Here is a 52,562-nt window from a genome sequence, read left to right on the forward strand (position 1 = left end):
AACTCCGTCACCTTCATCGACACCGCGACCAACGCGGTCAAGCACACCACCTACGTCGGCCGCTCGCCGCACGAGGCCTTCTACACCCCCGACGGCAAGGAGGTGTGGGTCACGGTGCGCGGTGAAAACTACGTGTCGGTGCTCGACGCGGCCACCTTCGAGGAGAAGACACGCATCACCACGCCCGGCGGCCCCGGCATGCAGATCTTTTCGCCCGACGGCAAGTACGGCTACGTGTGCTCGTCCTTCAACCCCGAGACGGTAGTGATCGACACCGCCACCAAGCAGACCGTGGGCCGCGTGAAGCAGGACAGCCCCTTCTGCCCCAACATCGCCGCCTCGCCCGACGGCAAGCAGGTGTGGATGACGCTCAAGGACGTGGGCCGCACGATGGTGTTCGACGCAAAGCCGCCGTTCGCGGTGATCAAGTCATTCGACACGGGCCCGATCACCAACCACGTCAATTTCGTCACCAACCGCAAGGGCAGCTTCGCCTACGTGACCGTCGGCGGCCTCAACGTGGTCAAGGTGTTCCGCACCGACGACTTCTCGCAGGTCGCGACCATTCCGGTGGGCAAGCTGCCGCACGGCATCTGGCCTTCGGGCGACGGCAAGCGCGTCTACGTGGGCCTGGAGAACGCCGACGCGCTCGCGGCCATCGACACCGACAGCAACACCGTGGTCGCGACCGTGCCCGTGGGCCAGGCGCCCCAGGCCATCGCCTATGTGCCCAACGCCGTGCCGGTGGAAGCAGGCGACGGCCTGCAGGGCTTGCAGGCCCCCGGCTTGTCGGGCCAGGTCGCGCACCTTGCGCTGGTGACACCCGAGGCACGGAAAGCCTCGTCCACCGGCAATCCGCCGACCAGCGTTGCGCTGTTCGACCAGGGCCTGCTGCAGGTGCTGCAGGCCTCCGCCACGGGCCTCGCGCCCAGGCAGCCTTACGTGCTCGCGCTGTCGGACCAGCCGGACGGCAGCGGCACGCTGCAGCCGCTGGCGAATTTCATGACCAACCCCGCGGGCGCCGCGATCGTGAACGCCATCGGCCCGATCCGCCAGCAGATCCAGGGCGCTGCTCCCACGGACAGCAAGCGCTACCTGGTGATCGCGCCACAATCGGACGGCAAGCCCGGAACCCCGGTCCAAGTGCAGAGCCTGTAAGGCGCGGCGCCGTTGCACGCTGCGATGTCCGGAACATGAACGACCTGCTCCTTCTCGTCGAGCCGATGATCCCCGCACTGCGGCGCTACGCGCGCGCCTTGCTGCGCGATCGCGAATCGGCGGACGAACTGGTGCAGGACTGCCTGGAGCGCGTCATCAGCCGCTGGGGCCAGCGGCGCGAGGCCGACGACACGCGCCAGTGGGTCTTTGCCATCCTGCACAACCTGGCGATGAACCGCCTGCGGCAGCAGTCGCGCCGCGGCCTGCACGTGGCCGTGGAAGACATCGACGAGGCCGAACTGAGCACCCCCGCGCAGCAGGAGCACCGCGTGACGCACCACGAGCTGATGCGCGCGCTCGACCTGCTGCACGAGGACCAGCGCGCGGTGCTGCTGCTCGTGGCGGTCGAAGACATGAGCTACGCGCAGGCCGCCGCGACGCTCGACATTCCCATCGGTACCGTCATGTCGCGGCTGGCGCGCGCACGCCAGCGCGTGCACCGCATGCTCGACGGCGTCGACCCGATGCCTTCGGCCGCGCCTTCCGACGCGCAAGTCCCGGCGCGCCCCAAACTGCGAGTACTCCAATGAACGGCGACCCCATGGACGCACGCCCCATCCTCGAAGAAGACCTGCACGCCTACGTCGATGACGCGCTCGATGCGCCGCGCCGCCGCGAGGTGCGCGAGTACCTGGCCCACCACCCCGAGGCGGCGCGCCAGGTCGAGGCCTACGCCGCGCACCGGCAGGACCTGCGGGCGGCCCTTGCACCCATCGCAGAGGAGCCGCTGCCGCCTTCGCTGAACCTGGCGCGGCTGGTGGAAACGCACGCGCAGCGCGAACGAGGCGACCGGCACGCGCCGCACCGTCGCTGGCCCTGGGGCATGGTCGCGGCCGTCGTGCTGGCACTCGGGCTGGGCACCGGCGCCGGATGGTCGTTGCGCGGCGGCGTGCCCACCGGCGGCGATGCCGGCATCGCCGCCCTGGCGCGCGAGGCCGCGCGCAGCTACGCCGTCTATGCGTCGGACACCGAGCGGCCCGTGGAGATGGGGCCGTCGCAGCGCACGGAACTGGTCGACTGGGTTTCCGCGCGGCTCGGGCGCAAGGTGGCGATTCCCGATCTGTCGGCCTCGGGCTACAACTTCATCGGCGGGCGCCTGGTCATGACGGCGCACGGCCCGGCCGGGCTCTTCATGTACGACGATGCCGGCGGCTCGCGGCTCGCGCTGACGGTCAGGCCGATGGAGGTCGACAAGGACACGCCGGTGATGCGGCCGATCGAAGGGCAAGGGCCGGTCGCCGGCTATGCCTGGGCCGACAAGGGGCTGGGCTACGGCGTGGTCGGCGCGCGCAAGGCCGAAGTGCTGCATCCGCTGGCGGACGAAATGCGCCGCCAGATCGGTGTGAGCCTCAGGAGCTAGCGAGGCACCGCAGCCGGTCGCCGGCAACCCCGACTTCACACTGCCGTCACACCGCCGCGAGCGGCATCGGCAGCCTCCGGTCGAGCAGCGCCTGCACGCCGCGCAGGGCGCTGTCCACGGCCGCCTCGCCCATCACCGTGTGCTGCAGCGCAAAGAAATGCAGGTCGCGGATGCCGATGGTCTTGAACACGGCCTCGAGGTACGGCGTCAGGAAGTCGGGTTGCCGCGCCCCTTCGCCCGTGTAGCCCCCGCCCGACGCCACGGCGATGTACACCGGCCGGTCCGCGAGCAGGCCCACCTTGCCTTCGGCCGAGAAGCCGAAGCTGCGGTGCGCGCGCAGCACATGGTCGATCCAGGCCTTCAGCACCGAGGGCACGGTGTAGTTGTGCATCGGCGTGCCGATGACGACCGCATCGGCCTCCTCGAGTTCGCGGATCAGCCGCTCGGACTGCGCCAGCGAGCCGGGCCGCTCGTACGCGTCGGGCCGCATCGGCCAGGAGCCCGCGAGCGTGTGGCCGTAGGTCTCGTCGATGTGCGCGAGACCGAGGGCGCCGAAGTCGCGCCGCACGACCACCGCGTCGGGCTCGCGCGCCAGCAGGCGCTCCACGATGCGCTGCGAGAAGTTGGCGCTGAACGACGCGTTGCCGCGCGGGCTGGCCGTGATGTGCAGGATGTTCTTCATTGCGCCGCACCTCCCAGCACCTTGCTGAAGCGCATCGCGCCGGTCAGCAGCCCATGGCGAAAGTAGAAGCGCTGCGCCAGCGAGTTCGCCAGGCCGGTGTCGAGCACCAGCTTCGCGCAGCCGGCTTCCTCGGCGATGCGCGTGGTCGCTTCGATCAGGCGCGCGCCCCATTGGCCGCCGCGTTCGCGTTCGAGCGTGACAAGGTCGTCGAGGTACAGGAAGCGCCCGTAGACCAGGTTCTCCTGCAGCCGGTAGCCCGCGAGCGCGATCGCTTCATCGCCGCGCCACACGGCCAGCAGGCGGTAGCCGTCTTCGCGCATGCGGTGCACGCGCTCGGCCAGGTCGCGCGCATCGCGCAGGTGCGGCCGCAGCGCGTGCATGGCAGGCCAGCAGGCCTGCAGCTCGGCCTCGCTGTCGGCGTGCCGGATGGCGAAGCCCGGGGGCATCGCGCGGGTCGGGTTCATTCCGTGTCCTTCATCAGAGTGGGGTGCATGAAGGAATTCTGCGGACCGCGGCGCGCACGCGGTAGACCCAAGAATTGCAACGCGCAGTGGACCATGCGCGCGTTTGCGCAGCACCAGGGCTGCGTCAGGCGTGCCGCTCGATCAGCCGCATCAGGCGTTCGCAGGTCGCGCGGGCGCGGTCCTCGTGCAGGTTGGTCACGCCCAGCAACAGGCCCGCGCGCTCGGGGCCGGGCACGGCGTACCACGGCGAGAGCGGCGTGGGCGACAGGTCGTGCGAGCGCGCCGCCTTCACCAGCGCCACGTCGTCGTGCAGCCCCGGCGGCAGCCGCAGCAGCACCGCGAGGCCCGCCCGGATGTAGGTGGCCGACATCGCGTCGAGCGCGGCGGTCAGCGCGTCGCGGCGCGACAGGTACAGGCGCTTCATGCGCCGCAGGTGCCGCAGGTAGTGGCCCTCGCGCATGAACTCGGCCAGCGCGCGTTGCGTGAGCGGTGAGGCCGCGGGCGACAGCACCGCGGCAGCGCGCGTGAAGCGCTGCACCTCGCCCGGCGGCACCACCAGGAAGCCGAGCCGCAGGGTCGGGCTGAGTGTCTTGCTGAACGAGCCGATGTGCAGCACGCGCGCGGCCGGGTCGCGTGCGCCCAGCGCGGGCACGGCGCGGCCCTGCAGCTGCAGCTCGCTGAGGTAGTCGTCCTCGACGATCCAGCCCTTCGAGCGCGCGGCCCAGCCGAGCAGCGCCAGGCGCCGCCGCGGCGACAGCGCCACGCCCAGCGGCGCCTGCTGTCCCGGCGTGACCAGCGCGAGCGCGGCCTGCGGCGCGCGGGCGATGCCGCAGGCCACGTCGAGCCCTTCGGTGTCGACCGGCACCGGCACCACCTCGATGCCCAGCAGGCCCAGCGCGCGGCGCGCCAGCGGGTAGCCCGGGTCTTCCACCCACGCCGCGCCGCCCGCCAGGCCGAGCGCGTGCACGGCCAGCGACAGCGCCCCGGCGTAGCCCGTGGTCACGAACACCTGCGACGGCTGGCACGCGAGGCCGCGTGCAATGGCCAGGTGCGCCGCGATCTCCGCGCGCAACGCGGGCAGCCCGCGCGGGTCGGGGTACACCTGCGGCGCGCCGGCCGCGGCGCGCACCGCGCGCGCCACCGTGCGCGACCACACCTGCGCGGGAAAGGCGTCGTGCGCGGGCACGCCCATCTGGAACACCGAGGCGGCCGAGGGGAAGGTCGCAAAGTCGTCTGCGATGGACCCTTCGCCCGGCGTGGACGGCACCTGCGCCGGCGGCGGCCGTTGCACGACGCGCGTGCCGGCCGCGCCCAGGGCGACGACCAGCCCTTCGTCGATCAGCCGTTCGTAGGCCAGGCGCACCGTGCCGCGTGCCACGCCGAGCTGCGCCGCGAAGTCGCGCCACGACGGCAGGCGCGCGCCCGGTGCCAGGCGCCCGTCGCGCATGGCGGCGCGCAGGCCCGTGCTGATCTGCACGGCGATAGGCTCGCGCGCGCCGCGCTGGATCGGGATTTGCAGGTCGGGCATGCGGGCGATGGTATCGGCGTGCGCCTCGGCGGCTGCGCGGGTCAGACCGGCTTCAGCGCCCGCCACGGTTCGCCCGGATGCTCCACCACGATGGCATCTCCCGCGGCGACGTGCCCACCATGCACCACCACGCCCATCACACCGGCCCGCACGCTCACGGACGCACCCGGGCGCCTGATGCGCATCTGCGCCAGCAGGCCGGCCTTGAACCGTTCGATGTAGACACAGGGGTTGCGCAGGCCGGTGAGCTCGACGACGGCCTCGTCGCCCAGCAGCAACCGGGTGCCTGTGGGCAGCACCGTCAGGTCGATGCCGCGCGTCGACACGTTCTCGCCCAGCTCGCCGGGGTGCACCCGGAAGCCTTCGGCTTCGAGCGCGTCGAGCAGCTCGGCCTGGATCAGGTGAACCTGGCGCAGGTTGGGGCTCGCGGGGCGGCGGCTCTTGTCGTAGCGGTGCTGCACGGTCGCACCGCAATGCGCGTCGCCTTCCACGCCCAGCCCCTGCAGCAGCCGGATGCCCAGTTGCGCGGGCTTGCTGAACTTGTGCACCGGGCTCAGGTGCACGCTGGTGACGACCGGAAGTGAATTCATTCGCCCGGATTCTGCACCGCCGTGCTCGCGGAATGGACTACAGCACACCGCGCCGCTCGCCGACCTCGCGGGCGTTGCAAGCGGCGAACCATGGTGCTCAAACAACCCGAACAAACAGACCGGACCTTCATCCATTTTTTGCAAGGAATCACCATGACCGAAATCAAGAACCAAGCCGACCGCGACGACCTTCACCTGGACCCGATCACCGGCGAGCCGGGCGCGCACCCGGTGGGCACCGGTGCGGGCGCCACGGGCGGTGCCGTGGCCGGCGCGGCGGTGGGCGCCATCGGCGGCCCGGCCGGTGCGGTGGCAGGCATGCTCGTGGGCGCCGTTGTCGGCGGCCTGGGCGGCAAGGCCGTGGCGGAGCGCATCAACCCCACCGCGGAACACAGCCATTGGGAGAGTTCGTTCACCCGCGAGCCTTACTACGAACCCGGCCTGAGCTACGAGCACTACGCGCCGGCCTATGAACTCGGCTGGAGCCGCCGCGCCACGGCGGACGACGAGTTCGCCGCCGTCGAGCCCTCGCTTGCCCGCGAGTGGGAGGCGCGCCGCGGTGCGTCGTCGCTCTCATGGGAGCAGGCCCGCCCGGCCTCGCACGCCGCCTGGGAGCGGGCCGACAGGCTCTACATGCGTGAAGAAGACATGTCCTTCCCCGAAGGCGATCCGCTCTCCAACGACGACGTGGTCGACGTGCTGAACGACGTGCTCGAGAACACGCGCGACGGCGAGGCCGGATTCCGCACCTGTGCCGAAGAAGTCGAATCGGCGCGGCTGAAGGAAGTCTTCGCGACGCGCGCCGAGCAGTGCCGTGAAGCGGCCGCGCAGCTCTCGCAGGTGATCGTCACTTACGGCGGCAAGCCCGCCGAGGGCGGCACGGCATCGGGTGCCCTGCACCGCGGCTGGGTGCATGTCAAGGGCGCCGTGGGCGCGAACAGCGAGCTGTCGATCCTGGAGGAATGCGAGCGCGGCGAAGACGCCGCCGTGGCACGCTACCGCAAGGCCCTGAAGGCACAGCTGCCGCAGGGCGTGCGGCAGATCGTGCAGGCGCAGGCACAGGCGGCACAGCGCAACCACGACCAGATTCGTGACCTGCGCAACGCGGCGAGGGCGGCCCGCGCCTAAGCTGGCAGCGCTACGCGGGTGGTGCCGGCGCGGACCTCGTCCACCGTGACGGTCATTTCACCCATTTCCAGCGGGCCGTAGTTGGAGAGAAAGGCCACGTCCGCTGCATCGCGGCCGTAGGCCACCACGATGCGGCCGCCGCGCGGCCGGTCTTGCGTGGCGTCGAAGGTGTACCAGCGCCCGCCCACGAAGGCCTCGAACCAGGCGTGCATGTCCATGGGGTCGAGCTGGTAGAGGTAACCCACCACCAGCCGCGCCGGAATGCGAAGCGCACGGCATAGCCCGATGGCGACGTGCGAGAAGTCACGGCACACGCCTGCGCCGTCGTTCAAGGTCTCCAGCGCATCGGTGGAGCCGTTGCTCACGCCGTACCTGTATTCGAGGTTGGCGTGGATCCAGCTTCGAATGGCCTCCACCTGCGCATAGCCCGGCGCCACGTTTCCGGCGATCTGCTGCGCGCGCTCACCCATCTTGTCGGACGGGCAGTAACGGCTCTGCAGCAGGTACTGCAGTGCGTCGAAGGGCAGGTCTTCCACCGGAACGGCCCCTGCGTCGGGCGCCACCGCGATGTCGGCTTCGGCCTCCATGATCATGTCGACCTCGATGCGCATCGTGCCCTGCGGGATCTTGAGGCGCTGGCACAGGTTGCCGTAGTTGTCGACGTACTCGGTGGTCGGCACCCAGGGGTGCAGCTCGTAGCGTTCGCTGACCATCCATTGCGCCTCGCCGCTTCGCGGACGAAGCATGGCGACCACGGGGCAGTCGGCGCTGGCGGTAACGGTCATCTTGCAGGTGGCGTGAAGCCTCATGGCGATTCCTCCGGGAGTGATTTGTCAGGCATGCTAGGGCCGCGCCACCCGCCTGCGAATGCGTGTGGTGGCAGCCTAGATGGGGGATCGGTGTCGTCCTACCCGCTGCGGATTCTGGCCTTCGTACATTGCATTCACCGGAGCCGCAAAGGGTGGCTCCACAGATCAATCAACTACTGAGGGACTTCCCATGAAAAAACATCTTCTCGTTCTGGCCATCGCTTCCAGCTGCTTCGCAATGTCGGCCGCCAACGCCATGACCAAGGACGAATACAACGTCGCCAAGGAAAAGATCTCGGCCGACTACAAGGTCGCCAAGGCCAAGTGCGACACGCTGAAGGACAACGCCAAGGACGTGTGCGAGAAGGAAGCCAAGGGCACCGAGAACGTTGCCAAGGCCCAGCTCGAACAAGACTACAAGCCCACCGCCGGCCACGCCAAGAAGGTCGCCGAAGAAACCGCCACCATGAACTACGAAGTGGCCAAGGAAAAGTGCGACGACCAGTCGGGCGACGCCAAGAGCGCTTGCGTGAACCAGGCCAAGGCCGACCACGACAAGGCCAAGGCCAGCATCAAGGCCATGAAGGGCTGAGTTGCATGAAAGGCTGAGTCACTTCAGCCTTTGAAGAGGGCGCCGCTGGCGCCCTTTTTTGCGCGCGTTATTTCCGTTTGCCTGCGTCCAGGCGATGCGCCAGGAAGAAGCGGAGCATCTCGCGGCTGGCATCGACGCCCTCAGGCTGTGTGTAGCTGCCCTGTGCGCTGCCGCCCGACCAGGCATGGCCCGCCGCGTGAAGGCGCCAGTGTTCCGCCTCGGCATGGCCCGCGTGCGGCGGGTAGTGCGTGCGCGTGAAGCGCCGGCCCGACGGTGAGCGGCCTTCGCCGACCTCGCCCGGCGTGGCACCGGCGACGATGGCCAGCCCGTTGCTCGCATGCACCGTCGTGTCCGCATCGCCGTGAAAAACGATGGTGGGCGGAGTGGTCGTGTCTGCGGCGGTGCGCACGGGCGGCGGGCCGCTTCGCATCGCATTCAGCGCCGACATCATGTCGTGCGCCGCGCCGTGCGGCAGCCCCGAATGCACGCCCACGGCCGCGTAGATGTCCGGATAGCAGTGGCCCAGTACATCCGCCATGGCGCCGCCTGCCGACAGGCCCGCTACATAGAGTCGCGAGCGGTCTGCCTGTTGTTGCTCTGCGATGTGCAGGGTAAGTGCGGCAAGCAATGCGGGCTCGCCCTTGCCGCGCTGCTGGTGCTGGGGCTTGAACCAGTTCCAGCATTTCTGGCCGTGCGCGCGCTGCGGCTGCTCGGGGTAGAGCACGATCGCGCCGCTGTCGCGCGCGTGTTCGTTCATGCGCGTGCCCGCCGCGAAGTCCGCGGCGTTCTGGGTGCAGCCGTGCAGCATCAGCACCAGCGGGCGCGGCGTTGCGGGTTGCCCTGGAGCGCTCGCAGGCACGAAGAGCATGTAGTCGACCGTGCGGCCCTGGTGCGCGAAGCTGCCGTGGGTCCACTGGTCGGCGTCTTGCGGCGTGAGCGGCGCAGCGCAGGAGGCCGCGGATGGAGGCGAGGGCGCGCCGCGTTCGCTTTCGATCACGCGCGCCTCGACGTCGATCACGTCGGCATCCGTGGCCGGTGCGCCGGGCGCCGCGGACTGCGCGTCGGCACCGCCGCCGCGCAACGCACGCTGGATCGCTTCGGTGGCTTCGGCCAGGCGGCCGTGGCGCGTGAGGTCGGCCGCCTCTTTCATCAGGCCCGAGAAAAGTGGATTCATTGAGTGGCCCAGGTGGTTGCCGGTTGACTAACGGATGCGTCCGGCCAGTGCGGCCTTGACGGCCGGTGACGCGTGAAGCGCCCCCAGCACGGTGAGCGACTCGATGGTCGCTTTCGCGAGCGCCGGGCTCACGTCGGGCGCGATGACTGCCAGGCCGAGCACGCGCACCTGCAGCGTCTCGCCCGCGGCGCGCACGGCCTCGAGGTCTGCAACGGAAAAGCTCTGCAGCCCCAGCACCAGCGTCTTGCGCGACACCGCCTGGCGCAGCACGTCGGCATGCGACGCCAGGTGGGTGCGAATGGCCGTGCGGATGAAGTCGGTGCGGTTCGAATAAAAGCCCTCGGCCACCATCAGGTCGATGTGGCCCAGGTCGACGAAGCCCATGTTGATGGTGATCTTCTCGGACTCGGGTGTCTTCAACGGCGCGGGTGCGGTCGGTGCAAGTGCGGCCGCGGCGGCTGGATGTTTATTGGCTCGCATGGGCCATCCTATCACCATCTGTATGGATGGTGATAGGATGGTTTTTGTAAAGACGGGTGCCTACCGGCTGGTGAATACCAGCACCGAGCGCCCGGTCGCGAGGTACTCCTCCTTCGTCGTGGCATCGTCCACACCGAGCGCCGGGTCGGCCGTGTCGATCTTCAGCGTCCACGCGCCCGCAGGCGGGGCGGGCAGCACGAAGGGCACGGCGTCCTGCCAGCCGTTGAACACCAGCAGCACGCTGGCGTCGTGCGCCTTGACCGGAATGGCCGAAGCGGGCGCGCGGCCGTCCAGCAGCAGCGCGAACGAGCGGGTCTGCGGGTCTTCCCAGTGGGGCGCCTGCATTTCCTCGCCCGCCGGCGTGAACCAGGTCGAGTCCTTCACGCCGATGTCCTCGAAGAAGGCGCCGGCCAGGAAGCGGTTGCGCCGCAGCACCGGCAACTCCTTGCGCAACGCGAGCAGCCGCGCCGAGAACTCGGCCAGCGCGCGCCCGGCTTCGCCCTCGGCCGTGGTCCAGTCGACCCACGAGATCTCGCTGTCCTGGCAGTAGGCGTTGTTGTTGCCCTGCTGCGTGCGGCCGAACTCGTCGCCCGCCAGCAGCATCGGCGTGCCCTGCGACAGCATCAGCGTGGCGAGCTGGTTGCGTTGCTGGCGCGCGCGCAGCGCGAGCACTTCCTCGTCGTCGGTCGGGCCTTCGACACCGCAGTTCCACGAGCGGTTGTCCGAATGGCCGTCGCGGTTGTCCTCGCCGTTGGCCTCGTTGTGCTTCTCGTTGTAGCTCACCGTGTCGGCCAGCGTGAAGCCGTCGTGCGCGCTGATGAAGTTGACGCTGGCCCAAGGGCGGCGTCCGCGCTGGTTGAAGCGCTCGCCGCTCGCGGTCAGGCATTGCGCCAGCTTGCCGGCCATGCCTTCGTCGCCCTTCCAGTAGGCGCGCACCGTGTCGCGGAACTGGTCGTTCCACTCGGCCCAGCCCGGCGGAAAGCCGCCCACCTGGTAGCCGCCGGGGCCGATGTCCCACGGCTCGGCGATCAGCTTCACGCTGGAAAGCACCGGGTCCTGCCGGCAGCTCTTGAGGAAGCCGCCGCCTTCGTCGAAACCGTGCGGCTCGCGCGCCAGTATGGTCGCCAGGTCGAAGCGGAAGCCGTCCACGCGCATCTCGGTCACCCAGTAGCGCAGGCTGTCCATCACCATCTGCAGCACGCGCGGATGGCTCAGGTTCACCGTGTTGCCGGTGCCCGTGTCGTTGATGTAGTAGCGCGGACCCGGCCCGTCGCCACCGGGCATCAGGCGGTAGTAGCTGGCGTTGTCGATGCCCTTGAAGGAGATCGTCGGGCCGAGTTCGTTGCCCTCGGGCGTGTGGTTGTAGACCACGTCCAGGATCACCTCGAGCCCGTGCGCATGGAAGCGGTCGACCATGTGCTTGAACTCGTCGATGTGCGGCCCGTCCATGTAGCGCGGGTCGAGCGCGAAGAAGCCGATGGTGTCGTAGCCCCAGAAGTTGGTGAGGCCCTGCTCCAGCAGCGACGACTGGTTGAGGAACATCTGCACCGGCAGCAACTCCACGCTGGTCACGCCCAGCGCACGGATGGGCGCCAGCACCTCGTCGCGCGCCATGCCGGCGAAGGTGCCGCGGAACTGCTCGGGCACCTTCGGGTGCTTCATGGTGAAGCCGCGCACGTGGGTTTCGTAGAACACGGTTTCCTTCCATGGCACGCGCAGCGCGTCGGTCTGCGTCCACTCGAAGCGCGAATCGACCACCACGCATTTGGGCACGAAGGGCGCGCTGTCGCGCTCGTCGAAGCTCAGGTCGCCGTCTTCGTGGCCCACGGTGTAGCCGAACACCTCGGGGCCCCACTTCAGCTCGCCCATGTGCGCCTTGGCGTAGGGGTCGAGCAGCAGCTTGTGGTGGTTGAAGCGGTGGCCCTTTTCGGGCTCGTAGGGGCCGTGCACGCGCAGGCCGTAGCGCGCACCGGGCTGCAGGCCGGGCACGAAGCCGTGCCATATCTCGTCGGTGTACTCGGGCAGCGTGACGCAGCCGATCTGCGTGGTGCCGGCCTCGTCGAAGATGCAGACCTGGACCCGCGTGGCATGCGCCGAGAACACGGCGAAATTGACGCCGTCGCCCGTGAAGGTCGATCCGAGCGGGTGGGAGGTGCCTTCCAGCACTGTCAGGGGCTGCGGAACGGAAGATGTGTCTGCCATGGGTGTGGGGAGGGCGTGGGTGGGTTGCGGAAAAGGGCCTGCAAAGTTTCCACGCCGGCGCGCCCGCGCGCGGTAGTAATTGGCGCGGCCGCGCGTAGGCGGCGCGCCCATTCCGTGCCCGTGTGCATGGCTCGAAACCGTTTTGAAAGCGCGCCCGGTTACCCTGTGAAAGCGCCGGCGCGATGCCGGCTTTCTTGGACCAGGGAGTACAGCTTGTTCACGACAGTGATCTTGTGGGTGATCGCCATCGGTTGGCTGGTGGCCAACGGCATGTGGGCCCAGAAGCCTTCGCGCGCGTACGCGCGGCGGCGTACGGTGTGGGCCTGGGCGTTCGCCGGCGCGTGTGCCGGCGCGTTGGCGGGGTGGGCGGTGGGCCGGCTTCCCTTCGCGGGCGCCGTCCTGGGTGGCGCGCTGGCGGGCCTGGTCGCCGGCCGGCTCACGAAAGGGCGCGCCGACGCGCCCTGAAACGCCTACTTGTCGTGGTGCAGGTAGCTTGCCTGCTTCGGCAGCAGCAGGCTCACCAGGAAGGCCACGGCCATCATGCCCGTCACGTACCAGTAGAAGTACGACTCGTGGCCGATCGACTTCAGCCCCAGCGCCACGTATTCCGCGCTGCCGCCGAAGATGGCGTTGCCCACCGCATACGACAGGCCCACGCCCAGTGCGCGCACTTCGGGCGGGAACATCTCGGCCTTCACGATGCCGCTGATCGACGTGTAGAAGCTCACCACCGCCAGCGCCACCGTGATCAGCAAGCTTGCCATCAGCGGGCTGCCGACGTTCTGCAGGTTGCTGAGCACCGGCACCGTCATCAGCGCGCCCAGGGCGCCGAACAGCAGCATGTTGGTGCGGCGTCCGATGCGGTCGGACAGCGCGCCGAACAGCGGCTGCATGCACATGTAGATGAACAGGCACGCGGTCATGACGTTGCTGGCCGTCTTGATCGACATGCCGGCCGAGTTCACCAGGTACTTCTGCATGTAGGTGGTGAAGGTGTAGAAGATCAGCGAGCCGCCGGCGGTGTAGCCCAGCACCACCAGGAAGGCGCGCTTGTGGTGTGTGAACAGTTCGCGCATGGTGCCTGCGCCCTTGGCGGCGCGGGTCTTGTTGCTGGCGGTCTCGGTGAGCGTGCGGCGCAGCATCAGCGCGACCACGGCCGCCAGGGCGCCCAGCACGAAGGGAATGCGCCAGCCCCAGCGCTTGAGCTCGGACTCGTCCAGCACCTGCTGCAGCACCACCACGACCACCACGGCCAGCAACTGGCCGCCGATGAGCGTGACGTACTGGAACGACGAGAAGAAGCCGCGCTGCCCGCGCATGGCGACCTCGCTCATGTAGGTGGCGGTGGTGCCGTACTCGCCGCCGACCGACAGGCCCTGCAGCAAGCGCGCGGCCAGCAGCAGCGCGGGCGCGGCGGCGCCGATCTGCGCGTAGGTGGGCAGGCAGGCAATGATCAGCGAGCCCACGCACATCATGGTGACCGAGACCACCATCGAGGTCTTGCGGCCCTTGCGGTCGGCCAGCCGGCCGAACAGCCAGCCGCCCACCGGGCGCATCAGGAAGCCGGCGGCGAACACGCCGGCCGTGTTCAGCAGCTGCACGGTCGGGTCGGACTTGGGGAAGAACGCCGGTGCGAAGTAGATGGCGCAGAAGGCGTACACGTAGAAGTCGAACCATTCGACCAGGTTGCCCGACGATGCGGCAAAGATGGCGAAGATGCGCTTGCGTTTTTCTTCGAAGGTATAGGGCGCGTTGGCGTCGGAAGTGTCCGCGCTGGCGCTGCCGTGGGTGGCGATGGTGGTCATGGGAGGAGTCCTTGTCGTCTCTGGCAGGGGTCTGCCACGGACCTTCCGGGGTCGCGTGGCGCCGTGCCGGGGAGTCTGTCGGGCAGAGGCCGCGCTGTCGTCCGTAGCTGGCCGCCGTGCGGCTACGTATCGGTACGCAAGGGTAAATACCTAGAAAGGCTTACCCGAGGTGCGCTTGGCGCAGGGCCGCGCTGCAATGAGAGGGCGGGGTGGCTCCGTGAGGGCACGAAAATTCAGCGGCTAAATTCCGGTGCGGCTCCGCAAGCTGCGGGCCCCTGTCTGAAACGGCAAGCATCTGCTTTGAGCCCAAGGGCCGCCATCACCTCACGCCAACCCCGCGCAACACCAGCATGCAAAACAAACTCAGCAAACTCGCGGCAGAGTCCGCCGACAAAGGCCGTTGGGCGCTGGCCGCCGCGGCCACACGCGCCTCGACCAGCGACACGGTCGATGACCATATCAACGTGTTCGGCGCAATGCACGAAGTCGGCCTGCTGAAGAACAGCCTCGCACCATTTGCCAAGATCTGGCGCGCCGACACAGCGGCATTTGCCGCCGCCTGCGTGGCGCGACTCGACAAGGGAGATGCGGACTACTGGGCACTTGCGGCACTGCTCGGCCTGAACGTTGCCGACGTCGCGCCGGTGTTGATCGGGGCCGGCTTCGAGCTGCTGGCCGTCACGCGTGTTCCGGCATTCAAGGACCCCGAGCTGCACGTCGCAACGCTCGCCCGCCGTCAGGCGGCCAGCCCCGAAGTGCTGACATCGCCGATCGACCTGGGCTGGAACGCCAAGACGGGTGAACTGCTGGACGTGAGCCGCTGGCGAGCCATCGTTCTGGAGGACTGCGCAGGCGTGGCGCCGCAACTGAGCGGCAGCGGCTTCGGCAGTTACTACATGCGGGCCAAGCTGCCGTTCGGTTGCTGGCGATTGCTTCACGACAAGTTCTCGCTCGACGCAGATGCGGCGGTGCCGCCCGATGCAACGCTCTGGAAGAACATGGAAGGCGGGCTGTAGCGTCGGCCACCAGCAGCCCCTCGTCCTTCACCAGGAAATCAGCGGCGACCGGCGCAGCCAGGCGTCGCCGTTCACCTGGTCCAGAACGAAGCTTGCCGCGTCCGCCCTCGCGATGGTCCCGCCGTGGAAGCCGGAGAGATCCGTGAGGGCGCGAACCGCGGGCCCCGAGGCCTTGTCGTTGAGCACCGAAGGCCGCACCAGCACCCAGTCGAGCCCGCTGTTCCTGACGAGTGCTTCCTGCCGGTCCTTGTCGGCGTAGACCTTGCGCAGGAGCGCGGGAAAAATCAGCCGGTCGAAAAAGAACCCGCCGTGCCCGGCGCTGTCGCCGGCCCCCATGCCGGTGATGCAAACCAGCCGCTGCACGCCTTGCGCCCGCATCGCACCGACGAGTGCACGCGTTGCAGTGGACAGCGCGGTCACCTCCCGCAAAGGGCTGGCCGGCGTGCCCAACGCGCTGATCACGGCGTCCATGCCCCCGAGGGCCTTGCGCAACGCACGTTCGTCACTGGCGTCGCCGACGGTGATCGTCGCACCCTCCAGGCCGCTCGCCTTTTCGGGCGAGCGCACCAGTGCGTGCACGTCGTGCCCGCGTGCAAGCGCCTGCTCGACGATGAGCCGTCCCGTGCCGCCGGTGGCGCCGAGAACCAGGACTTTCTTGCGGGTCGGCACGGTGAACGTGGCGGTGGGGTTTGAATTGATCATGAGGGGCTCCTTTTCGTTGACGTTGCCGGGACCGGCGCTCAGGCCGAGGCGCCAGCCTCGAATGCGAAGTCGCGGTACGAGCGCAGCGGGCGCCCCAGCAGCGCCGCCAGGCGCTGCACGTCGCCGGCCTCCGGGGTCATTCCGTCCGACAGGAAGCGTTCGCTCATGAGGCGCATGTCGTAGGCCATCCAGCCCGGCATGAAGTTCAGGAGGTTCTTCTCGAAGCCGGCGGTGTCGTCGCCGCCATAGGCAATCGGGCGACCCGCCACGGCCGACCAGATGCCGGCGACGTCGGCGCCCGTCAGCGTGTCGGGACCGACCAGGTTGATGCGCTTGAGCGGCAGCGTCTGCGATGCGTCGCGCGCCAGCAGTTCGATGGCGGCGATCTCCGCGAGGTCGCGCGTGTCGAGCATCGCGAGCCCCTTGGCGCCGATCGGCATCGGGTACACGCCATGGCCGAGCATCACATCCTTGATCGTGAGGTCGTTCTGCATGAAGTAGGCCGGCCGCAGGATGGTGGCGCCGAAGCCCATCTGCTCGAGCATGCGCTCCACCCCGAACTTGCCCGCGAAGTGGGGAACGTTCACATACCTGTCGCTGTGGATCACCGACAGGTAGACGACGCGCTCGACCCCTGCGTCGCGCGCCACGTTGAGCGTGACCAGGGCCTGCGTGAACTCGTCCGGCACGACGCCGTTGAGCAGGAACAGGGTGGAGACCCCGGCCATGGCGCGGCGCAACGCCGCCACGTCGAGCAGGTCGCCCTGCACGACCTCGACGCTTTCGGGGAAGGTGGCCTTGGACGGATCGCGCACCAGTGCGCGCACGGCGGCGCCGCGGTCGACGAGTTGCTGGACGACCTGGCGGCCGATGTTGCCGCTGGCGCCGGTGATGAGGATGGTCATGGAATTGCTCCTGTTCGTTGAAGGAGCCTTGATCTTCGAAGTTCCAGGCCCGGGCCGATAGACCCTATATTTGGACACCTCGTCTCACTGGTGGAACACATGGACTTCCTTGCCCTCACCGACTTCAACCTCGTGGCGCGTCACGGCGGCTTCGGGCGCGCTGCCCGGGAATCCGGGCGGCCAAAGGCGACGCTGTCGCGCCGGGTGGCCGACCTGGAACGCGGGCTCGACCTGCGCCTGTTCGAGCGGGGCGCGCGCACCCTGAAGCTCACCGAGGAGGGGCGCGCCCTCTACGAGCGGACCTCGGTGCTGCTGACCGAAATCGACGAGACCGCAGCGGCGATCGCGTCTGGCGGCGGTGCCCCGCGCGGCAGCCTGAGGGTGAGTGCGCCCCTGCTCTTCTCGCAAGCCGCGATGGGCAAGCTCGCCGCCCGATTCGCCCTGCAGTACGGCGACGTCCGGCTCGAGGTCACCACCGAGGACCGGCCGGTCGACATGGTGGAAGAGGGTTATGACGTGGTGATCCGCGTGAACCCCGACCCCGATGCGCGGCTGGTCGGGCGGATCTTCCTGAGGGACCGGCTCGTGGTGGTGGCGAGCCCCGGACTCGGGTGGCCGACGGGCACCGAGCCTGCCCCGGCCGTGGTGCGTGGCGGCAGCGGGGCGGGGGAACGGCGCTCGACATGGGAGATGACAGGTCCGTCCGGCACGAAGCGCATCGAGGTGGAACCCGTGCTGCGCCTGTCCTCGTTGTTCATGGTGCGCGACGCCGTCAGGGCAGGCGTCGGGGCGGCGCGACTGCCGTTGTCGCTGGTCACTCACGACCTGGCCGCAGGGCGTCTGGTGCACTGGGGCGATGTCGACGGACCTGAGATTGCGCTGTGGGCGCTGTATCCGTCCCGCAGGCTGCTGAGCACCCGCGTTTCAGTGTTCCTGGACTTCCTGAAAGAGGCTTTTCCCACCGGATCGCCCGACGAGCTGGCAGCGTTCGTCGATTGAAAACCATGCGGCGATGGCCCGCAGGGCCTGCCCCCGCCTACAGGCCGGCACACACATGGCTCACGACCGGAGATGCGCCGGCAGCGCCTGCTTGCGGCTCGGGTTGCAGGTCGACGCGGAAGATGCAGGAATACGGCGGCCACAGATTGGATCGTTGACTCGAGCACTGCAGCGCCGTGGCCCCGCCCGACGCGGCGCCTGGGGCGGGGCTGCAGGTGTAGCCCTGCGAAGCCAATGTCCGGGCCAGCTTGTCGGCCGGCTCTCCCTTCGCTGCCGCCAGGACGGCATCGAGCCTTTGACCCTCCCGCACCTCGACAGAGGCACATCCGCTGGTCATCGACAGCATTGCGAGACAGGTCAGCGCGGATCCAATGAGCGAGCGGGTTGCTGGGGTGTTTTCCGTGGGCATGGGTTCAGGTGTGCGAATGGAAGGGGTCGAGCGCTCAAAGGCCATGCTCCCGCAGGAACCGGTCCAGCTGATGGCTGTTCGACAGCCCCAGCTTGCCGAACACATGCGCCCGATGGGTTTCCACCGTGCGCTGCTCCAGCGGCGCGAGCTCCAGGGCGATCTGCTTGTTCGGCTTGCCCTCGGCCACCAGCCGCGCCACCTGCATCTCGCGCGGGGTGAGCTTGCTCCACAGGGCCTGCGCGGCCTGTCGGGCCTGGCGGCGCACCGCAATGTCTCCGGCCTGCTGCAGGGCCCGGGCAATGCTGTCGAGCAGGCGCTCGTCGTTGCAGGGCTTCTCCAGCCAGCCGAAGGCGCCGTTCTGCACGGCCTCCACGGCCATGGGGATGTCGCCGTGCCCCGAAAGAAAGATGACGACCAGCGGGCTGTCCTGCGCGCGCAGCGCGTCGAACACCTGCAGGCCGCTCACGCCTTCCATGCGCAGGTCGAGCACGACGCAGCCGGGGCGCTGCAGATCGGCGCCCGCCAGAAAGGCCTCGCCCGACGCAAAGGTCTGCACCGCGTAGCCGCGCGACAGCAGCAGCAGGCCGAGCGAGCGGCGCACGGCCTCGTCGTCGTCCACCACGCAGAGGTTGTTGGCCAGGGGAGCGATGGCATGGGCTGCGGTCATGGCGGTGAGATCTCCAGCGCAAGGGTGAATACGGTGCCGCCGCCGGGCCGGTCGGCAAAGGACAGCCGGCCCCGGTGGGCCTCCACGATGGTGCGGCAGATATTCAGGCCCAGCCCCAGCCCGCCGGCCTTGGTGGTGAAGAAGGGCGCGAACACCTGCTCGGCCAGCGCGGCGTCGATGCCGGGCCCATGGTCGGCCACGCGGATGTGCACGCGGCCGTCGAGCAGCTCGGCGTCGATTTCCACCACACGCTGCTCGGGTGGCGTGGCCTGCATGGCCTGCAGGCTGTTGGAGACCAGGTTGAGCAGCACCTGCTCCAGCAGCACGCGGTCGCCGCGCACCGGGGGCAGGCTCGCGGGCATGTGCACCTCGGCGCGCGCCTGGCGCTGGCGCATTTCGCCCTGCAGCAGCGCCAGTGCGTTGGCCACCAGCGCGCTTACCGCGCAGTCTTCGGTGCCCACCGTGCGCTGGCGCACGAAGCCGCGAATGCGCCGCACGATCTCGGCGCTGCGCTGGGCCTGCGCCATGGTCTCGTCCAGGCTGCTCACCAGCAGCTGCTGGTTGCCCTGCTCCGCGAAGGCCTTGGCCGCGCTCGCGAAGTTGCTCAGCGCCATCAGCGGCTGGTTCAGTTCGTGGGCCAGGGTGGAAGCCATCTCGCCCAGGCTGGCCAGGCGCTGCGCGTGCTGCAGTTGTTCGTCGTTCTGGCGCTGGCGCAGCTCGGCGCGCTTCTGCTCGGTGATGTCGACCACCGAGCTCATCCAGCCGCTGTGCGCGCCGCCGGCGTCGATCAGCGGCGCGGTGTAGACCATGGTGATCACCTCGTGCCCGTCCCGGTGCCGCAGGCGCGACTCGAAGCCCGAGCGCGCGGGCTGGCCGCTCATCATGGCGTCGTAGTGCTGCCAGTGCTGCGTGACGTCGTTCGGGTGCCAGTAGGGGTAGGGCGGCAGCTTGCCGAGCAGCTCGTCGGCGCCGTAGCCGGTCATGTCGCAGAAGGCCGGGTTGACGTAGGTGATGCGGCCTTCGCGGTCGCGCGCGCGCATGCCGACCAGCAGCGAGTCTTCCATCGCCTTGCGGAAGGCGTGCGCCTCGTCCAGCGCGTGGGTGCGCTCGCGCACGCGCAGCTCCAGGTCGCGCCGCGCATCGCGCTGCTCGGCGAAACGGCGCTCGCGCAACTGCCAGTACAGCCCGCCCAGCAGCAGCACGCCGGCGCACAGCAGGCCGAGCATCCAGGCGCGCTCGCGGGCACGGGTGACCTCGGCGTGGTCGGCCATCACCGTGAGCGTCCAGCCCAGGTCGGGAAGGGGCTCGTCGACGGCCAGGAAGCGGCGCGGCTTGCCGGCGATGTCGGTGCGCACCAGGTAGCCGGGCTGGTCGTCGCTGCGCTCCACTTTCCACGGCAGCGGCGGGAAGCTGGTGCGCCCGCCGTATTGCTGGTCGCGCCGCATGCGGTCGAGTTCGCCCGGCGCAATGTCGCGCGTGGTCTGGTACAGCCACGAGGGCACCGAGCTCAGGAACACCACGCCGCGCGCGTCGGTCAGCAGGATCGGGTCGCGCACGAAGGCCCAGGCCTCCTGCAACTGGCGCAGGCTGACCTTGACGGTGACCACCCCCAGCACCTCGCTGCCGCCCGCGCGCACCGGCGCCGAGATGAACAGTCCCGGCTCGCCCGTGGTCTGGCCCACGCCGTAGAACATGCCGCCGCGCCCCGCGCGCGCGTCGATGAAGTAGGGCCGGTTGGCATACGACTCGCCCACGAAGCTCTGCGGCGTGGCCCAGTTGCTGGCCGCGAGCGTCGTGCCGTTCAGGTCGCTGAGGTACAGCGCGTCGGAGCCCGCCTGGCGGTTCACCTCCTCGATGTAGAGGTTGGCGCGCTGCTGCACGGCGGCGTCCCGCGGGTGGGCCAGTGCGGCCAGCACTTCGGGGTGCAGGCCGGTGGTGAACGGCAGGTAGTTGTACTTCCCGGCCGAGTCGCGCAGGCCCAGCACATGGACTTCCATGGCGCGGCGGATCGAGTCGGCCTGGAAGCTGGCTTCGCGCATGCCGGCCCACTGGGCGGCCAGGCCGATCAGCAGCAGGGCCAGCGCGAGGGCGGCGGCCCAGCTTGCCAGCGCGCGGCGGCGCATGCGCGGGCGCGGAACGATCAGCGGTTCTGGCGAAGTGGGCGGCATGGGGAAGGGAGGCCGACCGGCGCGGCGAGCAGGGATTCTGCCCTGCGGCCGGCGCCGCGCTGCGTGCCCGCCGCCCATGGCATGTCAGGCATACGCTACCCAGCCGCGGAAGGCCAAGCCGGCGTAGAACAGTTGAGCCTGGCCGAAGCCGGCCTCCGCGAGCAGCGCCTCTTCATCGTCGGGGCCGATCACCGGCAGTCTTTCGCCGATCGCGGTCGCCGCGTTGCGAGCAGCTTGCGCATCGACACCGGACGACATGGCGAACGCCGCGTAACGCGAAAGCCACAGCGCGCGTTCCGCCGGCGCCTGCGGGAAGCTCATGTGGGCCATGACGAAAGGCGCCCCCGGCTTCAGGCGCCGGCGGATCTGCGTCAATGTGCGCCTGCGCTCGTCGACCGCAATGAAGTGCATCGTCAGCAGGCAGGTCGCCGCATCGAACGGGCCGGCGGGCGCGGTGTCTACGTAGCCGTGGTGAAGCTGGGCGCGTTCCATCAGCGGTCCGAGCGCTTCTTGCGCCAGCTCGAGCATCGACTTCGCCGGATCGACACCGACGAAGCGCCATTGCGGGTAGGCCTGCGCGAAAGCCTTCAGCTCTACACCGCGGCCCGCGCCGACGACCAGCACATCGGCGTGCGCCGGTGCGCGCTCGGCCACGAGGAGGGCGGCCATCTTCTGCAGGTCGGACCAGCCCGGCACCAGTCGGCGGGCCTTGTCGGCGTAGCTGGACACCGCTTGCGAATCATTGAAGTGGCTTTGCGTGTCGATGGCTGGTGCGGTCATGCGGGCAGTTTAGGGCGGCTTCGCACGGCGACGGCATCGGCATCGGGGCCTTTGCGCACGCGACGCACGGGGCTACAGTCGCCAGAGCCAGCCTGTCACCAGGCATTTGTGCCGCAAGCCAGCCGATGCGCATGGAGGTCGATCATGGAAGAGCAGAACATCCGGATGGCCGTCGAGCGGCATTGGCTGGCTTCCGCCGCGGGCGATCAGGTGGCCGAGCATGAGATCTATCACGACGATGCCGTGTGCATGTATCCGCAGTCGGGCGAGGTCATCCACGGTCGCCACAACCTGCAGGCGCTTCGCAGCCATCACCCCGGCAAGCCCTCGGGCTTCACGGTTCGCCGGATCGCGGGGGAAGGCAGCTTGTGGATCACGGAGTACACGATCGACTACGGCGGCAAGCGCGCGTACACCGTGAGCATCATGGAGTTCCGAGGCATCAAGGTTGCGCGCGAGACGCAATACTTCGCAGACCCCTTCGATGCCCCCGACTGGCGCGCGCAGTGGGTCGAGCGAGCGTGATCGGCCGCCTCCCGCGCCCGCCGCGTCAGTCCAGCATCGGCACCAGGTCCGGGTCCCCCTTGGCCATCGCACGGCGATAGGCCGGCCGCTCGCCGATGCGCTGCAGGTAGGCGCGGATGTTCGGATAAGGCGCCAGGTCGATCGGCTGGAACAGCCGCATCGTGGTGAACGAGAACACGCTCATGATGTCGGCCGCGGTGAACTCGCTGCCCGCGAGCCAGGTGGCTTCGCCCAGCCGTGCCTCCACGAGCGCCAGCACCCGGTCGAGCCTGCCCTGCACCGACACCAGCACCGGATGGTCCGCGGCAAGCTTCGCCCGGCTCATCATCATGAGGCGACCGATGGCCGGTTGCAGGTTGCCGTTGGAAAAATGGAACCAGTAGAGAAAGGCGGCGTAGTCCGGATATTCCGGCCCGGGCTTGAGGCGGCCGCCTCCATGCTTGACGATGATGTACTCGACGATGGCGGCCGACTCGGCCAGCAGCACGTCGCCGTCTTCGATCACCGGCGCCGCGCCCAGCGGATGCAGCGCCTTGAACTCGGGCGGCGAGAGCACGGTCACTGGATCGCGTGTGTAGTGCCGAAGCTCGTACGGAATGTCCAACTCTTCGCAGAGCCAGACGACGCGTTCGGATTGGGAGTGGCCGAGGTGGTGGATTTTGAGCATGGGGTGCGGGTGAAATGCCTTGCTAGAGCTCAGGATTGTCTTCGGAGCCCTCGCCAGCATCCACGGGGGCGCGTGCTGTGGCGGTGTCCGCGACGGGCGGTGTGATGTTCCGCGATTTTTCGTCCTGTTCACGCAGCCATTCTTCGGGCGTGGGCTGCTGCGTGCCCTCCTGCTTCGACAAGCCTTGAATGAGTTCGATGAGGTGGCGCCGGTCTTTCATGCAACCGGTTGTAGGGGAACGCCGGCGCACTGCCTGTAGGCGAGGGCCACGTCCTGTCGGGTCACATGGCCCGTGGCGGCGACGAATCCGAGGGCCTGGAGCGACGCTTTCCGATGTCGGGCTGCTCGGCCGCCAGGGCGGGTGGCCTAGCGGCGGCCGGTGCGCACTTCCTTGGCACGCTGTTGCTGCACCGTCTTCAGAAAAGCCAGTCTTTCGCTGCAATCGGCACTCGTGGCGACGAGTTGCAAGGGGTTGCGCCGCCGCGCCTCTATTTGCTTTTCTGCCGCCCCGGCGTTCTGGAGACCCTCTACGAGCCCGCCGGCGACAGCCGCCTTCGACTGCTTGAAGAATTGCTTTTCGAAGGCCGGGGTGCCGCATCGGGCCGCAATCACGCGGTAGTCGGCCTCGCGCTGCAGTGCCGCGTCGATGCCATCGTGGCCCGGATCGGCAAGGCATGGCTGTGAAGTCAAACCGGCGGCCAACAGCAAGGCCGGGAGGGCGCCTCTCGAAATGAGCAGCAACAGTCCGGCGTGGACTTGCGGGTTGGGCACGAAACTCTCCTGGATTCGCCATGCTCGTGGCGCACGACCTCTTGAGTCAGGCTCTGACTCTGCGCCTCGGACATGCGGCGCGCCATCGGTATTCGCCGCAGTTGTATGCCGGAACGCGGGGCCCTGCCGTAGGCGAGCCGCCCGATGCGCGGGAGAAAGCGCCGCGTAGCGGGCGCCAGGCAGAAGCGCCGGGCAGAAGCCCCGGTCAGCGAGCCGCTTGGCGCTGGTCCAGCACGTGCCGCAACGCGGCCTCCAGCGTGGGCCAGTTCGAGAAAAGATAGATCTTTTCCTGCGGGTCGAAACGGGCGCCGAATTCGACCAGCGTTGCCGAAAAGCTGGTGGCGCTGCCCAGAAGCGCGGGGTGCGCGGGGCCGGAGGGCGCAGCGTAGACGCCGACGGTGCAGCCAAGGCTTGCCGCCATGGACTGCACTCGCTCGGAATTGCTGGGAGGAGGGGAAAGCATGCCTGCATTTTCACGGCGCGCGCCGACGTTCGCGCCGTTCATGCTCAAACAGCGCTGATGTTCTTGTCCTTGGCGACCTTGGTCCAGCGCGCGGCGTCCGCGGACAGCCGCTTGCGCATGGCCTCGGCGGGCTGGTACGCGGCAATGGCGCCGGCGTGGACCAGCTTGTCCTGCACGTCCTTGTCCTTGGCAAGGATGTCGGCGAGCTCCTTGTTGATGCGAGCCACCACGGACGCGGGCGTGCCCAGCGGTGCGATGAGGCCGCCCCACGAATCGAAGTCGAACTTGGGGAAGCCCTGGGCCGACACCGTCTTCACGCCCGGCAGCAGCACGTTGCCGCGCGGCGAACTGACGGCAATGGCGCGCAGCTTGCCGGACTTGATGTGCGGCAGGGCCGCCACCACGTCCGCGAACATCACGCCGAGCTGGCCGCCCAGCAGGTCGGTCACAGCCGGCGCGCTGCCGCGGTAGGGCACGTGCTGCATGTCGAAACCGCCCAGGTCCTTCAGCTGCTCCATGGCCAGGTGGCCGAAGCTGCCCGCACCCGAGCTGGTGTAGTTCAGCGGCGTCTTCGCGGCTTTGGCATGGGCGATGAGGCTTTGCAGCGAATCGACGCCCGGCATCAGCGTCGGGTTGACGACGATGGCCATGGGCAGGTCGTACACGGTGGCGACGCACATGAAGTCTTTCTCCACGTCGTAGGCGCCGTTCTTGTACAGCAACGGTGCCAGCAGCGCCGGCATGCCGAACATCGACAGCGTGTTGCCGTCGGCCGGCGACTTGATGAACTGGGCAGTGCCGATGGAGCCGGACGCACCCGGGCGGTTGTCCACCATGATCGACGTGCCCAGGCGTTCGCCGAGCTTCTGCGACGTGATGCGCGCGGCGGTGTCGGTCGGGCCGCCGGCGGGGAAGGCCACGACCATCTTGACGATCTTGGCCGGCCATGCGGCGTCGGCGGCGAAGCCCGGCAGGCCGAGCGTGGAGAGCGCGCCGGCGGCGCCCGTGGCCAGCAGATGCCGGCGAGTGATGTGAGCTTGGTTCATGTCTTCTGACTCGTTGAAGGATGGATTCGTTTTTTTCGGCGATTCAGATCGCCTGCTGCGCGCGTGCCGCGGCGATGGCCTGCTCGTCCATGGCCAGCACCTCGCGCAGTACCTCGTCCGTGTGCTGCCCCAGGTGCGGAGGAGGCCGGCGCACGGGCGTGCGCTCGCCGTCCATCACGTAGGGGGGCGCCAGCACGGTTTGCTGCCCTGCCTGCGAATCGTCGAAGTGGTGCAGCAGGTTCGCCTGGCTCGTCCGCTGCGAAGTCAGTGCCTCGTACATGCCGAGCACTTCGCCGCAGGGGATGCCGGCTTCGGTGAGTCGGGCCAGCAGGTCGCGGCGGCTGAACCCGCGCAAGGCTTCCCGCACCAGGGGCAGAAGGATCTCGCGGTTGGCCGAGCGGTCGGTGTTGGTGGCGAAGCGCGGGTCGGCGGCCCATTCGGGGTGGCCGACGATCTGCTGGCAGAAGCGCACGAACTGGCCGTTGTTGCCCACGGTGATGACCACAGGGCCGTCCGCGGCATCGAAGACGCCGTAGGGAACGATCGAAGGATGCGCGTTGCCGAACTTGGGCGGATCGCCGGCCTTCAGCAGGGCCTCCATGCCGTAGTACGAGGTGATCATCAGGCCGCAGTCGTACAACGCCATCTGCACATGGCGCCCGCGTCCGGTGGTGTGGCGCTCGTACAGCGCGGCGAGGATGGCCTGGCCCGCGTACATGCCGGTGAACATGTCGACGGCCGCCACGCCGAACTTCAGCGGGCCCTGGCCCGCCTCGCCATTCATGGCCATGATGCCGGCCTCGCCCTGCACCAGCAGGTCGTAGCCGGGGCGCTGCGCCTCCGATGTGCTTCGCGCATAGCCGGAGATGGAGCAATAGACCAGGCGGGGGTTCGATGCGCTCAGCTGCCCGTAGCCCAGGCCCAGCTTGTCGGCGCCGCCGACCTTGAAGTTCTCGATGACCACGTCCGATTTCTCGGCGAGTTCGCGCGCGATCTGCACACCGGCGGGGGACTGCAGGTCGATGGTGACGGATCGCTTGTTGCGGTTCGCGCTGTTGAAGTACGAGGTGTTCTTCGCACCCACGCGCACGCCCCAGTCGCGCGTGTCGTCGCCGCGGCTGGGGTGCTCGACCTTGATGACGTCGGCGCCGAGGTCGGCCAGCGCCATGGCGCACATCGGGCCCGCGAGCACGCGGGACAGGTCGAGAACACGAAGGCCAGCCAGGGGCTGGACAGGGGCGGCTTGGGGCATGGGGGCGAGCGAACGGGCGAAAGACGAGCGAAGAAGGACAGCGGTCGCAAGAGGACCTTGCGATGCGTTCGGACGGGGGCCGGGGATGCGCGATTATTCGTCCGCAGGAGGGAATTGACAATCGTGCGACATTTATGACGTTTGTGTAAATCTGGAATTGACAATGGATGTTCAAGCCCTGGGCCTGCTGGTCGACATCATCGAGGCGGGCAACCTGAGCAAGGCGGCCGCCATGCTCGGCATGAGCCGGGCCAACGTGAGCCAGCGGATCAACCGCTTCGAGCGTGAACTCGGCGCGCAGCTGCTGAGGCGCACCACGCGCCAGCTGGAGCCCACCGAGCTGGGCATGAAGCTCTACGCGCACGGTCGCGCCGTGCGTCACGAGGTGAAGGCCGCGGCCGAAGCCGTGAGCAGCCTCGGCAAGGGCTTGCAGGGAATGATTCGGCTCAGCGTGCCCAGCGGCTACGGTCAGTTGCGCATGTCGGGCTGGCTGGCGGAGTTCATGGAGCGGCATCCGGAGATCACGCTGCATGTGATCTTCGACAACGACATCGAGGAACTGGTGAAGGGCTCGGTCGATTTCGCAGTGCGCGTCATGGCAGAGCCGCCGGCACACCTGGTTGCCAGAGAGCTGGGGCGCGTGCGCTACGTGGCCTGCGCGACCGCGTCGTTCATCGCGCGGCACGGAATGCCGACGAGCCTCGAAGCGCTGAAGCAATTGCCGCTAATCACCTCGCCGCAGACCGGCGAGCGCCTGAGCATGGCGGGGGTGCAGGCGGGCGGGCACCGGTCATTGCGGACACGGCCCCGGCTGATTTCCGCCAACTTTCACTTTCTCTGCGATGCGGTCGTGCAAGGGCTGGGCGTCGGGCTGGTGCCCGACTACATGGTGCAGGCGCCCATCGAAAGAGGAGAGATGCAACGCCTGGCGCTGAAGGAGGGCGACCTCGACTTCTTGTCCACGCGGAAATTCCTGCTCTACGTTCCTAGCCGCTACCAGACGCAGGCCGTGCGCACCCTGATCGATTTTCTCGTCGAGAAGGAACACCCATAGGCCCGCGATGCCTGTCTTCAGGCGGTGTGCGCGGGTCCTTCGACGAACACGTCGGAATGGAAGTCGCGCGCTTCGAGCCCGCGATGCCACAGCGCTGCGTCCCGCACGGCATTCACCATGGCTGGCGATCCGCAGCAGTACAGCTCGTGCCCGCGCAGGTCGGGGCATGCGGCCAGCAGGGCTTCGTCGGCGCGGCCTGCAAAGTCGTCGGTGCCGGCTGCGCCGTCGGCGCTCAGCGCCGATATGAAGCGCATCCGCGGCCATTGCTTCTGCCAGCGCGCGACCGCGGGCCGCAGGTAGATGCCGTCGGCCTGCCGCGCCGCCCAGATCAGGGTGACGGGCCGGTCGATGCGGCGCTTGAGCATGTCGTCGAGGATGGACTTCACCGGCGCGAAACCGGTGCCGCCCGCCACGAACACCACCGGCCGCGTCTGCTCCTCCTGCAGCGAGAACGCGCCGAACGGCAGCTCGATGTCCAGCAGCTCGCCGGCCGCGAGCCGGGGCACGCGCGCGCTGAAGGCGCCGCCCGGCACGTGCCGCACATGCAGCGTGACGGCGTCGCTCTCGTGCGGCGCGTTGGCCATGGAGTAGCTGCGCGTGCTGCCGTCGGGCAGCGTGAGCTGCAGGTACTGCCCGGCCCTGAACTTGGCGCGCTGCCCCGCGGGCAGGCGAAGTTGCAGCACCGACACGTCGGGCGCGGCCAGGTCGTTGCGGAACACCTTCGCCCTGAAGCGCTTGCGTGCGGCGGGGTCGATGCGGCGCACCGCCAGCGGTGCGATCTCGATGTCGCCGCGCGGCGCGCACATGCAGAACAGCACCTGGCCGGGCAGGCAGGTCTCGTTGACGATGGCGCCGTGGCCGACGGCATCCACCTCGCCCTGAACCACCGAGCCGGCGCAGTTGCCGCAGACGCCCTTGCGGCACGAGTACGGCAGCTCGACGCCGGCGCGTGCGGCCGCATCGAGCACGCTCTCGTCGCCGGCGCATTCGAAGGCGATGTCGCTGCCCGCAATCGCGATGCGATGGCTCATGACCGTCCCCCCGACAGCAGTGCGATCGTGCGCAGCACGGCCTGCGGGTCGGCGATGCCCTTCCCTGCGATGTCCATGGCGCTGCCGTGTCCGACGCTCGACAGCAGCGCATCGGCGCCGATGCTGAGTGCGCTGGCGGCCTGGGGCGCCAGCAGCTTGACGGGAATATGACCCTGGTCGTGCAGCATCGCGACGTAGAGGTCGTGGCCGCCGTGCCCATGTTGTGCCAGCAGCATGTCCGCGCCGGCGGGGCCGCTCACGCGCAGGCCCTCGGCGCGAAGCGCCTGGACGGCCGGCACGACGATGGCCGCGTCTTCCGGCCCGAACAGTCCGCCTTCCGAAGCGTGCGGGTTGATGCCGAACACGCCGATCGAAGGGTCGTTCACGCCCAGCAGTGCACAGGCCTGTGCGCCTGCACGCACCGCGCTCGCCACGAGCGCCGGGGTCAGCCGGTCGAGCGCGGTGCGAACGCTTTCGTGCAGCGTGGCATGCACGATGCGCAGTCCGCCGCCGACCAGCATGAGGAACACGCGGTCCTCGGGCACGCCGCACACGCGCGCGACCAGCGACGGGTAGCCGCTGAAGGCGATGCCGGCCTGGTGGATCGCGGTCTCGTGGTGCGGGCAGGCCACCACGGCATCGACCTCGCCGCGCCGGCAGGCCTGCAGCGCGGCGGTGGCCGAGGCGACCGCCGATGCGCCCGCCGCCGCATCGATGCGACCGGGGACCGCCGCGCTCGCGGGCAAGTCGCCCGCGCCGACGCACCGCACATCGCGCAACAGCGCATCCAGGCCCAGTTGCGCCGCGGTGCGTTCGAACACGCTGGTCGGTCCATAGAGCGTGATGCGCGCGCGCTCGGTGACGGGCAGCGCGGCGAGCGCCTTCAGCGCGATCTCCGGGCCGATGCCGTTGGGGTCGCCGGCCGCCAGTGCCAGCCTCAGTGAACGGGTGTGCATGGTCACAGCGGCAGCGCAAGCAGGGTGTCGGTGACGGTGCTGTCGCACACGGCCACGCGCGATTGCAGGCGCAGCTGTCCGTCCTGCCGCACGAAGCGGTCCTGGTAGACGCCGGTGGCGAACACCTCGGTCTGCCCCGTGGCCATGATGCGTGCCACCAAGAAGGGCGTGCGCGCCTCGGCGGAGTCGGCCCCGGCCTTGTGCAGCAGCGGCATGCCCAGCAGGTGCCGGTAGCGCTGGCGTTCGTAGATGTTGGCTTCGCGCAGCGCCGCGATGCGGTCTTCGAGCATGGCGCGCGAGTCGGCATAGACGATGCCGGCCGGCAGGCCCTCGCGCTCGTTCTCGATGTGCGTGATGCGGTAGTGGCAGTCTTCGGTGAAGAAGCCGGGCCATTGCTCCAGCGCATCGCTGTCGATGGCGTCGGCGTAGGCCGCGTTGAAGGCGCACAGCGCCAGCAGGTCGATCATGGGGTGTCCTCGTTCTTCTTCGGTGGCTCAGGCGCCCATGTGCCGGCGGTAGGCTTTCCAGAAACCGCGCACCGAGGCCTCGGTGGCGCGGCCCTCGCCGGAGACGGCCGTGTCGCCGCCCATCTCGACCACGGCCTCGTGCTCGGCCGCGCCGGCAATGCCGCGCTGCACGAAACCGCCGACCGCGCCGTCTTCCATCGAGATGAAGCCCGCAGGCCCCACGAGGTTCGACTGCTTCAGGCGCACCTTGCGCTGCTCGGGCGTGTCGTCGGCGTAGCCGATGTAGGTCCAGTTGAGTTCGGTGCGCGCCGTGCCCTTGGGCAGCACCTGGCGCACGGCCAGGCAGTTCTGGATCTGCTGCAGCACGAAGCCGGGGAACACCGACAGGATCTGCAGGGTCACGCCGTCGTCGTACTCCTTGAAGCCGGCCAGCACGCTCGGGTCTTTCAGGCGATAGCGGTCGTTGTCGGAGCGAAGCGCCTGCTCCTTGTACGACGCGTCCTTTTCGGCCGCCGCGTCGATCATCGAATAGCTCACATGGTGGCCGCCGCTCTCGTCGACGACCACGCCGCCTTTCTGCGACAGGCGGTTGAGCTCGAAGGTGGTGAAGAACATGTGCAGCAGGCTGGCGTGGTAGCTGTCCTTGACGTTCTCGACGTAGAGCTTCCAGTTGTTTGGCAGCGCCTGCGTGAAGCGGCCGATGACCTCCACCGGCTTGTGCAGCACGCGTTCGATGCGCTGGCAGATCTCGTCGCCGAGGTACTCCTCGATCGACGGCACCTCGTCGCTGAAGCTGCCGAAGACCAGGCCGCAGAAGCTCGCGACGCGCAGCTTGCGCGGGCCGTGCGCTTCCTTGCAGAAGCTCGCGGGCATGCCGCCCTGGCCCTTCACGCCCTTCTCGAAGGCCACGCCGGTCAGGTCGCCCTGGCGGTTGTAGCTCCACGCGTGGTACACGCACTGGAAGTTGTCGCTGCGGCCCGACTTCTCGAGCGCGATCAGCGCGCCGCGGTGCGCGCAACGGTTCTCGAAGGCGTAGATCTCGCCGTCGTCGTCGCGCACCACCACCACCGGCGTCTCGCCTGCGAAGGTGGTGCGGTAGCTGCCTGCGTCGGCCAGCTCGGCCTCCAGGCAAAGGTAGTTCCAGACCTCGCCGCGGAAGATGCGGACCTGCTCGTCGGCGGCGAGCTGCGCGTCGCTGTACACCGCGAACGGGATGCGCGTGAGGCCGGGGCCGGACCAGTGGACGGGTTGGGATTGGATGTCGTCGTGCATGAGGAACTCGCTTATTCCATGGTGACCTTGGCGGCCTGGATGACCTTGTGCCACTTGGCCGACTCGGCCTGGATGAACTGGCCGGTGCGCTCGCTGTCCCAGCCGCGCGGCTCGGCGCCCTGTTCGGCGAACTTCTGCTTCACGTCGGGCAGCGCGAGCGCGGCGGCCATCGCCTTCTGCGTCGCCGCAACGGTGGCGGGCGGCGTGCCCGGCGGGGCGACCACGGCGAACCACGTCACCGCGTTCATGGCGGGCAGCTTCTGCTCGGCGAAGGTGGGCACGTTGGGCAGCGCCTTGGAACGCTGCTCGTCGGCCACCGCGAGGATGCGGACCTTGCCGGTGCGCTCGAACTGCAGCGACGAGGAGATATTGTCGAAGAACACGTCCACCTGCCCGCCGATCAGGTCGACCAGCGCGGGCGCGGTGCCCTTGTACGGCACATGCGTCATCTCGGTGCCCGTGAGCTGCATGAACATGCTGGCCGTGAGGTGCGACGTGGTGCCGTTGCCTTGGGAGGCAAAGCTCACCTTGCCGGGGTTCGCCTTGAGGTAGGCGATGAACTCGGTCACGTTGTGCACCGGCAGCTTCGGGTTCACCACCAGCACGTTGGGCACGGTGGCCAGCACCGTCACCGGCACCCAGCGCGCCGGGTCGAAGCCGAGCTTCTTGTAGAGGTGCTGGTTGATGGCGATGGGCGCGGGCGGCGAGGCCAGCAGCGTCTTGCCGTCGGGCTCGGCGCGGAACACCACGTCCGCGCCGATGTTGCCGCCGGCGCCGGTGCGGTTCTCGACCACCACGCCGGCCGGGTACAGGTCGCGCAGCTTGTCGGCCACCACGCGCGGCAGGATGTCGGCGGTGCCGCCGGCCGGAAAGGGCACGACGAGGCGTGCGATCTTGTTGTCGTTCTGTGCATGGGCCTGGCCTGCGAGTGCGGCAAGGCCGATCAGGCAGGCGCAAGCCGGCAGGGCGCGCATGCGCCGGGCGATGGTCTGGAACATTGGCTGTCTCCGTGTTCTTCGTGCGTCGAGGGGATTCCAGTGTCACTTTGCAGCCGGGGCGCAACAAGCTAGATTTGCGCAATGCGCAAAAATCAGAGCATTGCCCCAGGAGCGGAAGCGCCGCCCGACAAGAATTTCGTGGCCTCGCTGCAAAAGGGCCTCGACGTGCTGACCTGCTTCGGCCGTCAGCACAGCCGCCTCACCGTGTCGGAAGTGGGCGGTCTCACGCAGAGCTCGCCGGCCTCGGCGCGGCGCTCGCTGCTCACGCTGCAGACGCTGGGCTACCTGGACAGCGACGGAAAGCGCTTCTGGATGCTGCCGAAGGCGCTGCTGGTGGCGCATGCGTACCTCGCGTCGCGGCCCGCGCCCTCGCTGGCGCAGCCGCTGCTCGACGCGCTGTCGGAGCGCACGCGAGAGTCGGCGTCGCTCGGCATGCTGCAGGGCGACGACGCGATCATCATCGCGCGCTCCACCGCGCGGCGCAGCCTGAGCACGGGGCTGGGCATCGGCTCGCGGCTGCCGGCCTATTGCGCGGCGCTGGGGCGCGTGCTGCTCGCGGGCCTGCCGCCCGAGGAGGCCGCGCGGCGCGTGCGCGCCATGCCTCGCCCGCGCCTGACCGCACGCACGGTCACCGATGCCGGAGAGGTGCTGGCGCTCATTGCGCGCTGCCGCGAGGAGGGCTACGCCAGCAACGACGGCGAGCTCGAACTCGGCGTGCGCTCGATGGCCGTGCCTGTGCGGGACCGCTCGGGCGAGGTGACGGCGGCGATGAGCATCGCGGTGCGTGCGGAGCGCATGACACTGGCGGAGGTGCGCGAAACCTTCCTGCCTGCGCTGCGCAAGGCCAGCAGCAGCCTGGTGACGCGCCTGCATGCGGTGTAAGCAGGCAACGAGCTGCTCATTCAGCCGCGTCGGGAAGCTGCTCGGCGCAGATCGTCACGGACCTGTTCCAGCAGATCCGGCCCTGTCGTGCAGCGAGTGAATGCACGCATGCACCACGGCTTCTCGTCGATTGCGAGCCCGCAGTTGCGCAGGGCAGTCGACCTGTGCCGTCAGGCAGCAAGGCCCAGTTCGCGCGCCTCGGCCTCGTAGTTCGCGTAGGAGGCTTTCAGCACCGCGCCGTTGAGGATCATCTCGGCCAGCGGCTCGCGCGCCGCCCCGGGCTGGCCGTCGTAGACGCGGGTGCGCACCCAGCACGACTCGGTGCGCGCGCTCTCGCTCAGCGCGATGATTTCGCGCTCCAGCGTGTACGGATGATCGACGAACAGCGGGCCCTTGAGCAGCCGGATCTGCTGCCCCGCGAACAGCCCTACGGCCGGCCCGAGCCCCTTGAAGCCCGCCTCGCCGACGGTGCTGCCCAGCAGCACGGAGATCATCTCGAAAGGAATGATGGCGCGGCCCCATGGCGAGCCGGTGGCGCCTTCAGGCGTGTACCAGGGGCTCGGCTCGGTGATGACCTGCAGCTTGTCGGCCAGGCTGAACGGGTAGTAGTTGCCCATGTGCTGGTCGAAGCCCATGCGCACGTTTTCGGTCACGGCGCCGCGCTAGCCGACCTTCAGGTCGCGGTTGATGACCAGGCCGGCGGCCGGACGCAGCTTGGCGATGCGCTGCTCCAGTTCATGCGGCAGGCTGGCGGCGTCGCCCACCGAGGCCGAGCCCGTGAGCACCGGCATGCCGTCGCGCTTCTCTGCCCACAGGCGCACGAAGCGCTCGCCGGGCGCGGGCCGCTGCACGAAGGCGCGCACCTCTTCGCCCTCGACCACCATGTTCTGGTAGTGCGCGCTGATGCAGCCGGTCTCGAACCAGGCCTTGCCGAAGACGTCGAACAGCAGCGGATCGAACTGGCTGAAATGCGTCGGCCCTTCGATGGGGCCGGCGCGCAGGCCCAGGCCCTCGGCCATGCTGTCGTCGTGGATGGACTTGTGGCCGTCGTAGTTCTGGTCGTTGAGCATCTGGCGCGGCTTGCGCAGCGGGCCGCAGAGGGCGGGGGTGTCGCTGAAGGGTGTCGTGGGTGAGGTCATGCGGCAGCATCGGGGCAAGCGCGCCGTGGCGCAATCGCTGAGGCGACAGGCGAGGGCGCCGGCGGTGGCCCGGCAGCGTGGCTCGTGCAAGGGTCGGCGGGTGCAACTGCGCTTCGTCGCCGATGCTGCCGAGCATGAGGAGCTTGGGGGTGTCGATACCCCCGAGCCCACGACGACTTCGATGAAGAGCCGCTCGGCCGTTGTCGAAGGTCAGAGCCTGGACAGAGGGACCTGGAGGTCGGCGAGCTGTTGGACGTCGACGCGCGTGCGGCGCTCGATCAGGCGTCGCGCAAAACGCAGGTCGCGCGCCGCGTTCGGCCCCATTGCCGCGGCGACTTGGTCCCCATCGAGGAAGAACAGCACGAAGCTGTTGGAGTCCGCGTCGCCGCGCATGACCACCTGGTGCTTGGGAGTCGGCACGCCGAAGATCTGCAGGTTGACGTCGTACTGGTCGGACCAGAACCACGGCAGCGGCTGATGGTTCACCGCGGTGCCCAGCGCGGCGCGTGCGGCCGCGATCCCTTGCTCCTGGGCGTTCTGCCAGGACTCCAGTCGCATGCGGCGCCCGGCCCGGTCGCAGTGCCACACCGCGACGTCGCCGGCGGCTAGGATGTCCGGGTCCGAGGTGCGGCACTGGGAATCGACCCGCACGCCGCCTTCGCATGCCAGGCCCGCTTCGCGTGCGAGTTCATCGTTCGCGATCAACCCGACGCCGAAAAGAACCACGTCGCAAGCGAGCCTTCGTCCGTCGCCGAGGGTCGCCGTCAATTCTTCGCCGGGCCCCTGGGCCAGCTGCTCGATCCCCGCACCCAGCTCGACCTGAACGCCATGCGCGGTGTGAAGCCGCAGCAGGTAGTCGGAAATCTCCTCAGGCACCGTGCGCTCGCACAGCCTGTTCATGGCCTCGACGACCGTGACGTCCAGGCCCTTCTTCCGGGCGGTTGCCGCGACCTCCAGGCCGATCCATCCTCCACCCACGACCAGCAGCCGCTTTCCGGGGACGAGCGCCGCACCGAGCGCTGCCGCATCGCCGATGCTGCGCAGCGTGAAGACGCCAGGCAGATCGGCGCCGGGGATGGCCAGGCGGCGCGCGCGGCCTCCGGTGCACAGGATCAAGCTGTCGTAGCGAATCGGCTCGCCGCGGCTCAGGTGCAACTGCCTGGCGGTCCTGTCGATGCGCGTGGCGCTGACATCGGGGCGCCAGTCGAGCTTCAGCGCATCGAAGGCTTCCGGCTTCTGAAGGCAGGTCGTGTCCGCATGCGCATCGCCCGCGAGCACCGCCTTGGAAAGGGGAGGCCTTTCGTAGGGGCGATGAGGCTCGTTCCCGATCAGCACCACCCGGCCCTCGAAGCCCTCGCTGCGCAGCGTCTGCGCAGCCAGTCCTCCGGCCTGGCCACCGCCCACGATCACGATCGTCCGATCACTCATGGGGCCTCCGGACCGCCGAGGAACGGTAAGTCTGCGACCGGTGCGCGAGCATTGCCATGCATTCGAATCAGCCCAGCGAAAGGAACACCCGGCCGCCTTCGATCTTCACCGGATAGGAGCGGATGGCTTCCGTCACGGGAGCGCACGTCGGTGCGCCGTTGCGCACGTCGAACTTGCCCTGGTGCAGCGGGCACTCGATCTCGTGCCCCTCCAGAAAGCCCTCGCACAGGCGGGCATGTCCGTGGGTGCAGAGGTTGTCGGTCGCATAGATCTGGCCGTCCACGCTGTACAGGGCGATGTCGCGTCCGTCGACGCGCATGCCCACGACATCGTCTGCAGGAACGTCATCGACCGGTGCCGCATCGGTCCATTGGAATTCGGAATCGCTCATGGGTGGCCTTACAACGGATAGATGACGGAGTTCGGGATCATTTCGCTGTCGTAGATGACCTGGCGCGAAGCGAACTTCAGCCCGTGTTCGGTCCGCACGACGACGTCGATGTAGCGCCCGACACTGAAGACGGTCGACAGCTCGGAGAGCTTGGTGCGGAATACCGCGTAGTTGGCTTCCGACTCGATGCGGTCGGCTTCGGCTTTCAGAACCACCGGCGCGCCGACGACGTGGCGCTGGTAGTACGGGTCGTGAAACAGGGTTTCTCGAATCCCGTAGACGCGGTCCTTGAGCATTCCCTTGCTCTCGAACGACAGCGTCGCCAGTGGAAAGCCACGGTCGTAGTTTTCTCTGGGCTGCAGCCGGTAGGTGCAGTCTTCCGTGAAGAATTCGGGCCAGAGTTCCCATTGGCTGGAGCTGACGGCCTGGGCGTAGCTGGCGTAGAGCTGGGACAGCTCGAAGTAGTCCTTGAAGTCCACGTCAAGCCTCCATCACCTTGCGCCAGTACGCGTACATGCCCCGTATCAGGGTCTCGGTGACCATGTGGTCCGTGTCGCCGACCTCGCGTCCGCCAAGCTCGGCGAGCGTGCGATGAAAAGGTTTCTGCTCGAAACCCTTTTGCGACAGCTCGATCACTTCACCATCGTCCGCGGACACGAATCCGGCGGGTCCGAAGAGGTTGGCCTGACGCAGCCGGCGCTGCGTCATTTCTTCGGTGTCGTCCTCGAACCCGAAGTGGGTCCATACGAAGTCGAAGGCACCGGGGCCGCTCGGCTGGATATGGCGCGTGGAGACGCTGTTGACCTGCTGCTGGAAGATCACGCTCGGGAACAGCGTCATCATCACAGCGGTCGGTCCGCCCCACCAAGGCTCCTGCACGATGTCGAGGAAGCGGGGGTCGTTGAGCTGCATGCTCTCCTTGAAGCTCGAGACCTGGGTGACCTCGTCGGCCTTGCCGCTCGCGCCGCGCGTCGAAATCATGGCGGCATGGCGATGGTGCCGGTCCATTCGAAGCTCGGACTTGTTGTCCGCACGCCAGAGGCCGAAGGTGACGAACCACGTGTGCAGCAGGCCCGGGTGGTACGGGTCCTTGATGTTCTCCTGCATCAACTTCCAGTTGCCCGGAATGCGCTGGCGGTTGTAGCCAAGAATGGTCAGCTTCCGGCCGTTGAACAGCCGATCGAAGTAACCCAGGATCTCCGGCCCCATGAAGTCTTCGAGCGATTCGACCTCCGGGTCGAAGGATGCAAAGACCACACCTCCGCGTGTTGCGACTCTGAGCTTGTTCAGGCCATGCTCGGCCGGCTTGAAGTCGGCGGGCATCCCGCCGTTGACCTTGCCGTCCTGCTTGACGCCCCGCCGGAAAGGAACCCCCTGCAGGTCGCCGGTGAGGGCGTAGTTCCATTGGTGATACGGGCAGGTGAACCCCTGCGCCTTGCGGTTGCCATGGCGTTCGCGGCAGAACTGCATGCCTCGGTGAGCGCACACGTTCTCGACGACGCTGATGGAATCCTCGGCGTCGCGCACCATGATCACGGAGCGTTCGCCGACGACCGTGCGGGTGAAGTCCCCGACCTGCGGAACCTCGGCTTCGAGGCCGACGTAGCACCAGTGGTTGCGATAGAAGAGGCGTTCCAGCTCTTGCCGATGCTGGTCGGCCTCGGTGTAGGCCATGAAGGGGATCCGGCTGGTGCCCTGGTTTTCCCAGTGGATCTTCTGGGGGAAGACGGCCGATGTGTCATCCATGTGGTGTGTCTCCTGTGCTGCCTCAGGGGAGGGCAGCGTCTTGTGGGTGCGGCAATGATCTCCCTTCCACTCACATCGCTCAATAGAATATGAGCAATAGTTCAAATTGATTCTGCGAATGTGAGGCGCCATGGAGCTCAAGGACATCGACCTCAACCTTCTGGTCGTTTTCCAGCAATTGCTCGTCGACCGGCGCGTCTCGAAGGTGGCCAGCAGCCTCGGCCTGTCGCAGCCGGGAGTGAGCAACGCACTGGCACGCCTGCGCAAGCTCACCGATGACCCGCTGTTCCTGCGAACGCCCGACGGCATGGAGCCGACGCCATACGCGCAGCAGCTCGCGGGGCCCACCGCGACGGCATTGCAGGTCATCCACGCGGCCATCAACCAGAAGGCCTCCTTCGACCCGACGACGTCGAAGCGCGCCTTCACGGTGGGCATGACCGACATCGGCGAGATCTACTTCCTGCCCAAGCTGATGAAGGAAGTGGCACGGGTCGCGCCCCTCGTGTCGATCAGCACCGTTCGCAACACGGCCGTGAACCTGCAGGACGAGATGGAAGCAGGGCATGTGGACCTGGCGATCGGCTTGTTGCCGCAGCTCAAGGCGGGGTACTTTCAGCGCCGGCTGTTCAAGCAGCACTACGTTTGCATGTTCCGGCGGGGGCACCCCCTGGACAAGAGGACGGTGTCATTGAGCGAGTTCTCCGCGGCCGATCACGTCGTCGTGATCTCGGCGGGCACGGGGCACGGCAATGCCGACGAAATCCTCGGGCGCAAGAAGGTGCTGCGAAAGGTGGTCCTCACGGTTCCGCACTATGTGGCGGTGGGCCACATCCTTCATGACTCGGACCTGGTGGCGACCGTGCCTGAACGGCTCGCCCAGGCGCTGGCGGGGCCTTTCGGCCTTTCCTACATCCGTCACCCGGCCAAGCTGCCCGAGATTGCGATCAACCTGTTCTGGCATGGCCGATTTCACAAGGACCCGGCCATCACGTGGCTGCGCTCGCTGATCGTCGCGCTGCATGGCGAAGGCACGGCCGACCAGGATGGCCAAAACAGTCGCGGCGGGTAATGAGTGAATGGGAGTCTGCGCCGCATAGCGATCCTTCAAGCAGCCGGATGGAGTCTCGTGCAGCGAGCGGAAAGGGCGACTGAATATTTTTTCAATCAGGACTAGACGACTGGTCTACTTGAGCGCTAGAATTGCGTCATGGCGAAAACGACCACCCCCGAATCCACCGACACCCGAGACAACATCCTCGCGGCCGGTCAGCGAATGATGGCTGCGAAAGGGTTCACGGCCGTCGGGCTGAACGAGATCCTGACGTCGTCCGGCGTTCCGAAGGGGTCGTTCTATCACTACTTCAGCTCGAAGGAAGCGTACGGCGAGGCCTTGCTCGACAGCTATTTCGATGACTATCTTGCGGAAATCGACAAGACCCTGGCGCAGCCGGACCAGACCATGGCGCAGCGTGTGATGAACTATTTCGCCGACTGGCGGGACACGCAGTCGTTCATGGACTGCCAGGGCAAATGCCTGGCCGTGAAGTTGGGCGCCGAGGTTGCGGACTTGTCCGAACCCATGCGCCTGGCGCTGAAGAAGGGCACCGCCGGCATCACCAGCAGGTTGGCCAAGGCCTTGGAAGTCGGCATTGCGGAAAAGTCGCTCTCCATCCATGGGTCGCCTGAGGACACCGCACAAAGCCTTTACCAACTGTGGCTGGGCGCCAGTGTGATGGTCAAGATCGTGCGAGATCGAGAACCCTTCGAGGCCGCCTTGAAAACCACGCGCCAAATTCTTCACCTGTCCCACTGAACGGGGCGGGTCCTGGATGCACTTCGAACCGAGGTGCTTTTTTCAGGCCGGGTTACTAGTAGACCGGTCTATTGTGTTTTTAATCAACGTTTTTTTCTGGAGAAGCAACATGAAGATTCTGATGGTCCTGACCTCGCACGACGAACTCGGCAACACCGGCCGCAAGACCGGCTTCTGGCTCGAAGAGCTGGCCGCCCCGTATTACGCGTTCAAGGCGGCTGGCGCCGAGATCGTGCTGGCCTCGCCCAACGGCGGCCAACCGCCCCTCGACCCCAAGAGCAACGAGCCGTCCTTCCAGACCGACCTGACGCGACGCTTCGAAGCCGATGCACAGGCCACCGCGCAACTCGCCACCACCGTGCGCCTGGACAGCGTCTCGCAGGCCGACTTCGACACGGTCTTCTATCCCGGCGGCCACGGCCCGCTGTGGGACCTGGCCGAAGACGAGCACTCGATCGCGCTGATCGAATCGTTCATCGCCGCGGGCAAGTACGTGGCTCTCGTGTGCCACGCGCCGGGTGTGCTGCGCCATGTGAAGCTCGCCGATGGCAAGCCGCTCGTCGAAGGCAAGAACGTGACCGGCTTCACCAACACCGAGGAAGAGGCTGTGGGCCTGACCAACGTCGTGCCCTTCCTCGTCGAAGACGAGCTCAAGGCCAAGGGTGGCCTGTATTCCAAGGGCGCCGACTGGTCCTCGTATGTGGTCGCGGACGGCCTGCTCATCACCGGGCAGAACCCTGGTTCGTCTGCCGAGGCAGCGCAGTTGCTGCTGAGCAAGGTCGGCAGCTGAGGCGTCTTCCGCCCGCATTTCTACCGACCGAAAGCAGCACCCATGCAAAACCTTTCCAGGCCGACCGATCCCGCGCGCCGACACCTGCTGGCCAGCGGCGCCGCTGCCGCCGTTTCCCTCGGCCTGCCCATGGCCGCATGGGCAGCCGGCAGCACCGGCGCAACCCGCAACACCGTTCCCCTTCAACCAAGCCCGCAAGAAAACACCACCATGAGCACCATCACCACACAGGACGGCACCCAGATCTTCTACAAGGACTGGGGTCCCAGGACCGCGCAGGCGATCGTGTTCCACCACGGCTGGCCGCTGAGCGCCGACGACTGGGACGCGCAGATGCTGTACTTCCTCGGCCAGGGCTATCGCGTCATTGCGCATGACCGGCGCGGCCACGGCCGCTCGTCGCAGACGGACACCGGCAACGACATGAACACCTACGCCGCCGACGTCGCGGCGCTCACGGCCCACCTCGACCTGAAGAACGCCTTTCACGTGGGTCACTCCACCGGCGGCGGCGAAGTGGCGCGCTACGTTGCGCTGCACGGCGAGCGCGTTGCCAAGGCGGTGCTGATCGGCTCGGTGACACCCGTCATGCTGAAGTCCGCCGCCAATCCGGGTGGCCTGCCGATGGAGGTTTTCGACGGCTTCCGTGCGCAGCTGGCGGCCAACCGCGCGCAGTTCTACCAGGACGTGCCGGTTCCCTTCTATGGCTACAACCGGCCCGACGCCAAGGTGTCCGAAGGCATCAAGGCCAACTGGTGGCGCCAGGGAATGATGGGCGGTGCCAAGGCCCACTTCGACTGCATCAAGGCCTTCTCCGAGACCGACTTCACCGAAGATCTGAAGAAGATCGCCGTGCCCACCCTCGTGATGCATGGCGACGACGACCAGATAGTGCCCATCACCGACAGCGCCTTGCTCGCGGTCAAGCTGCTCAGGAAGGGCTCGCTCAAGGTCTATCCCGGCCTGCCGCACGGCATGTGCACCACCCACGCCGCAGTGATCAACGCCGATCTGCTCGCGTTCTTCAAGGCCTGAGCCCATCGGCTGCCCTGCCCACGCCAACCCATCTGACATTCACTGGAGATTTCTCATGACGATCCGCAACATCCTTTCATCCGTCGCACTCGCCACCGCTACCCTGGTCGGCGGCAATGTCTTCGCAGCCGACCTGCCATCGGTCGTTCTCGTGCACGGCGCTTTCGCCGACGGCTCCGACTGGGCCAAGGTCATTCCGCTGCTGCAGGCCAAGGGCATCCATGTGACGGCGGTGCAGAACGGGCTCGAGTCGCTGGCCGGCGACGTGGCCGCGACACGCCGCGCCATCGACAACCAGAAGGGCAAGGTGGTGCTGGTGGGCCACTCGTGGGCCGGCACCGTGATCACCGAGGCGGGCGACAACGACAAGGTGGCCGGGCTGGTCTATGTGGCCGCCTTCGCGCCGGACGCGGGCCAGTCGTCCGCCGAACTGGGCAAGGACTATCCGCCGTCGCCGGGCGTCAAGCGGCTGGTGGCCGACGCCAAGGACTGGCTCACGCTGCCGCCGCAGGCCATCGCCGAAGACTTTGCCCCGGACGTGCCGCGCGCACAGGCCGCGGTCATGGCCGTGACGCAAGGCCCGCTGCAGGCCAAGGCCCTCGAAGACAAGACGACCGTGGCCGCATGGAAGACGCGCCCCTCGTGGTTCATCGTCAGCGCCAACGACCGCATCATCTCGCCCGACCTCGAGCGCGCCATGGCGAAGAAGATCGGCGCGACCACGACGACACTGCCGACCAGCCATGTGCCGCAACAGTCGCGTCCCAAGGACGTGGCCGCAGTGATCATCGCCGCGGTCAACGCCAGCGCGAAGTGAGACCGCGGTTCAGCGCCACAGGACTGTCATGCCCAGACTCACCGAGACCCTGACGCTCGCCGATGCGAAGGCGATGGTCCTGGCCGCCGAGGCCTGCGCCTTGCGGCTCGGCATCGCCTACTCGATTGCCGTGGTGGACTGCGGCGGGCACCTGCTGCACTTCTCTCGAGGCGAGGCAGGCGTCGCCGGCTGTGCGGCGCTGGCGATCGACAAGGCGCACACCGCGGCGATGTTCGGCCACCCCACCGGCACGCTCGCTCGGCTGGCACAACCCGGTGCCGAGCTGTACGGCATCCAGCACGCGCTCGGTGGCCGCGCCGTGGTGTTCGGCGGAGGCCTTCCGATCCGCTCGAACGGCACCTTGGTCGGTGCCATCGGTGCCAGCGCGGGGAGCGTCGAGCAGGACATCGCGGTCGCGCAGGCCGGGGCGTCGGCCCTGGCCCCCTGCATCGACTGAATCACACACCCGACATCCAAAGAGCCTCCACACCATGTCCTCCAGCATCGCCCACGCCATCCCGGCAACATCGTTCGGCTCGCGCACGGCCTCCGCTGCTGCGGGGGCACCGCAAGTCAATTCGGGCATGACGCTCGCGGCCGCCATCGCGTGCATCGCACTGGTGGCCGTGGATCTGCGCCCAGGCATCGTCTCCATCGGCCCGATGCTCGAGCAGATCCGCAGCGCGTTCGGCATCTCGAACACCCAGGCCTCCCTGTTGACTGCCATTCCGAACGTTCTCATGGGGCTGCTGGCACTGCCTGCACCCTGGCTCGCGCGTCGCTTCGGTCGGGACCGGGTGATCCTGGCCGCGCTGGCGGTGCTGGGCATTGCCACCTTGTTGCGCGCCTTCGTGGGAACCACGGCTTCGCTGCTCGTCACCACCGCCGGCGTGGGCGCGGGCATCGCCGTCTCGGGTGCGTTGATCTCGGGCTTCGTCAAGGCCCGCTTCCCCCGGCATGTGTCCTTGCTGATGGGCCTGTATGCGATGTCGCTCGGCCTGGGCAGCACCCTTGCCGCCGCGATGACGGGGCCGCTGGCGGCGCTTGGCGGCGGCTGGCGTCTGGGCACCGGGTTCTGGGCGCTGCCCGGGCTCACGGCCATCGCCGCCTGGTTGTACGTGGCCGGCTCGCAAGACCCGGTCGATGCGCCCCGCGCAGTGTCGGCACAAGCCGCTTCTGTTCCCGGCGTCCCTGTGCATCCGGCGAGGTCCTCGAAGGCTTGGCTGGTGGCCTTCTACTTCGCGACCAACAACTTCCTGTTCTTTGGCCTGCTCTCGTGGATCGCACCGATGTACCGCGAATTCGGCAGCACCCACGCCTCGCACGGCACCGCCGGGCTGGCACTCGCCAGCTTCACGACCACCTTCATGCTCGCCAACCCGCTGCCCGCGTTGGTCGGCAAGTCCGACGACCGTCGAGGGGTGATCGGCTTGTTCGCCGGCATCGCGCTCGTGGGCCTGTGCGCGATGGCCATCGCGCCGGGCGCCATGCCCCTGCTCGTCATTCCCCTCGTTGCGGCAGGCATAGGAGGCTCGTTCTCCCTGGGCATGACCTTGCCGCTCGACCACACCTCCAGCCCTGACGAAGCCAACTCGTGGACATCTTTCGTGCTGTTCGTCGGCTACTTCCTGGGCGCGCTGGGGCCACTCACGCTCGGCTTGTTTCGCGACCTGACGGGAAGCTTCCATGTGTCGACCTGGGCGCTCGTCGCAGCAGGAACGCTGATGTTCTCGCTGGCACCTTTTCTTGCTCCGAGGCCAGCGCGCGGCTGAGGGCCGCGGCCTGCGGTTTTCGCGCAGCACTGGCGGGCACCGGGCGGTGCTCAGCGAGCGAGGCTCAGCGCGAAAGGCTTGAACCCGTACCGCCGCAGCACGTGCGGCACCATCAGCATCAGGGCCTCGGTGGCGCGCGCGCTCGCAATGTCGCCCAGGTCGACAATCCAGTCGGCCGGCCAGCCCAGGTCGCCGAGCAGCGCGACCACGGTCGCCTTCGCGCCTTCGTCGTTCCCCGAGACAAACACGCTTGCAGGCACCGACAGACTGCGTGGGTCGGCCATCACGCTGAACAGCATGGTGTTCAGCGTCTTCACGACGCGCGTGCCGGGCAATGCCTGCTGGAGGCGCTCGCCCAGGCTGCCCTCGGTGTAGAGCAGCCCGGCTGGCATGCCGTCGGCGCCGCGCGCCGAGGCGTTCGAGATGTCGATGAGGATCTTTCCTTCGAGCTCGGCGCGCAGCTCAGTCAGACGCGCGAGTGCGCTGTCGCCCGGTGTCGCGTTGACGACGATCTGCGCGCCGCCGGCGGCCGCGCGGGTGTCCATGTGGCGCACCGCAGGTCCGCTCCACTTTGCGGCGGCTGCGACCGGGTCGCGCGAGCCGATGGCGATGTCATGGCCGCTTGCGGCGAGCTTGCCCGCGAGTGCGCCGGCGACGCGGCCCGAGCCGAGGATGGAGATGTGGTTCATGGATTTTCCGTTGTGCGTGGAATGACAGAAGGTGAAAGGAAGGGGAGCGAGCCTCAGGCGACGACGGAAAGCGTTTGCACGGCCTCGCGCTGCAGCCCCGGCGCCGTGGCCAGGAAGTCCTCACTGTCCAGGCGCCAGGGTTTTCCGCGCAGGTCGCTGACCGCGCCGCCGGCTTCCTCGACAAGCAGGGCGCCCGACACCAGGCCCGAGCGCACGTTGCTGTGCTGCCAGAACGCATCCATCTGCCCACCGGCCACCATCGCCAGCTGGAAGGTCGCGGGCACTGTCACGCGCACCACCAGGGCTGCTTCCAGCATCGCGGTGACCGATTGGCCGATGCGGCGGTGGGTCTCGCTGCTTTCACCGGGGCGCGCCTGGCCGGTGGCCACCATGGCGCTGCGCAACTCGGTCTTGGCCGATGGGCGAAGCGGCATGCCGTCGACGAAGGCGCCGCCGCCGCGCACGGCGGTGTAGGTTCGCTCGGTGAGTGGCACATGCGCGACGGTCAGCACCGGAACGTTGTCGCGGACCAGCGTGGCCGTCACCCCCCAGTCCGGCTGGCCGTGCACATGGTTGATGTTGCCCTCGACCGGATCGGTGATCCACCACTCGCCCGGCGGCAGGGCTCCGCCTTCGAGTTCGTCCTCGACCCAGCCTGCGCCGGGCCGTGCAACCCGAAGCGCATCGCGCAGGCAGTCCAGCGATGCAGAGTCGTTGGCGTGGATGGCCGTCACGACGTCGTCGAACGTGGCGAGCGGCGCCGTGTGGCCGAAGCGCTCCAGCAACCGGGCGCCGGCCGCATGAACGGCGGCGATGACGGCGGGCAGCAGCAGGTGGTCGGTCGTCGGGGAAGTGGTTTCTGCGGGCATCGAAGCTCCTTGCTTGTTCAATGCGGCGGACCATATCAGTTAACCTCAAGTGCATCTTTGGTAGGAACGGAGTTACCTGAATGCAACTGGATCTGAACCTCTTGAGTGCACTCGATGCCCTGCTCGAAGAGGGCAGCGTGGCCGGCGCGGCGGCGCGCATGCATGTGTCGGCACCGGCCATGAGCCGCACGCTCGGGCGCATCCGCCGTGCCACCGGCGACCAGATCCTGGTGCGTACCGGCTGGACCATGACGCCCACACCGCATGCGATTGCAGTTCGCAGCGAGGTGCATGCGCTGGTGCAACAGGCAAACGCCGTGCTCTCACCGCAGCGGCCGTTGGATCTGGAGCAACTCGAACGCACCTTCACGCTGCAGTGTCACGACGCCATCGGCACGGCGATCGGCCCCGCGCTGCTGGCCATCGTGCAGGCCCAGGCACCGGGCGTGGCGCTGCGCCTGCTGGCCGAAGCCGCCACCGACACCAACGACCTGCGCCACGGCCAGGTCGACCTGGAGATCGGTGCGGCCGTGCCGTCTCAGCCCGAAATCCGCCACGAGACCATCGGCGAGGACCGCTTGGTGCTGGCCGTGCGCAGCGGTCATCCGCTGGCGAGCGGCAAGGCCGACCTTGCGCGCTATGCGCGCGCACAGCACCTGACGGTGTCGCGCCGCGGTCGTCTCAGCGATCCGGTCGACAAGGCGCTGGCCGCGCTGGGCCTGCGCCGGCGCGTCGTCGCTTCGGCGCCCACGAGCACGGCTGCGTTGCTGTTCGTGCGGCAGAGCGATCTGGTCGTGGTCGTGCCAGAGCAGATGTGCCGTTCGGCTGTCGTCGCACTGGGGCTGCAGACCTTGCCCCTGCCGCTCAAGATGACTGCGGTGCCCGTGCACCAGGCGTGGCACCAGCGCTACGACACCGACAACGCGCACAACTGGTTGCGCGCGCAGGTGCGCGAGGCGATGCGCACGGTCTTCGACGCGGAGAAGCCCGCGCGCAGCGGCCCGCGCAAGGCACGCGCCGCGCGCGCTGGCTGAGCCTTGCTGGATCCGCCGGGTTGCGCGGACCACTGCATGGCGCGCCGCCGGGCGTCAGGGGTCTGTGCCGGACCGCGGGTGTTCCGGCTGCAGCGGGCGCGTCTGCACCTCGAGGTGGTACACCTCGCGCAAGCGGTCGAGCACGGTACGCAGGTGAAGCTCGCCCAGGCCGTAGAGGACCGTCTCGTGGGTGGCCGTCACATGCTCGATGCGCAGGCAGGGATCTTCGGCTGCGAGCTTGCCAAGGGTCTCCCAGGTGCGCTGCTCGTCGCCATGGCGCCGGGGCGCCACGGCCAGACCGTGCATCGGCACCGGAAACGCCAGCGGCGCGAGATGGACATGGCTGTCTTCGGCCGCGTCGTGCAGCACGGCATCGAAATGAATGTCCTCGACCTTGGCCACCGCCACGATATCGCCCGGCAGCGCGTTCGACACCTCGACATGGTCCTTGCCCTGGAGCATGAACAGGTGCCCGACCTTGAAGGGCTTGCGGCCGTCGCCGATGTAGAGCTGGCTCTCGCGTGTGAGCGTGCCCTGGTGCACGCGCAAGATGCCCATCTTGCCGACGTAGGGGGCGTTCGTGACCTTGAACACGTGCGCCAGCACGTGCAGCGAAGGGTCGGGCCTGGCCTCCATGGGCTTGGCCCCTGCGCCCTCGCCAACGATGAAGTTCGGCGGGTTGGCCTCGCTCGGGTCGGGCAGGAGCTTGACGATCACGTCCAGCAGCTCGCCCACGCCGGCACCGCTGCGCGACGAAACGAAGCACACGGGAATCAGGTGGCCTTCGCGCAGCGCCTGTTCGAGCGGCGCATGCAGCTCGGCCGGATCCACGTCGCCCTCCTCGAGGTAGCGGTCGACGAAGGCCGCGTCGACCTCGACCACCTGCTCCACCAGCGCGCGGTGCGCCGCTTCGACGGGGCCGAAGTCGGACTGCCCGAAGCGGTTGAAGAAGCAGTCCACCACCTGCTTGGGGACCCCGGCGGGCAGGTTCAGCGGCAGGCATTCGCGCCCGAAGGTCGTCTGGATGTCGGCCAGCAGGGCCGAGAGGGAGACGCCCTGCGAGTCGATCTTGCTGACGATGATCATGCGAGCCAAGCCGCGCGAGGCCGCGTACGCCATCATGCGCACCGCCATCGGCTCGATGCCGGTGGCGGCATTGATGACCACCGCCGCCGTCTCCACCGCCTCCAGCGCCGGCAGGCTCTGGCCGAGGAAGTCCGGGCCGCCGGGCGTGTCGATGAGGTGGATGCGCGTGCCGGCATGGGTGAGGTGCATCACCGATGCGTTGAGCGAGTGCTGCATGCGGCGCTCCAGCGGGTCGTGGTCGCTGACGGTGCTGCCGCGCTCTATGCTGCCGCACGCCTTGATGGCACCCGCCTTGTACAGCAGGGCCTCCGCGAGGGAGGTCTTGCCGGCGGCTGCGGCGCCGACCAGCGCCAGTGTTCGCACCGCGTTCACGTCGGCCGCGAGGCCGTTCGACCGGTTCGGCATGGCTGGACTCCTTTGCGCGTTCGCAAGGCCGGCCCGGCGGATCGCAAGGGCTTGGGTGTTGCGCGTTGGCGTCGGGTCAGCCTACGGGATTGACCGTGCCGATGCAAGCTGATTGCGGCCGCATCCCGCGCGCTTCACTTGCCGAACAACCGGGTCAGGCGTTGCCACATGCGCAGGAAGAAGCCTGCCCGTTCCACGTCAGCCTGCGCAATCAGCGGCGCCTCGCCCACCGGTTTGCCGTTCGATTCCGCGATGACCTTGCCGATCACCTTTCCCTTGGCCACCGGCGCCTCCAGGTCCGGCTTGACCTGCACCGAGGTGCTCACTTTCTGGCCGCGCGGCACCGTTACCGTCCAAGGCGAGCCCAGGCCCGCGGCCACAGTGTCGGCCTTGCCGAAGATGATCTTGGGCGTCGCAACGACCGCGCTGGGCTGGATGGGGGTGGCCTGCTCGAAGTTGGCAAATCCCCAGCCGAGCAGCGAGCGCGTCTGGTCGGCGCGCGCCTGCATGCTGTTGGTGTTGAGGATCACCGTGATCAGGCGCATCCCGTTGCGCTTGGACGAAGTGACGAGACAGTAGCCCGCGTCCTGGGTGTGGCCGGTCTTCAGACCGTCGACGGTGGGGTCGGTGTAGAGCAGCGCGTTGCGATTGCCCTGCTTGATGCCGTTGTACTTGAACTCACGCTCCGCGTAGATCGGGTAGTAGTCGGAGCTGTCGCGGATGATCGCGCGCGCCAGGATCGCGAGGTCCCGCGCAGACGACTTGTGCTCGGGATCGGGCAGGCCCGTGGCATTCACGAAATGCGTGTGCGTCATGCCCAGGCGCTGGGCTTCGGCGTTCATGAGCTTGGCAAAGCCCTCTTCGGAGCCGGCCATGTGCTCGGCGATGGCCTTGGACGCGTCGTTGCCCGACTGGATGATGATGCCGCGCAGGATGTCGATGACCGTGGCCTGGCTATTGAGCGGCAGGTACATGCACGACTCGGTGCTCGAGCCGCGGCACCAGGCGTTCTGGCTGACCGACACGAGATCGTCCTTCTTGAGCTTGCCCGACCGAAGTGCCTGCTCGACCAGGAAGCTGGTCATCATCTTGGTCAGCGATGCCGGCGGGAGCGGTTCGTCGGGGTTGGCCGAGGCGAGCACCTCGCCCGATTCGAAGTCCATCAGCAACCATGCCTTGGAGGCCAGCGCCGGCGGCCCGCCGACAACCGCGGTTTGTCCGGCTGCGGGCTCCGCGGCAGGCGCGGCGGCGGCGGGCTTCTTGTGGGCTGCTGGCTTGGCGGCATGGGAGGCAGCGACAGCTGCTGCGCCGGGAACCAGGGCGCCGGAGGCGATTGCGAACGCGAGCGGGAGGAGGGAGAAAGTCTTGAGTTGCATTGGCTTACAGGAGGGAAAACGGAGAGTTCGGCGCGTCGAGCGAGTTCGATTGTGCTTGGAGGATCAACAAGCGCAACGCAAGTTCGCCAAACAGGCGGGTTTTCTGAAGTTGTAAGCGGTTCGACACATGGAGGATGTGGCACCGGGCGGAACCCGCCCGCCCCAGGCGGCCCCGGCTCACACGGATGAGCGCGACAGCGTGGCCAATTTCTTTCGGGCGCTTTGCAGGAAGCCGACCCGCTCGACGGGCAGCCGGGCCTTCGTCTCCCCGAGCGCGATGAGCTCGAACGCGCAAGCCGCGGAAAGCTTGGCTGCGAGCGGGTCGCGCGGCGCGAGGCCGTCGAGCATGGAAATCGATACGACATGCACCTTCAGATGACGGTGGAGGGTTTTCGAAAGCTTCTGGCAGGCCGTGGTCATGGCGGCCTCATCGGGCGTGAGCTGGCCGTGCGCGACCAGCAACTCCACGGTGCCGTCCTTGTCTTCGCCCAGCATGACGGCGCGCACGACCGAGTCCTTGAACCTGGAGCGCAGCATCGAACGGATCGGCTCGGCGGCTGCGAACGACTTCAACGCGATAGTGCGCAGCTCGGCGTAGAAAACGAAGGAACGGTCGACCTGGACAGTTTCGGCAAGCTCGGGCTCCTCCGCCACCTGCGCCTCCGCTCGCGCCTTCGGCTTTTGCCTTTTCAGCATGCCGCTGGCGACGAGGTGCTCCAGGGTGCGCGCCACATCGGCGGAATCGAGCTTCGAACGCTGGGCAAGCTCACTGGTCGAGAACTGTTGGTCGGGAGCCGCGTAGACGACCTTCAGGAGCTTCTGCACCTCGGGGGCGAAGAGGAAATCTGCTGCGCTCATTTTTTGCTGGATCCGTACAAGGGGTCCGCATTATCGAAGCGCGACCAACTAAAGTCGGCCGCAATCGACCCCACAACGCCGACGCAACGAACATGCATGGACCCCAACCCTCCGGCACCTGGACCGGCCGTGAACCGGCAAAGGCCTGGGGCCCGCTGCAGCCCGGGCGCAGCTACGAAGTGCGCGAGAGCTTTGTCGATTACGACGGCATAGAACACCCCGTCGGTGAAAGCTGGCGCTTCCTGGGCTCCAGCTTCCTGCCGTACGACGATGGGCTGTCGCTGTTCGTCTCGCTCGACGGGCGCGACGAATGGCACATCCGGCTGCAAGACAGGCCCACGGAACAGGCGTCGGTCGTTCGCAGGCTGGGCGACCATGTCGTGCCGCTCGACGCCTCGCAGCACGACGCTGCGGGCGCGCTGCCGGACGAGCGCGAATGGCATCTGGCATTGCGCCTGCGCGGGTGGCGCTGGTTCGCCGTTTATGCGGGGTCCGGCTTCGTGGCGGGAGCCGTTGGCGGGGCAGCCATTGCGGCAGTCGCGCTGCCCGACAGCCAGGTTGACGGGGCCGCTGCCCGGGCGCTGTGGGCTGGGGCTTCGATGCTGCTGCTCGGGCTTATGTTCGGCGGCATCGGGCTGGTGCTGGGCTGGCGAACACTGCGCCGCGTGCAGTGGGAGATGCTGGCTACGGCGTTGTCGCCGGGCACGCCTGCTGAGGCGGTGAGGGCTTTCCTGGGTGAGCCGAATGGGGGGCGCATCGAGCTCTTTCCTGCGTCTGCCGATGCTGCTGCGACGACGTGGGTGTATCGGCCGGCGTTGCACCAGGGATTGCGTTATCGGGGGCGACTGGCGGTGGACTTCGATATGCGCGAGCGGGTGGTCGCGCTGCGGAGGGTTTGAGAGCGCCATTCCAACGGTATGGAGGTGGCACTGCGGACAGGACTTCAACGCCTGGTTGATGGCGAAGCCACAGCAAGTTGCGCCTCGGCTGTCGTGCTTTCAAACAGCGCCGCTGTGACGACAGTTGATCGGCCGCACACCGACAGCGTGAGCGTATTCAGAGCACTCGTCGATCGGGGCACGCCAGCAGTGTGTCCCAGTGCGCAGTGCCTTGGCCCTGCCTGCTCGGCGCCCGCATTCCCAACGATGCTGACCGCGCACTGACCCCGTGAGATGCGTCTTTGGAGGCAAGGTCATTGCGTTTTTTTCTATTACGAAAGTGATAATTCCCAGCTAAGTCTTGGGTGCTAGATCCACAACCGATTGCCCCTGCGACGAGCCGTGATGTCGGCTGTCCGTACATCGTTTCTGGAGCATTCGCTGGTGATGACCGCTGCCTTTCACACACGTGCCGACACGCCGCTCGTCGCATCCAAGATGTGCCTGCACGGCAAGTTCGCAGCGGGGCGCCGGTCATGAGTGCGGTCATGCGCGAGGCGCCCCAGCTGGTGCAGGTGCACCAGGTGAACCAGGTGCCTCAAGTGCAGACACCCGCCCCATCGCCGCGACCACGCAGCCTGTCTTGCGTGTTGCCCTGCTTCAACGAGGCGCTGAACCTGCGCCAGCTGCTGCCGCAATTGCAGGCGATGCTGCGCGCCACGCAGCTGCGTTGGGAAATCATCGTGGTCGACGACGGCAGCACCGACGACACGGAAGGCGTCACGCGCGAGTGGTGCGTCACATCGGGCTTTCGCTGCATCTCGCTGTCGCGCAACTTCGGCAAGGAGGCCGCCATCACCGCGGGCCTGGCCGCTGCCTCGGGCGACGCGGTGGTGCTGCTCGACGGCGACATGCAGCACTCGCCGGCGCTGGTGCGCGCCATGGTCGACCACTGGCTGGCAGGAGCCGAGGTGGTCTACGCGGTGCGCGACGACCGCAGCGGCGAAGGGCGCCTGAAGAAGCTGGGCACGCGGTTGTTCTACAAGCTGCTGAACGCGTCCGACCGCTTCGACGTGCCCGAGAACGCGGGTGACTTTCGCCTCATGGACCGCAAGGTGGTTGACGTGCTCACCAGCCTGCCGGAGCGCAGCCGGTTCATGAAGGGCCTGTATGCGTGGGTCGGATTCCGGGCCGTGGCATTGCCCTACACGCCCGCCCCGCGCGCGCAGGGCCGCAGCCATTTCAACGGGCGTCGGCTCGTCAGGCTGGCGCTCGACGGCCTCACCGCCTTCACCACCTGGCCGTTGCGCATGGTGAGCGTGGTGGGGCTCATGCTGGCACTGCCTGCCTTTGCCTACGGCATCTATGTGG

The 52,562-nt window shown here is 68.0% G+C and carries 56 protein-coding genes and 1 pseudogene (1 of these 57 running past the window's edge); 21 read left to right on the forward strand and 36 right to left on the reverse strand.

The window, feature by feature from the left end; translation table 11 throughout:
- The 3 genes from AC1DJH_RS29720 to AC1DJH_RS29730 all read left to right on the forward strand — a co-directional run.
- The coding region (locus AC1DJH_RS29720) for a YncE family protein (protein WP_478188145.1) at positions 1–1,158 on the forward strand (1,158 nt) is incomplete at its 5' end.
- Between the two features lie 35 nt (positions 1,159–1,193).
- Complete coding sequence (locus AC1DJH_RS29725; RefSeq protein WP_478188146.1) at positions 1,194–1,748, forward strand: RNA polymerase sigma factor; 555 nt, start codon at positions 1,194–1,196, stop codon at positions 1,746–1,748.
- Positions 1,745–2,578, forward strand: coding sequence for an anti-sigma factor family protein (locus AC1DJH_RS29730; RefSeq protein WP_472124549.1), 834 nt, complete (start codon positions 1,745–1,747; stop codon positions 2,576–2,578). Before AC1DJH_RS29725 ends, AC1DJH_RS29730 begins: the two co-directional genes overlap by 4 nt.
- A 46-nt stretch (positions 2,579–2,624) precedes the next feature.
- Here AC1DJH_RS29730 and AC1DJH_RS29735 read toward each other — a convergent pair whose 3' ends face one another.
- From AC1DJH_RS29735 to AC1DJH_RS29750, 4 genes are all read right to left on the reverse strand, one after another.
- On the reverse strand, positions 2,625–3,260 hold the full coding sequence (locus tag AC1DJH_RS29735; RefSeq protein ID WP_478188147.1) for an FMN-dependent NADH-azoreductase: 636 nt from the start codon (positions 3,258–3,260) through the stop codon (positions 2,625–2,627).
- Entirely contained in the window at positions 3,257–3,724 is a 468-nt protein-coding gene (locus tag AC1DJH_RS29740; RefSeq protein WP_478188148.1) for a GNAT family N-acetyltransferase, read from the reverse strand. Before AC1DJH_RS29740 ends, AC1DJH_RS29735 begins: the two co-directional genes overlap by 4 nt.
- A gap of 124 nt (positions 3,725–3,848) precedes the next feature.
- On the reverse strand, positions 3,849–5,252 hold the full coding sequence (pdxR, locus tag AC1DJH_RS29745) for a MocR-like pyridoxine biosynthesis transcription factor PdxR (protein ID WP_478188149.1): 1,404 nt from the start codon (positions 5,250–5,252) through the stop codon (positions 3,849–3,851).
- A 41-nt stretch (positions 5,253–5,293) separates the two neighbouring features.
- Positions 5,294–5,842: an MOSC domain-containing protein gene (locus AC1DJH_RS29750; RefSeq protein ID WP_478188150.1), complete on the reverse strand. Its 549-nt coding sequence runs from the start codon at positions 5,840–5,842 to the stop codon at positions 5,294–5,296.
- A gap of 153 nt (positions 5,843–5,995) precedes the next feature.
- On the opposite strand from AC1DJH_RS29750, the gene AC1DJH_RS29755 reads away from it, so the two are divergent.
- A complete protein-coding gene (locus tag AC1DJH_RS29755; protein ID WP_478188151.1) occupies positions 5,996–6,970 on the forward strand; it encodes a ferritin-like domain-containing protein in 975 nt (324 codons plus the stop codon).
- On the opposite strand, the gene AC1DJH_RS29760 is transcribed toward AC1DJH_RS29755, so the two are convergent.
- Positions 6,967–7,779, reverse strand: coding sequence for a transglutaminase-like domain-containing protein (locus AC1DJH_RS29760; RefSeq protein ID WP_478188152.1), 813 nt, complete (start codon positions 7,777–7,779; stop codon positions 6,967–6,969). The genes AC1DJH_RS29755 and AC1DJH_RS29760 overlap by 4 nt on opposite strands.
- Positions 7,780–7,969: 190 nt before the next feature.
- On the opposite strand from AC1DJH_RS29760, the gene AC1DJH_RS29765 reads away from it, so the two are divergent.
- On the forward strand, positions 7,970–8,371 hold the full coding sequence (locus AC1DJH_RS29765) for a hypothetical protein (protein ID WP_435440682.1): 402 nt from the start codon (positions 7,970–7,972) through the stop codon (positions 8,369–8,371).
- A 67-nt stretch (positions 8,372–8,438) separates the two neighbouring features.
- On the opposite strand, the gene AC1DJH_RS29770 is transcribed toward AC1DJH_RS29765, so the two are convergent.
- From AC1DJH_RS29770 to glgX, 3 genes are read right to left on the reverse strand one after another with little or no spacing between them, the layout of a single operon-like run.
- Entirely contained in the window at positions 8,439–9,545 is a 1,107-nt protein-coding gene (locus tag AC1DJH_RS29770) for an extracellular catalytic domain type 1 short-chain-length polyhydroxyalkanoate depolymerase (RefSeq protein ID WP_478188153.1), read from the reverse strand.
- Between the two features lie 27 nt (positions 9,546–9,572).
- Entirely contained in the window at positions 9,573–10,025 is a 453-nt protein-coding gene (locus tag AC1DJH_RS29775) for a CopG family transcriptional regulator (RefSeq protein WP_478188154.1), read from the reverse strand.
- A 60-nt stretch (positions 10,026–10,085) separates the two neighbouring features.
- Complete coding sequence (gene glgX, locus AC1DJH_RS29780) at positions 10,086–12,227, reverse strand: glycogen debranching protein GlgX (protein WP_478188155.1); 2,142 nt, start codon at positions 12,225–12,227, stop codon at positions 10,086–10,088.
- Between the two features lie 213 nt (positions 12,228–12,440).
- On the opposite strand from glgX, the gene AC1DJH_RS29785 reads away from it, so the two are divergent.
- Positions 12,441–12,692, forward strand: coding sequence for a hypothetical protein (locus AC1DJH_RS29785; protein WP_478188156.1), 252 nt, complete (start codon positions 12,441–12,443; stop codon positions 12,690–12,692).
- Between the two features lie 5 nt (positions 12,693–12,697).
- Here AC1DJH_RS29785 and AC1DJH_RS29790 read toward each other — a convergent pair whose 3' ends face one another.
- Positions 12,698–14,032, reverse strand: coding sequence for an MFS family transporter (locus AC1DJH_RS29790; protein WP_478188157.1), 1,335 nt, complete (start codon positions 14,030–14,032; stop codon positions 12,698–12,700).
- A gap of 350 nt (positions 14,033–14,382) precedes the next feature.
- On the opposite strand from AC1DJH_RS29790, the gene AC1DJH_RS29795 reads away from it, so the two are divergent.
- The gene (locus AC1DJH_RS29795) at positions 14,383–15,048 is read left to right on the forward strand and encodes a hypothetical protein (RefSeq protein ID WP_478188158.1); all 666 of its coding nucleotides are present in this window, start codon (positions 14,383–14,385) and stop codon (positions 15,046–15,048) included.
- 27 nt (positions 15,049–15,075) lie between these two features.
- On the opposite strand, the gene AC1DJH_RS29800 is transcribed toward AC1DJH_RS29795, so the two are convergent.
- On the reverse strand, positions 15,076–15,750 hold the full coding sequence (locus AC1DJH_RS29800) for an NAD(P)-dependent oxidoreductase (RefSeq protein ID WP_478188159.1): 675 nt from the start codon (positions 15,748–15,750) through the stop codon (positions 15,076–15,078).
- A gap of 38 nt (positions 15,751–15,788) precedes the next feature.
- Complete coding sequence (locus AC1DJH_RS29805) at positions 15,789–16,655, reverse strand: SDR family oxidoreductase (protein WP_478188160.1); 867 nt, start codon at positions 16,653–16,655, stop codon at positions 15,789–15,791.
- 99 nt (positions 16,656–16,754) lie between these two features.
- Between AC1DJH_RS29805 and AC1DJH_RS29810 the strand changes: the two genes are divergently transcribed.
- On the forward strand, positions 16,755–17,654 hold the full coding sequence (locus tag AC1DJH_RS29810; RefSeq protein ID WP_478188161.1) for a LysR family transcriptional regulator: 900 nt from the start codon (positions 16,755–16,757) through the stop codon (positions 17,652–17,654).
- A 443-nt stretch (positions 17,655–18,097) separates the two neighbouring features.
- On the opposite strand, the gene AC1DJH_RS29815 is transcribed toward AC1DJH_RS29810, so the two are convergent.
- The 3 genes from AC1DJH_RS29815 to AC1DJH_RS29825 all read right to left on the reverse strand — a co-directional run bounded on the left by AC1DJH_RS29815 (position 18,098) and on the right by AC1DJH_RS29825 (position 21,678).
- Positions 18,098–18,712 carry a response regulator transcription factor gene (locus AC1DJH_RS29815; protein ID WP_478188241.1) on the reverse strand — a complete coding sequence of 205 codons (615 nt, stop codon included), beginning with the start codon at positions 18,710–18,712 and terminating at the stop codon, positions 18,098–18,100.
- Positions 18,713–18,726: 14 nt separating this feature from the next.
- Complete coding sequence (locus AC1DJH_RS29820; RefSeq protein ID WP_478188162.1) at positions 18,727–20,898, reverse strand: sensor histidine kinase; 2,172 nt, start codon at positions 20,896–20,898, stop codon at positions 18,727–18,729.
- 84 nt (positions 20,899–20,982) lie between these two features.
- Positions 20,983–21,678, reverse strand: coding sequence for a class I SAM-dependent methyltransferase (locus tag AC1DJH_RS29825; RefSeq protein WP_478188163.1), 696 nt, complete (start codon positions 21,676–21,678; stop codon positions 20,983–20,985).
- Positions 21,679–21,822: 144 nt separating this feature from the next.
- Here AC1DJH_RS29825 and AC1DJH_RS29830 point away from each other — a divergent pair, with 144 nt between their 5' ends.
- The gene (locus tag AC1DJH_RS29830) at positions 21,823–22,203 is read left to right on the forward strand and encodes a nuclear transport factor 2 family protein (protein ID WP_478188164.1); all 381 of its coding nucleotides are present in this window, start codon (positions 21,823–21,825) and stop codon (positions 22,201–22,203) included.
- Between the two features lie 25 nt (positions 22,204–22,228).
- Here AC1DJH_RS29830 and AC1DJH_RS29835 read toward each other — a convergent pair whose 3' ends face one another.
- The 6 genes from AC1DJH_RS29835 to AC1DJH_RS29860 form a co-directional block, all read right to left on the reverse strand.
- Positions 22,229–22,870, reverse strand: coding sequence for a glutathione S-transferase family protein (locus tag AC1DJH_RS29835; RefSeq protein ID WP_478188165.1), 642 nt, complete (start codon positions 22,868–22,870; stop codon positions 22,229–22,231).
- A gap of 22 nt (positions 22,871–22,892) precedes the next feature.
- Positions 22,893–23,090, reverse strand: coding sequence for a hypothetical protein (locus AC1DJH_RS29840; RefSeq protein ID WP_472124606.1), 198 nt, complete (start codon positions 23,088–23,090; stop codon positions 22,893–22,895).
- 146 nt (positions 23,091–23,236) lie between these two features.
- Positions 23,237–23,641, reverse strand: coding sequence for a hypothetical protein (locus AC1DJH_RS29845; protein ID WP_478188166.1), 405 nt, complete (start codon positions 23,639–23,641; stop codon positions 23,237–23,239).
- Positions 23,642–23,846: 205 nt separating this feature from the next.
- The gene (locus tag AC1DJH_RS29850) at positions 23,847–24,146 is read right to left on the reverse strand and encodes a hypothetical protein (RefSeq protein ID WP_478188167.1); all 300 of its coding nucleotides are present in this window, start codon (positions 24,144–24,146) and stop codon (positions 23,847–23,849) included.
- Between the two features lie 2 nt (positions 24,147–24,148).
- Positions 24,149–25,150 carry a Bug family tripartite tricarboxylate transporter substrate binding protein gene (locus AC1DJH_RS29855; RefSeq protein WP_478188168.1) on the reverse strand — a complete coding sequence of 334 codons (1,002 nt, stop codon included), beginning with the start codon at positions 25,148–25,150 and terminating at the stop codon, positions 24,149–24,151.
- Between the two features lie 43 nt (positions 25,151–25,193).
- Positions 25,194–26,402: a CaiB/BaiF CoA transferase family protein gene (locus tag AC1DJH_RS29860; protein WP_478188169.1), complete on the reverse strand. Its 1,209-nt coding sequence runs from the start codon at positions 26,400–26,402 to the stop codon at positions 25,194–25,196.
- Positions 26,403–26,565: 163 nt separating this feature from the next.
- On the opposite strand from AC1DJH_RS29860, the gene AC1DJH_RS29865 reads away from it, so the two are divergent.
- A complete protein-coding gene (locus AC1DJH_RS29865) occupies positions 26,566–27,456 on the forward strand; it encodes a LysR family transcriptional regulator (protein WP_472124621.1) in 891 nt (296 codons plus the stop codon).
- A gap of 17 nt (positions 27,457–27,473) precedes the next feature.
- Here the strand turns inward: AC1DJH_RS29865 and AC1DJH_RS29870 are convergent, their stop codons facing one another.
- From AC1DJH_RS29870 to AC1DJH_RS29890, 5 genes are read right to left on the reverse strand one after another with little or no spacing between them, the layout of a single operon-like run.
- The gene (locus AC1DJH_RS29870; protein ID WP_478188170.1) at positions 27,474–28,487 is read right to left on the reverse strand and encodes a 2Fe-2S iron-sulfur cluster-binding protein; all 1,014 of its coding nucleotides are present in this window, start codon (positions 28,485–28,487) and stop codon (positions 27,474–27,476) included.
- Positions 28,484–29,443 (reverse strand): PdxA family dehydrogenase, encoded by a 960-nt coding sequence (locus AC1DJH_RS29875; protein WP_472124626.1) that lies wholly within the window; start codon positions 29,441–29,443, stop codon positions 28,484–28,486. Before AC1DJH_RS29875 ends, AC1DJH_RS29870 begins: the two co-directional genes overlap by 4 nt.
- A gap of 2 nt (positions 29,444–29,445) precedes the next feature.
- Positions 29,446–29,910 carry an aromatic-ring-hydroxylating dioxygenase subunit beta gene (locus AC1DJH_RS29880; protein ID WP_478188171.1) on the reverse strand — a complete coding sequence of 155 codons (465 nt, stop codon included), beginning with the start codon at positions 29,908–29,910 and terminating at the stop codon, positions 29,446–29,448.
- Between the two features lie 27 nt (positions 29,911–29,937).
- Entirely contained in the window at positions 29,938–31,182 is a 1,245-nt protein-coding gene (locus AC1DJH_RS29885) for a Rieske 2Fe-2S domain-containing protein (protein ID WP_478188172.1), read from the reverse strand.
- Between the two features lie 11 nt (positions 31,183–31,193).
- Positions 31,194–32,180: a Bug family tripartite tricarboxylate transporter substrate binding protein gene (locus tag AC1DJH_RS29890; RefSeq protein WP_478188173.1), complete on the reverse strand. Its 987-nt coding sequence runs from the start codon at positions 32,178–32,180 to the stop codon at positions 31,194–31,196.
- An 81-nt stretch (positions 32,181–32,261) separates the two neighbouring features.
- Here AC1DJH_RS29890 and AC1DJH_RS29895 point away from each other — a divergent pair, with 81 nt between their 5' ends.
- Entirely contained in the window at positions 32,262–33,062 is an 801-nt protein-coding gene (locus tag AC1DJH_RS29895; RefSeq protein ID WP_478188174.1) for an IclR family transcriptional regulator domain-containing protein, read from the forward strand.
- 170 nt (positions 33,063–33,232) lie between these two features.
- Here the strand turns inward: AC1DJH_RS29895 and AC1DJH_RS29900 are convergent, their stop codons facing one another.
- The 6 genes from AC1DJH_RS29900 to AC1DJH_RS29925 all read right to left on the reverse strand — a co-directional run bounded on the left by AC1DJH_RS29900 (position 33,233) and on the right by AC1DJH_RS29925 (position 37,766).
- Positions 33,233–33,715, reverse strand: coding sequence for a hypothetical protein (locus tag AC1DJH_RS29900; RefSeq protein ID WP_478188175.1), 483 nt, complete (start codon positions 33,713–33,715; stop codon positions 33,233–33,235).
- Positions 33,716–33,724: 9 nt separating this feature from the next.
- Entirely contained in the window at positions 33,725–34,201 is a 477-nt protein-coding gene (locus tag AC1DJH_RS29905) for a hypothetical protein (RefSeq protein ID WP_478188176.1), read from the reverse strand.
- Between the two features lie 210 nt (positions 34,202–34,411).
- Positions 34,412–35,629: an NAD(P)/FAD-dependent oxidoreductase gene (locus AC1DJH_RS29910; RefSeq protein WP_478188177.1), complete on the reverse strand. Its 1,218-nt coding sequence runs from the start codon at positions 35,627–35,629 to the stop codon at positions 34,412–34,414.
- Between the two features lie 67 nt (positions 35,630–35,696).
- A complete protein-coding gene (locus tag AC1DJH_RS29915; RefSeq protein ID WP_478188178.1) occupies positions 35,697–36,020 on the reverse strand; it encodes a non-heme iron oxygenase ferredoxin subunit in 324 nt (107 codons plus the stop codon).
- A gap of 8 nt (positions 36,021–36,028) precedes the next feature.
- Positions 36,029–36,499 (reverse strand): aromatic-ring-hydroxylating dioxygenase subunit beta, encoded by a 471-nt coding sequence (locus tag AC1DJH_RS29920; RefSeq protein ID WP_478188179.1) that lies wholly within the window; start codon positions 36,497–36,499, stop codon positions 36,029–36,031.
- Position 36,500: 1 nt separating this feature from the next.
- Entirely contained in the window at positions 36,501–37,766 is a 1,266-nt protein-coding gene (locus tag AC1DJH_RS29925) for an aromatic ring-hydroxylating dioxygenase subunit alpha (RefSeq protein WP_478188180.1), read from the reverse strand.
- 130 nt (positions 37,767–37,896) lie between these two features.
- On the opposite strand from AC1DJH_RS29925, the gene AC1DJH_RS29930 reads away from it, so the two are divergent.
- From AC1DJH_RS29930 to AC1DJH_RS29960, 7 genes are all read left to right on the forward strand, one after another.
- Complete coding sequence (locus AC1DJH_RS29930) at positions 37,897–38,838, forward strand: LysR family transcriptional regulator (RefSeq protein ID WP_478188181.1); 942 nt, start codon at positions 37,897–37,899, stop codon at positions 38,836–38,838.
- 138 nt (positions 38,839–38,976) lie between these two features.
- The gene (locus AC1DJH_RS29935) at positions 38,977–39,582 is read left to right on the forward strand and encodes a TetR/AcrR family transcriptional regulator (protein WP_478188182.1); all 606 of its coding nucleotides are present in this window, start codon (positions 38,977–38,979) and stop codon (positions 39,580–39,582) included.
- A gap of 109 nt (positions 39,583–39,691) precedes the next feature.
- Entirely contained in the window at positions 39,692–40,372 is a 681-nt protein-coding gene (locus tag AC1DJH_RS29940; protein ID WP_478188183.1) for a type 1 glutamine amidotransferase domain-containing protein, read from the forward strand.
- Positions 40,373–40,582: 210 nt separating this feature from the next.
- Positions 40,583–41,407 carry an alpha/beta fold hydrolase gene (locus AC1DJH_RS29945; protein WP_478188242.1) on the forward strand — a complete coding sequence of 275 codons (825 nt, stop codon included), beginning with the start codon at positions 40,583–40,585 and terminating at the stop codon, positions 41,405–41,407.
- A 55-nt stretch (positions 41,408–41,462) separates the two neighbouring features.
- The gene (locus AC1DJH_RS29950; protein ID WP_478188184.1) at positions 41,463–42,224 is read left to right on the forward strand and encodes an alpha/beta fold hydrolase; all 762 of its coding nucleotides are present in this window, start codon (positions 41,463–41,465) and stop codon (positions 42,222–42,224) included.
- A gap of 28 nt (positions 42,225–42,252) precedes the next feature.
- Entirely contained in the window at positions 42,253–42,681 is a 429-nt protein-coding gene (locus AC1DJH_RS29955; RefSeq protein ID WP_478188185.1) for a GlcG/HbpS family heme-binding protein, read from the forward strand.
- A gap of 34 nt (positions 42,682–42,715) precedes the next feature.
- Positions 42,716–43,996 (forward strand): MFS transporter, encoded by a 1,281-nt coding sequence (locus AC1DJH_RS29960; RefSeq protein ID WP_478188186.1) that lies wholly within the window; start codon positions 42,716–42,718, stop codon positions 43,994–43,996.
- 50 nt (positions 43,997–44,046) lie between these two features.
- Here AC1DJH_RS29960 and AC1DJH_RS29965 read toward each other — a convergent pair whose 3' ends face one another.
- Together AC1DJH_RS29965 and AC1DJH_RS29970 are read right to left on the reverse strand one after the other, a co-directional pair.
- The gene (locus AC1DJH_RS29965; RefSeq protein ID WP_478188187.1) at positions 44,047–44,685 is read right to left on the reverse strand and encodes an NADPH-dependent F420 reductase; all 639 of its coding nucleotides are present in this window, start codon (positions 44,683–44,685) and stop codon (positions 44,047–44,049) included.
- Between the two features lie 53 nt (positions 44,686–44,738).
- Complete coding sequence (locus AC1DJH_RS29970; RefSeq protein WP_478188188.1) at positions 44,739–45,554, reverse strand: inositol monophosphatase family protein; 816 nt, start codon at positions 45,552–45,554, stop codon at positions 44,739–44,741.
- 80 nt (positions 45,555–45,634) lie between these two features.
- On the opposite strand from AC1DJH_RS29970, the gene AC1DJH_RS29975 reads away from it, so the two are divergent.
- On the forward strand, positions 45,635–46,588 hold the full coding sequence (locus AC1DJH_RS29975) for a LysR family transcriptional regulator (protein ID WP_478188189.1): 954 nt from the start codon (positions 45,635–45,637) through the stop codon (positions 46,586–46,588).
- 93 nt (positions 46,589–46,681) lie between these two features.
- Here the strand turns inward: AC1DJH_RS29975 and AC1DJH_RS29980 are convergent.
- The 3 genes and pseudogenes from AC1DJH_RS29980 to AC1DJH_RS29990 form a co-directional block, all read right to left on the reverse strand.
- Positions 46,682–48,079: pseudogene (locus tag AC1DJH_RS29980) on the reverse strand (GTP-binding protein); the annotation flags it as partial.
- A gap of 134 nt (positions 48,080–48,213) precedes the next feature.
- On the reverse strand, positions 48,214–49,455 hold the full coding sequence (locus AC1DJH_RS29985) for a D-alanyl-D-alanine carboxypeptidase family protein (protein ID WP_478188190.1): 1,242 nt from the start codon (positions 49,453–49,455) through the stop codon (positions 48,214–48,216).
- Positions 49,456–49,632: 177 nt separating this feature from the next.
- Positions 49,633–50,313, reverse strand: a complete 681-nt coding sequence (locus AC1DJH_RS29990) for a hypothetical protein (RefSeq protein WP_478188191.1) — start codon at positions 50,311–50,313, stop codon at positions 49,633–49,635.
- Between the two features lie 92 nt (positions 50,314–50,405).
- Here AC1DJH_RS29990 and AC1DJH_RS29995 point away from each other — a divergent pair, with 92 nt between their 5' ends.
- Positions 50,406–51,212: a DUF3601 domain-containing protein gene (locus AC1DJH_RS29995; protein ID WP_478188192.1), complete on the forward strand. Its 807-nt coding sequence runs from the start codon at positions 50,406–50,408 to the stop codon at positions 51,210–51,212.
- Positions 51,213–51,739: 527 nt separating this feature from the next.
- On the forward strand, positions 51,740–52,562 hold the 5' portion of the coding sequence (locus AC1DJH_RS30000) for a glycosyltransferase family 2 protein (RefSeq protein WP_478188193.1). 203 nt of this gene lie beyond the right edge of the window; the window shows 823 of its 1,026 coding nt (coding positions 1–823); the start codon lies at positions 51,740–51,742; the stop codon falls past the right edge of the window.

The sequence above is a fragment of the Variovorax sp. 10N412 genome, assembly GCF_056394985.1.

What these genes read in the sequence shown, in the direction of transcription:
- AC1DJH_RS29790 (WP_478188157.1), bottom strand. Translation starts at nt 14,032, where the DNA reads ATGACCACCATCGCCACCCACGGCAGCGCCAGCGCGGACACTTCCGAC.
- AC1DJH_RS29865 (WP_472124621.1), top strand. Translation starts at nt 26,566, where the DNA reads ATGGATGTTCAAGCCCTGGGCCTGCTGGTCGACATCATCGAGGCGGGC.
- AC1DJH_RS29940 (WP_478188183.1), top strand. Translation starts at nt 39,692, where the DNA reads ATGAAGATTCTGATGGTCCTGACCTCGCACGACGAACTCGGCAACACC.
- AC1DJH_RS29740 (WP_478188148.1), bottom strand. Translation starts at nt 3,724, where the DNA reads ATGAACCCGACCCGCGCGATGCCCCCGGGCTTCGCCATCCGGCACGCC.
- AC1DJH_RS29955 (WP_478188185.1), top strand. Translation starts at nt 42,253, where the DNA reads ATGCCCAGACTCACCGAGACCCTGACGCTCGCCGATGCGAAGGCGATG.
- AC1DJH_RS29765 (WP_435440682.1), top strand. Translation starts at nt 7,970, where the DNA reads ATGAAAAAACATCTTCTCGTTCTGGCCATCGCTTCCAGCTGCTTCGCA.
- AC1DJH_RS29800 (WP_478188159.1), bottom strand. Translation starts at nt 15,750, where the DNA reads ATGATCAATTCAAACCCCACCGCCACGTTCACCGTGCCGACCCGCAAG.
- AC1DJH_RS29795 (WP_478188158.1), top strand. Translation starts at nt 14,383, where the DNA reads ATGCAAAACAAACTCAGCAAACTCGCGGCAGAGTCCGCCGACAAAGGC.
- AC1DJH_RS29965 (WP_478188187.1), bottom strand. Translation starts at nt 44,685, where the DNA reads ATGAACCACATCTCCATCCTCGGCTCGGGCCGCGTCGCCGGCGCACTC.
- AC1DJH_RS29910 (WP_478188177.1), bottom strand. Translation starts at nt 35,629, where the DNA reads ATGAGTGATCGGACGATCGTGATCGTGGGCGGTGGCCAGGCCGGAGGA.
- AC1DJH_RS29905 (WP_478188176.1), bottom strand. Translation starts at nt 34,201, where the DNA reads ATGACCTCACCCACGACACCCTTCAGCGACACCCCCGCCCTCTGCGGC.
- AC1DJH_RS29805 (WP_478188160.1), bottom strand. Translation starts at nt 16,655, where the DNA reads ATGACCATCCTCATCACCGGCGCCAGCGGCAACATCGGCCGCCAGGTC.
- AC1DJH_RS29950 (WP_478188184.1), top strand. Translation starts at nt 41,463, where the DNA reads ATGACGATCCGCAACATCCTTTCATCCGTCGCACTCGCCACCGCTACC.
- AC1DJH_RS29830 (WP_478188164.1), top strand. Translation starts at nt 21,823, where the DNA reads ATGGAAGAGCAGAACATCCGGATGGCCGTCGAGCGGCATTGGCTGGCT.
- pdxR (WP_478188149.1), bottom strand. Translation starts at nt 5,252, where the DNA reads ATGCCCGACCTGCAAATCCCGATCCAGCGCGGCGCGCGCGAGCCTATC.
- AC1DJH_RS29930 (WP_478188181.1), top strand. Translation starts at nt 37,897, where the DNA reads ATGGAGCTCAAGGACATCGACCTCAACCTTCTGGTCGTTTTCCAGCAA.
- AC1DJH_RS29885 (WP_478188172.1), bottom strand. Translation starts at nt 31,182, where the DNA reads ATGCACGACGACATCCAATCCCAACCCGTCCACTGGTCCGGCCCCGGC.
- AC1DJH_RS29925 (WP_478188180.1), bottom strand. Translation starts at nt 37,766, where the DNA reads ATGGATGACACATCGGCCGTCTTCCCCCAGAAGATCCACTGGGAAAAC.
- AC1DJH_RS29825 (WP_478188163.1), bottom strand. Translation starts at nt 21,678, where the DNA reads ATGACCGCACCAGCCATCGACACGCAAAGCCACTTCAATGATTCGCAA.
- AC1DJH_RS29855 (WP_478188168.1), bottom strand. Translation starts at nt 25,150, where the DNA reads ATGAACCAAGCTCACATCACTCGCCGGCATCTGCTGGCCACGGGCGCC.
- AC1DJH_RS29840 (WP_472124606.1), bottom strand. Translation starts at nt 23,090, where the DNA reads ATGAAAGACCGGCGCCACCTCATCGAACTCATTCAAGGCTTGTCGAAG.
- AC1DJH_RS29835 (WP_478188165.1), bottom strand. Translation starts at nt 22,870, where the DNA reads ATGCTCAAAATCCACCACCTCGGCCACTCCCAATCCGAACGCGTCGTC.
- AC1DJH_RS29770 (WP_478188153.1), bottom strand. Translation starts at nt 9,545, where the DNA reads ATGAATCCACTTTTCTCGGGCCTGATGAAAGAGGCGGCCGACCTCACG.
- AC1DJH_RS29750 (WP_478188150.1), bottom strand. Translation starts at nt 5,842, where the DNA reads ATGAATTCACTTCCGGTCGTCACCAGCGTGCACCTGAGCCCGGTGCAC.
- AC1DJH_RS29960 (WP_478188186.1), top strand. Translation starts at nt 42,716, where the DNA reads ATGTCCTCCAGCATCGCCCACGCCATCCCGGCAACATCGTTCGGCTCG.
- AC1DJH_RS29850 (WP_478188167.1), bottom strand. Translation starts at nt 24,146, where the DNA reads ATGAACGGCGCGAACGTCGGCGCGCGCCGTGAAAATGCAGGCATGCTT.
- AC1DJH_RS29990 (WP_478188191.1), bottom strand. Translation starts at nt 50,313, where the DNA reads ATGAGCGCAGCAGATTTCCTCTTCGCCCCCGAGGTGCAGAAGCTCCTG.
- AC1DJH_RS29975 (WP_478188189.1), top strand. Translation starts at nt 45,635, where the DNA reads ATGCAACTGGATCTGAACCTCTTGAGTGCACTCGATGCCCTGCTCGAA.
- AC1DJH_RS29945 (WP_478188242.1), top strand. Translation starts at nt 40,583, where the DNA reads ATGAGCACCATCACCACACAGGACGGCACCCAGATCTTCTACAAGGAC.
- AC1DJH_RS29735 (WP_478188147.1), bottom strand. Translation starts at nt 3,260, where the DNA reads ATGAAGAACATCCTGCACATCACGGCCAGCCCGCGCGGCAACGCGTCG.
- glgX (WP_478188155.1), bottom strand. Translation starts at nt 12,227, where the DNA reads ATGGCAGACACATCTTCCGTTCCGCAGCCCCTGACAGTGCTGGAAGGC.
- AC1DJH_RS29880 (WP_478188171.1), bottom strand. Translation starts at nt 29,910, where the DNA reads ATGATCGACCTGCTGGCGCTGTGCGCCTTCAACGCGGCCTACGCCGAC.
- AC1DJH_RS29810 (WP_478188161.1), top strand. Translation starts at nt 16,755, where the DNA reads ATGGACTTCCTTGCCCTCACCGACTTCAACCTCGTGGCGCGTCACGGC.
- AC1DJH_RS29875 (WP_472124626.1), bottom strand. Translation starts at nt 29,443, where the DNA reads ATGCACACCCGTTCACTGAGGCTGGCACTGGCGGCCGGCGACCCCAAC.
- AC1DJH_RS29915 (WP_478188178.1), bottom strand. Translation starts at nt 36,020, where the DNA reads ATGAGCGATTCCGAATTCCAATGGACCGATGCGGCACCGGTCGATGAC.
- AC1DJH_RS29870 (WP_478188170.1), bottom strand. Translation starts at nt 28,487, where the DNA reads ATGAGCCATCGCATCGCGATTGCGGGCAGCGACATCGCCTTCGAATGC.
- AC1DJH_RS29730 (WP_472124549.1), top strand. Translation starts at nt 1,745, where the DNA reads ATGAACGGCGACCCCATGGACGCACGCCCCATCCTCGAAGAAGACCTG.
- AC1DJH_RS29895 (WP_478188174.1), top strand. Translation starts at nt 32,262, where the DNA reads ATGCGCAAAAATCAGAGCATTGCCCCAGGAGCGGAAGCGCCGCCCGAC.
- AC1DJH_RS29995 (WP_478188192.1), top strand. Translation starts at nt 50,406, where the DNA reads ATGCATGGACCCCAACCCTCCGGCACCTGGACCGGCCGTGAACCGGCA.
- AC1DJH_RS29755 (WP_478188151.1), top strand. Translation starts at nt 5,996, where the DNA reads ATGACCGAAATCAAGAACCAAGCCGACCGCGACGACCTTCACCTGGAC.
- AC1DJH_RS29970 (WP_478188188.1), bottom strand. Translation starts at nt 45,554, where the DNA reads ATGCCCGCAGAAACCACTTCCCCGACGACCGACCACCTGCTGCTGCCC.
- AC1DJH_RS29890 (WP_478188173.1), bottom strand. Translation starts at nt 32,180, where the DNA reads ATGTTCCAGACCATCGCCCGGCGCATGCGCGCCCTGCCGGCTTGCGCC.
- AC1DJH_RS29725 (WP_478188146.1), top strand. Translation starts at nt 1,194, where the DNA reads ATGAACGACCTGCTCCTTCTCGTCGAGCCGATGATCCCCGCACTGCGG.
- AC1DJH_RS29760 (WP_478188152.1), bottom strand. Translation starts at nt 7,779, where the DNA reads ATGAGGCTTCACGCCACCTGCAAGATGACCGTTACCGCCAGCGCCGAC.
- AC1DJH_RS29860 (WP_478188169.1), bottom strand. Translation starts at nt 26,402, where the DNA reads ATGCCCCAAGCCGCCCCTGTCCAGCCCCTGGCTGGCCTTCGTGTTCTC.
- AC1DJH_RS29985 (WP_478188190.1), bottom strand. Translation starts at nt 49,455, where the DNA reads ATGCAACTCAAGACTTTCTCCCTCCTCCCGCTCGCGTTCGCAATCGCC.
- AC1DJH_RS29775 (WP_478188154.1), bottom strand. Translation starts at nt 10,025, where the DNA reads ATGCGAGCCAATAAACATCCAGCCGCCGCGGCCGCACTTGCACCGACC.
- AC1DJH_RS29820 (WP_478188162.1), bottom strand. Translation starts at nt 20,898, where the DNA reads ATGCCGCCCACTTCGCCAGAACCGCTGATCGTTCCGCGCCCGCGCATG.
- AC1DJH_RS29935 (WP_478188182.1), top strand. Translation starts at nt 38,977, where the DNA reads ATGGCGAAAACGACCACCCCCGAATCCACCGACACCCGAGACAACATC.